The organism is Paraburkholderia sp. J63 (assembly GCF_905220245.1).
In the GTDB taxonomy this organism is placed as follows: domain Bacteria; phylum Pseudomonadota; class Gammaproteobacteria; order Burkholderiales; family Burkholderiaceae; genus Paraburkholderia.
The window spans coordinates 341,071-397,708 of the sequence record NZ_CAJMZF010000002.1 but is presented as its reverse complement, the minus strand read 5'-3'; the positions used below and the strand labels follow the sequence as shown (position 1 = coordinate 397,708).

General features: G+C 64.9%; 52 protein-coding genes (2 of these 52 running past the window's edge). 26 read left to right on the top strand and 26 right to left on the bottom strand.

All coding sequences use genetic code 11. The features are described from left to right. The 8 genes from U5775_RS04115 to U5775_RS04080 all read right to left on the bottom strand — a co-directional run. On the bottom strand, positions 1–860 hold the 5' portion of the coding sequence (locus tag U5775_RS04115; RefSeq protein ID WP_322056884.1) for an ABC transporter permease. It extends 7 nt beyond the left edge of the window; the window shows 860 of its 867 coding nt (coding positions 1–860); its start codon is at positions 858–860; its stop codon lies off the left edge, out of view. Positions 861–903: 43 nt separating this feature from the next. Beyond that, positions 904–1,944 carry an ABC transporter permease gene (locus U5775_RS04110; RefSeq protein WP_322056829.1) on the bottom strand — a complete coding sequence of 347 codons (1,041 nt, stop codon included), beginning with the start codon at positions 1,942–1,944 and terminating at the stop codon, positions 904–906. A gap of 124 nt (positions 1,945–2,068) precedes the next feature. Beyond that, the gene (locus tag U5775_RS04105) at positions 2,069–3,709 is read right to left on the bottom strand and encodes an ABC transporter substrate-binding protein (RefSeq protein ID WP_322056883.1); all 1,641 of its coding nucleotides are present in this window, start codon (positions 3,707–3,709) and stop codon (positions 2,069–2,071) included. Between the two features lie 449 nt (positions 3,710–4,158). Next, positions 4,159–4,668 (bottom strand): cupin domain-containing protein, encoded by a 510-nt coding sequence (locus U5775_RS04100; protein WP_322056828.1) that lies wholly within the window; start codon positions 4,666–4,668, stop codon positions 4,159–4,161. 144 nt (positions 4,669–4,812) lie between these two features. Beyond that, complete coding sequence (gene fusA, locus U5775_RS04095) at positions 4,813–6,921, bottom strand: elongation factor G (RefSeq protein ID WP_322056827.1); 2,109 nt, start codon at positions 6,919–6,921, stop codon at positions 4,813–4,815. Positions 6,922–7,283: 362 nt separating this feature from the next. Beyond that, positions 7,284–7,802, bottom strand: a complete 519-nt coding sequence (locus U5775_RS04090) for a DUF192 domain-containing protein (protein ID WP_322056826.1) — start codon at positions 7,800–7,802, stop codon at positions 7,284–7,286. Between the two features lie 234 nt (positions 7,803–8,036). Then, a complete protein-coding gene (locus U5775_RS04085; protein ID WP_322056825.1) occupies positions 8,037–8,243 on the bottom strand; it encodes a hypothetical protein in 207 nt (68 codons plus the stop codon). Between the two features lie 379 nt (positions 8,244–8,622). Next, positions 8,623–9,219 (bottom strand): pseudouridine synthase, encoded by a 597-nt coding sequence (locus U5775_RS04080; protein WP_322056824.1) that lies wholly within the window; start codon positions 9,217–9,219, stop codon positions 8,623–8,625. Positions 9,220–9,494: 275 nt separating this feature from the next. On the opposite strand from U5775_RS04080, the gene icd reads away from it, so the two are divergent. Continuing rightward, entirely contained in the window at positions 9,495–10,751 is a 1,257-nt protein-coding gene (gene icd / locus U5775_RS04075) for an NADP-dependent isocitrate dehydrogenase (RefSeq protein ID WP_322056823.1), read from the top strand. Positions 10,752–10,933: 182 nt separating this feature from the next. Here the strand turns inward: icd and U5775_RS04070 are convergent, their stop codons facing one another. Beyond that, the gene (locus U5775_RS04070) at positions 10,934–11,512 is read right to left on the bottom strand and encodes a YSC84-related protein (RefSeq protein WP_322056822.1); all 579 of its coding nucleotides are present in this window, start codon (positions 11,510–11,512) and stop codon (positions 10,934–10,936) included. Positions 11,513–11,517: 5 nt separating this feature from the next. On the opposite strand from U5775_RS04070, the gene U5775_RS04065 reads away from it, so the two are divergent. Together U5775_RS04065 and U5775_RS04060 are read left to right on the top strand one after the other, a co-directional pair. Beyond that, a complete protein-coding gene (locus U5775_RS04065; RefSeq protein WP_322056821.1) occupies positions 11,518–12,096 on the top strand; it encodes a hypothetical protein in 579 nt (192 codons plus the stop codon). Positions 12,097–12,248: 152 nt separating this feature from the next. Beyond that, positions 12,249–13,853: a multicopper oxidase family protein gene (locus U5775_RS04060; RefSeq protein WP_322056820.1), complete on the top strand. Its 1,605-nt coding sequence runs from the start codon at positions 12,249–12,251 to the stop codon at positions 13,851–13,853. Between the two features lie 140 nt (positions 13,854–13,993). On the opposite strand, the gene cspD is transcribed toward U5775_RS04060, so the two are convergent. Then, entirely contained in the window at positions 13,994–14,200 is a 207-nt protein-coding gene (gene cspD / locus U5775_RS04055; RefSeq protein ID WP_017776809.1) for a cold shock domain-containing protein CspD, read from the bottom strand. A gap of 649 nt (positions 14,201–14,849) precedes the next feature. On the opposite strand from cspD, the gene clpS reads away from it, so the two are divergent. From clpS to U5775_RS04040, 3 genes are all read left to right on the top strand, one after another. Continuing rightward, the gene (gene clpS, locus U5775_RS04050; protein WP_028205276.1) at positions 14,850–15,164 is read left to right on the top strand and encodes an ATP-dependent Clp protease adapter ClpS; all 315 of its coding nucleotides are present in this window, start codon (positions 14,850–14,852) and stop codon (positions 15,162–15,164) included. Then, entirely contained in the window at positions 15,161–17,452 is a 2,292-nt protein-coding gene (clpA, locus tag U5775_RS04045) for an ATP-dependent Clp protease ATP-binding subunit ClpA (RefSeq protein ID WP_322056819.1), read from the top strand. The genes clpS and clpA overlap by 4 nt, the downstream gene beginning before the upstream one ends. A gap of 232 nt (positions 17,453–17,684) precedes the next feature. Beyond that, positions 17,685–19,097: an amino acid permease gene (locus U5775_RS04040; RefSeq protein ID WP_322056818.1), complete on the top strand. Its 1,413-nt coding sequence runs from the start codon at positions 17,685–17,687 to the stop codon at positions 19,095–19,097. 70 nt (positions 19,098–19,167) lie between these two features. Here U5775_RS04040 and dut read toward each other — a convergent pair whose 3' ends face one another. The 6 genes from dut to U5775_RS04010 form a co-directional block, all read right to left on the bottom strand. Next, the gene (gene dut / locus U5775_RS04035; RefSeq protein ID WP_322056817.1) at positions 19,168–19,614 is read right to left on the bottom strand and encodes a dUTP diphosphatase; all 447 of its coding nucleotides are present in this window, start codon (positions 19,612–19,614) and stop codon (positions 19,168–19,170) included. Between the two features lie 32 nt (positions 19,615–19,646). Continuing rightward, positions 19,647–20,651 (bottom strand): LLM class flavin-dependent oxidoreductase, encoded by a 1,005-nt coding sequence (locus U5775_RS04030; RefSeq protein WP_322056816.1) that lies wholly within the window; start codon positions 20,649–20,651, stop codon positions 19,647–19,649. A 67-nt stretch (positions 20,652–20,718) separates the two neighbouring features. Then, positions 20,719–21,948, bottom strand: coding sequence for a bifunctional phosphopantothenoylcysteine decarboxylase/phosphopantothenate--cysteine ligase CoaBC (coaBC, locus tag U5775_RS04025; RefSeq protein WP_322056815.1), 1,230 nt, complete (start codon positions 21,946–21,948; stop codon positions 20,719–20,721). A gap of 29 nt (positions 21,949–21,977) precedes the next feature. Next, a complete protein-coding gene (gene lspA, locus U5775_RS04020; RefSeq protein ID WP_322056814.1) occupies positions 21,978–22,493 on the bottom strand; it encodes a signal peptidase II in 516 nt (171 codons plus the stop codon). After that, positions 22,493–25,345: an isoleucine--tRNA ligase gene (ileS, locus tag U5775_RS04015; protein ID WP_322056813.1), complete on the bottom strand. Its 2,853-nt coding sequence runs from the start codon at positions 25,343–25,345 to the stop codon at positions 22,493–22,495. The genes lspA and ileS overlap by 1 nt, the downstream gene beginning before the upstream one ends. A gap of 172 nt (positions 25,346–25,517) precedes the next feature. Beyond that, a complete protein-coding gene (locus U5775_RS04010; RefSeq protein ID WP_322056812.1) occupies positions 25,518–26,513 on the bottom strand; it encodes a bifunctional riboflavin kinase/FAD synthetase in 996 nt (331 codons plus the stop codon). A 176-nt stretch (positions 26,514–26,689) separates the two neighbouring features. Between U5775_RS04010 and purN the strand changes: the two genes are divergently transcribed. From purN to nadC, 6 genes are all read left to right on the top strand, one after another. After that, entirely contained in the window at positions 26,690–27,373 is a 684-nt protein-coding gene (gene purN, locus U5775_RS04005) for a phosphoribosylglycinamide formyltransferase (protein WP_322056811.1), read from the top strand. After that, positions 27,370–28,752 (top strand): RsmB/NOP family class I SAM-dependent RNA methyltransferase, encoded by a 1,383-nt coding sequence (locus U5775_RS04000; protein WP_322056810.1) that lies wholly within the window; start codon positions 27,370–27,372, stop codon positions 28,750–28,752. The genes purN and U5775_RS04000 overlap by 4 nt, the downstream gene beginning before the upstream one ends. Before the next feature lie 194 nt (positions 28,753–28,946). Continuing rightward, positions 28,947–30,266, top strand: coding sequence for a mechanosensitive ion channel family protein (locus tag U5775_RS03995; protein WP_322056809.1), 1,320 nt, complete (start codon positions 28,947–28,949; stop codon positions 30,264–30,266). A gap of 311 nt (positions 30,267–30,577) precedes the next feature. Next, positions 30,578–31,774: an acyl-CoA desaturase gene (locus tag U5775_RS03990; protein ID WP_322056808.1), complete on the top strand. Its 1,197-nt coding sequence runs from the start codon at positions 30,578–30,580 to the stop codon at positions 31,772–31,774. A 245-nt stretch (positions 31,775–32,019) separates the two neighbouring features. Continuing rightward, positions 32,020–33,150 (top strand): quinolinate synthase NadA, encoded by a 1,131-nt coding sequence (gene nadA, locus U5775_RS03985; RefSeq protein ID WP_322056807.1) that lies wholly within the window; start codon positions 32,020–32,022, stop codon positions 33,148–33,150. Beyond that, the gene (gene nadC, locus U5775_RS03980) at positions 33,150–34,064 is read left to right on the top strand and encodes a carboxylating nicotinate-nucleotide diphosphorylase (protein ID WP_322056806.1); all 915 of its coding nucleotides are present in this window, start codon (positions 33,150–33,152) and stop codon (positions 34,062–34,064) included. Before nadA ends, nadC begins: the two co-directional genes overlap by 1 nt. A 122-nt stretch (positions 34,065–34,186) precedes the next feature. On the opposite strand, the gene nadB is transcribed toward nadC, so the two are convergent. The 4 genes from nadB to radC form a co-directional block, all read right to left on the bottom strand. After that, positions 34,187–35,788 (bottom strand): L-aspartate oxidase, encoded by a 1,602-nt coding sequence (nadB, locus tag U5775_RS03975; protein WP_322056805.1) that lies wholly within the window; start codon positions 35,786–35,788, stop codon positions 34,187–34,189. A gap of 214 nt (positions 35,789–36,002) precedes the next feature. Beyond that, complete coding sequence (rpmG, locus tag U5775_RS03970; protein WP_027817504.1) at positions 36,003–36,170, bottom strand: 50S ribosomal protein L33; 168 nt, start codon at positions 36,168–36,170, stop codon at positions 36,003–36,005. Positions 36,171–36,180: 10 nt separating this feature from the next. After that, positions 36,181–36,414 carry a 50S ribosomal protein L28 gene (rpmB, locus tag U5775_RS03965; RefSeq protein WP_027794135.1) on the bottom strand — a complete coding sequence of 78 codons (234 nt, stop codon included), beginning with the start codon at positions 36,412–36,414 and terminating at the stop codon, positions 36,181–36,183. Positions 36,415–36,714: 300 nt separating this feature from the next. Beyond that, positions 36,715–37,512, bottom strand: a complete 798-nt coding sequence (gene radC / locus U5775_RS03960; RefSeq protein WP_322056804.1) for a RadC family protein — start codon at positions 37,510–37,512, stop codon at positions 36,715–36,717. Between the two features lie 171 nt (positions 37,513–37,683). Between radC and U5775_RS03955 the strand changes: the two genes are divergently transcribed. The 7 genes from U5775_RS03955 (at position 37,684) to U5775_RS03925 (ending at position 44,050) form a co-directional block, all read left to right on the top strand. Then, positions 37,684–38,139, top strand: coding sequence for a peptidylprolyl isomerase (locus U5775_RS03955; protein WP_322056803.1), 456 nt, complete (start codon positions 37,684–37,686; stop codon positions 38,137–38,139). A gap of 5 nt (positions 38,140–38,144) precedes the next feature. Beyond that, entirely contained in the window at positions 38,145–39,104 is a 960-nt protein-coding gene (ispH, locus tag U5775_RS03950; protein WP_322056802.1) for a 4-hydroxy-3-methylbut-2-enyl diphosphate reductase, read from the top strand. Positions 39,105–39,672: 568 nt separating this feature from the next. Then, positions 39,673–40,194, top strand: coding sequence for a hypothetical protein (locus U5775_RS03945; protein ID WP_322056801.1), 522 nt, complete (start codon positions 39,673–39,675; stop codon positions 40,192–40,194). 211 nt (positions 40,195–40,405) lie between these two features. Next, positions 40,406–41,356, top strand: a complete 951-nt coding sequence (locus U5775_RS03940) for a branched-chain amino acid ABC transporter permease (RefSeq protein WP_322056800.1) — start codon at positions 40,406–40,408, stop codon at positions 41,354–41,356. Positions 41,357–41,372: 16 nt separating this feature from the next. After that, a complete protein-coding gene (locus U5775_RS03935) occupies positions 41,373–42,542 on the top strand; it encodes an ABC transporter permease subunit (protein WP_322056799.1) in 1,170 nt (389 codons plus the stop codon). Between the two features lie 15 nt (positions 42,543–42,557). Beyond that, a complete protein-coding gene (locus U5775_RS03930; protein ID WP_322056798.1) occupies positions 42,558–43,334 on the top strand; it encodes an ABC transporter ATP-binding protein in 777 nt (258 codons plus the stop codon). Further along, positions 43,334–44,050, top strand: coding sequence for an ABC transporter ATP-binding protein (locus U5775_RS03925; protein ID WP_322056797.1), 717 nt, complete (start codon positions 43,334–43,336; stop codon positions 44,048–44,050). The genes U5775_RS03930 and U5775_RS03925 overlap by 1 nt, the downstream gene beginning before the upstream one ends. Before the next feature lie 125 nt (positions 44,051–44,175). Here the strand turns inward: U5775_RS03925 and U5775_RS03920 are convergent, their stop codons facing one another. The 3 genes from U5775_RS03920 to U5775_RS03910 all read right to left on the bottom strand — a co-directional run bounded on the left by U5775_RS03920 (position 44,176) and on the right by U5775_RS03910 (position 47,236). Beyond that, positions 44,176–44,661: a GNAT family acetyltransferase gene (locus U5775_RS03920; RefSeq protein WP_322056796.1), complete on the bottom strand. Its 486-nt coding sequence runs from the start codon at positions 44,659–44,661 to the stop codon at positions 44,176–44,178. Positions 44,662–44,688: 27 nt separating this feature from the next. Continuing rightward, positions 44,689–45,873 carry an acetylornithine transaminase gene (locus U5775_RS03915; RefSeq protein ID WP_322056795.1) on the bottom strand — a complete coding sequence of 395 codons (1,185 nt, stop codon included), beginning with the start codon at positions 45,871–45,873 and terminating at the stop codon, positions 44,689–44,691. Positions 45,874–46,204: 331 nt separating this feature from the next. Next, on the bottom strand, positions 46,205–47,236 hold the full coding sequence (locus tag U5775_RS03910) for a CDP-6-deoxy-delta-3,4-glucoseen reductase (RefSeq protein WP_322056794.1): 1,032 nt from the start codon (positions 47,234–47,236) through the stop codon (positions 46,205–46,207). Between the two features lie 83 nt (positions 47,237–47,319). On the opposite strand from U5775_RS03910, the gene U5775_RS03905 reads away from it, so the two are divergent. Further along, positions 47,320–48,396, top strand: coding sequence for an NAD-dependent epimerase/dehydratase family protein (locus U5775_RS03905; RefSeq protein WP_322056793.1), 1,077 nt, complete (start codon positions 47,320–47,322; stop codon positions 48,394–48,396). 34 nt (positions 48,397–48,430) lie between these two features. On the opposite strand, the gene U5775_RS03900 is transcribed toward U5775_RS03905, so the two are convergent. Both U5775_RS03900 and U5775_RS03895 read right to left on the bottom strand, forming a co-directional pair. Then, positions 48,431–48,619, bottom strand: a complete 189-nt coding sequence (locus U5775_RS03900; protein WP_238462751.1) for a hypothetical protein — start codon at positions 48,617–48,619, stop codon at positions 48,431–48,433. Positions 48,620–48,774: 155 nt separating this feature from the next. Then, a complete protein-coding gene (locus tag U5775_RS03895) occupies positions 48,775–49,482 on the bottom strand; it encodes a 16S rRNA pseudouridine(516) synthase (protein ID WP_322056792.1) in 708 nt (235 codons plus the stop codon). Between the two features lie 342 nt (positions 49,483–49,824). On the opposite strand from U5775_RS03895, the gene poxB reads away from it, so the two are divergent. Together poxB and U5775_RS03885 are read left to right on the top strand one after the other, a co-directional pair. Continuing rightward, on the top strand, positions 49,825–51,543 hold the full coding sequence (gene poxB, locus U5775_RS03890; RefSeq protein WP_322056791.1) for a ubiquinone-dependent pyruvate dehydrogenase: 1,719 nt from the start codon (positions 49,825–49,827) through the stop codon (positions 51,541–51,543). A 186-nt stretch (positions 51,544–51,729) separates the two neighbouring features. Further along, entirely contained in the window at positions 51,730–52,380 is a 651-nt protein-coding gene (locus tag U5775_RS03885; RefSeq protein WP_322056790.1) for a hypothetical protein, read from the top strand. Positions 52,381–52,487: 107 nt separating this feature from the next. Here U5775_RS03885 and U5775_RS03880 read toward each other — a convergent pair whose 3' ends face one another. Then, complete coding sequence (locus U5775_RS03880; protein WP_322056789.1) at positions 52,488–53,201, bottom strand: hypothetical protein; 714 nt, start codon at positions 53,199–53,201, stop codon at positions 52,488–52,490. Positions 53,202–53,514: 313 nt separating this feature from the next. Between U5775_RS03880 and U5775_RS03875 the strand changes: the two genes are divergently transcribed. The 4 genes from U5775_RS03875 to U5775_RS03860 form a co-directional block, all read left to right on the top strand. Next, positions 53,515–54,519: a hypothetical protein gene (locus tag U5775_RS03875; RefSeq protein ID WP_322056788.1), complete on the top strand. Its 1,005-nt coding sequence runs from the start codon at positions 53,515–53,517 to the stop codon at positions 54,517–54,519. Between the two features lie 729 nt (positions 54,520–55,248). Beyond that, positions 55,249–55,692: an AlpA family transcriptional regulator gene (locus U5775_RS03870; RefSeq protein WP_322056787.1), complete on the top strand. Its 444-nt coding sequence runs from the start codon at positions 55,249–55,251 to the stop codon at positions 55,690–55,692. Continuing rightward, positions 55,693–55,884 (top strand): hypothetical protein, encoded by a 192-nt coding sequence (locus U5775_RS03865; protein ID WP_322056786.1) that lies wholly within the window; start codon positions 55,693–55,695, stop codon positions 55,882–55,884. It begins immediately after the preceding gene. Next, on the top strand, positions 55,884–56,638 hold the 5' portion of the coding sequence (locus tag U5775_RS03860; protein WP_322056785.1) for a hypothetical protein. 112 nt of this gene lie beyond the right edge of the window; the window shows 755 of its 867 coding nt (coding positions 1–755); the start codon lies at positions 55,884–55,886; the stop codon falls past the right edge of the window. Before U5775_RS03865 ends, U5775_RS03860 begins: the two co-directional genes overlap by 1 nt.

Below are 56,638 nucleotides of genomic sequence, written 5' to 3'. Positions count from 1 at the left end.
CCGAGCACCTCGCGCAGGCTGTCGGCGATCAGGTTGACCGCCACGACGAGCGAGGCGATCGCGAGCGCGTCGAACGCCACCGTCCACCACGCGCCGCCCGCGAGCAGCGTGTACGACTCGGCGAGCGCGAGGCCCCAGTCGGCGGAAGGCGGCTGGATGCCGAAGCCGAGAAACGAGAGCGTCGCCACCGCGAAGATCGCATAGCCGAGCCGGACCGTTGCTTCCACAACGATCGGCGGCCAGATGTTCGGCAGGATCTCCGCGAACATCACGTAATGCGCGCGCTCGCCGCGCAGCCGCGCGGCGGCGACGTAGTCGAGATGGCGCTCGGCGAGCACGGCGGCGCGCACCGTGCGCGCGACGAGCGGCGCGAAGGTAATGCCGATCACCAGCACGACGGCGAGATTCGACGCGCCCACGGCCGCGAGCACGAGCAGCGCGACGATCACGAGCGGCAGCGCGAGCACGGCGTCGAGCGCGCGCGCGACGAGCGTGCCGGCCCAGCCTTCGACATAGCCGGTCAGGAGGCCGAGCGCCGTGCCCGCGAGCGTGCCCGTCAAGGTGGCGAGCGGCGCGATCATGAGGATGTCGCGCGCGCCCACGATCACGCGCGAGCAGATGTCGCGGCCGAGCTGATCGGTGCCACACCAGTGCGTGTGATCGGGCGGCAGGAGCGAGCTGAGCGGGTCGGACGCATAGGCGTCGTGGGGCGCGATCCAGCTGCCCGCGAGGGCGCAGACGATCCATGCGAGCAGGATCAGCGCGCCCAGCACGAACGCGGGCGAGCGCAGCAACAGGCGCAGCGTCGCCGCGAAGGGCGCGGGCGCGGCCAGCGCTTCGTGCGCGGCTGCGTCGTTCATCGATTCGGACACCGTATCGTTCATGCGCCTTCCTGTGAGCCGTTCAGGAACCCTTGCGTGCGCGCAGCCGCGGATCGAACAGCGCGTGCAGCAGATCGGCGGCGAGATTTGCGAGCGTGTAGACGAGGCCCACCGTGAGCACGCCTGCTTCGAGCAGCGGAAAGTCCTTCGCCTTCGCCGCGTTGTAGATGAGCGAGCCGATGCCCGGATAGCGAAACAGCGACTCGACCACCACGAGCCCGCCGATCAGATAGCCGAGCTGCGTGGCCGCCACGGTCACGCTCGGCAGCAGCGCGTTGCGCAGCACGTGCCGCACGATCACGACGCGGCGCGGCAGGCCCTTGAGGATCGCGGTGCGGGTGTAGTCGGCTTCGAGCGCGTCGAGCATGCCCGCGCGCGCGATGCGCGCGAGATAGCCGAAGAACACGAGCACGAGCGGCAGCACCGGCAGCACGAGATGGCGCAGCGTGTCGAGCAAGCCGGCGCCTTGCGGCGCGACGGCCTCGATCGGCAGCCAGCGCAGCCAGATGCCGAAGACGAGGATCAGCGCGATCGACGAGACGAATTCCGGCACCGCGCTCGCGCACAGCCCCAGCGTGCTGACGAGCCGGTCGAGCCAGCGTCCGCCGTGCAGCGCGGCCCACACGCCGCCGCCGATGCCGAGCGGCACGACCACGACGAACGCGAGCAGCCCGAGCTTCGCCGATTGCAGCAGCGCGTCGCCCACCAGCGGCGCGACGGGCTGGCGGAAGGTCCACGAAGTGCCGAAGTCGCCGCGCAGCGCATGGCCGATCCATGTGACGTACTGGTCGAGCAGCGGGCGGTCAGCGCCGAGCTGATGGTTGAGCGCGGCCACGGCGCGCGCGTCGGCGAGCGGACCGAGCACCGCGCGCCCGATGTCGCCGGGCAGCAGCTGGCCGCCCGCGAACACCAGCACGGAAAGCAGCCAGAGCGTGAACAGCGCCCAGACGGCGCGCTGCGCGAGAAAGCGCGCCACGCCGGCGCCGCGCGCCGCACGCAGGGGGCTCGCGCCGGGCGGATTGCGCGGGGCGGTCGAGGGCGGTCTCGTCAGCGGTGTAGCCATCGGACTCCAGATGCACGCGTTGCGGGCCTGAACGTGCGGGAAGCACGCTTGGGTGTAGCGTCGTCGGGCGGCGCGCGGCGTTGCGTGAGCACGCCACGCCGCCACGTCGCCATGCCGCCCGCGCTTACGCCGCGAGCGTGGCGCGGTCGAAGTAAAGCTGCGCGAGCGCCGTGAAGTGCACGCCCGAAAGCGCGGTGCGCTGCGCGATCAACTGGTCGTAGAAGTACGGAATGATCACCGGCGTCTCGTCGAGCAGCAGCGTCTCGATTTGCGCGGCCACCTGCTTTTGCGCGGCCACGTCGAGCGTCGCCGCGAACTGCGCGACCAGCTTGTCGTACTGCGGGTTGCGAAAGTGCGCCGCATTCCACGTGCCGCCGCTCGTGAGCGGCGCGTTGAGGAACACATTGGGCACGCCGCGATGGCCGTAGTCGGTGATCCCGAGCGGCGAGTCGAGCCAGTCCGATTTGCCGTAGGTGCCCGCGCCGTAGTACTGCGACTGGCTCTCGACCTTCAGCGCGATGCGCACGCCGATCGCTTTCGCCGCGTTCTGCACGACCACGGCAAGATCGGGAATCTCCATGTACTTCTCGGTCGTGAGCGTGACGTCGAAGCCATTGGCGAGCCCCGCCTGCGCGAGCAACTGGCGCGCCTTCGCGAGATCGATCTTGCGCTGCGGCACCGTGGTGGCCGTCGACGGGAAGATCGGCGCGAACGGGCTGTCGTTGCCCACCACGGCGCGGCCCTTGAAAAGCCCGCGCACCAGCACGTCGCGATCGAGCGCGAGCGCGAGCGCCTGGCGCACGCGCTTGTCCTTGAACGTGGGCACGTCGTTGCGCATATGGATCTGCCGATGCGCGCTCGAACGCACGCCGATCACCTTGAAGTCGGGATTGTTCAGGATGCCGATGCCGCCCTGCACGGTGAAGGTGCCCATCACGTCGGCCTGCTGGCCTTGCAGCGCGAGAATCTGCGCCTGCTCGTCGGCGTAGAACGCGAACTGCACGCGCTCAGGCAGCGCTTTTTCGCCCCAGTAGGCGTCGTTGCGCACGAAGCTCGCGCCGCGCCGCGTCTCGTAGCGCTCCAGCTTGAACGGCCCGGTGCCGATGAAGCTCTTTTCGTAATTGCCCGCGTAATTCGCGGGCAGCAGCACGGCGTTGTAGTTGTCCGAAGAAACGTAGTAGGGGAAGTTGCCATTGGGCGCGTCGAGATGGAACGCGACGGTATGTTCGTCGACCAGTTTCGTGCCGCCCTTCGAGAGCACGCCCTTGAGCACCGAAAGCGCCGCCGAGCCGCTTGTCGGATCGGCGAGCCGGTCGAACGTGGCCACCACGTCCTTCGCGCCGAACGGCTGGCCGTCGTGGAATTTCACGCCGGGGCGCAGCTTGAAGGTCCAGACGTCCGCTTTCGCGTTGGGCTGCCACGAGAGCGCGAGGGCCGGCTGCAGATGGCCGTTGGCGTCGTCGTTGGCGAGGAATTCGCCGGTCTGGTTCAGGAGGCACAGCGCGCCCGCGTCGGTCACGGTGAGCGGGTCGACCGCGCCCGCCGGCATCAGATGCGCGACGCGGATGGTCTGGTTGCCGGGCTTCGATGCACCGGACGTGCCCTGAGCGTGCGCGCCGCGCGGCACAACGAGGCCGCCGAGCGCGAGCGCGAGGCCCGAAAGCCCGAGCACGCCGGCGTGGCGCAGCAACTCGCGGCGCGTGAGCCGGCCGGCGACGAACTCGTCGATGGCATGGTTGCCGTAATCGCCGGCGTCGCGGCGCAGCGCGTCGAACGCGTGCGAGCGAGGCGTGGGCGGCGCTTCATCCGCGCGAGTCGATTGAGGCAAGGGCTGCGAAGAAGGCGTCGCTTGCCCGGCGAGCGGCGAACGCGGAGCAACCCCGGATGGGCTGGATGAGCGAGATGGCTTGGACTGCTGACGTTTCATCGGCGCGGGTTTCCGTGCGGTTCCGTGGAAGGGCGCCGCCGCAATGGAAGCGGCAGCGACGGCGGCATGCGGTACTGCTGACGACGAATAGCGTTCAGTTTACGCGTTTTCGGCGCTCTTCGGCGAGATGGACATAGCCGCAGTGGCGCGACGGGGTTGTACCGGATTGCGCGCGAACGTGGCGAGTTGCAGACGCGAGCGCAGCGCTTTGTATCGTTCCATGCCGCTTCGCCGCGCGCCATTCGCCAATGCGGACGTTTTGCGGCTTTAGCGAACGCGATGACGCATCAATGCTCGTGCGGATGGCGATGAATCGGATCGACCCAGTAGACCGTTTCGGGCGCCTCCACGGCGTCGATGTTCAGGTTCACGACCACGGCCTCGTTGTCGCTGCGCACGAGCACGCATTCGAGCGGGTCGTCGGTGCTCGCGTTGATCTCCTGATGCGGCACGTAGGGCGGCACGAAGATGAAGTCGCCGGGGCCCGCTTCGGCCGTGAATTCGAGGTGCTCGCCCCAGCGCATGCGCGCGTGGCCGCGCACTACGTAGATCACGCTTTCGAGCGCGCCGTGATGATGCGCGCCTGTCTTCGCGTTCGGATGGATCGTCACGGTGCCGGCCCAGATCTTCTGCGCGCCCACGCGCGCCGCGTTGATCGCGGCGGCGCGGTTCATGCCGGGCGTTTGCGCCGTGTTCGTGTCGAGCTGGTCGCCGCGAATCACCTTGACGCCGTTCTCGCGCCAGTCGGGGGCAGCTTCGTGCGCGTGAGGGTGCTCGTGCTCATGGTCGTGACTCATCGCGGTGTCTCCTCTCGTGGGCTGCGGCTGCACAGCGGGGGTCACGCTATTGTGGCATGGTCGATATCGCGCCGCTTGCGGCAGCGTGCGTGCATGAAAAAAGCCCGCCCCGGCAAGGGACGGGCTTCGAGGCACGCGAACGTCTTATTGCTTTTTCGCGTTGATGACCGCTTCGGCCACGTTTTGCGGCGTCTCCGCGTAGTGCTTGAACTCCATCGTGTAGGTTGCGCGGCCCTGCGTGAGCGAGCGCAGCGAGGTCGAGTAGCCGAACATTTCCGAGAGCGGCACCTCGGCGCGCACGATCTTGCCGCCGCCGCCCGCGATGTCCTCCATGCCCTGCACGATGCCGCGCCGGCTCGATAGATCGCCCATCACGTTGCCCATGAAGTCCTCGGGCGTTTCTACTTCGACGGCCATCATCGGTTCGAGCAGGATCGGCTTGGCCTTGCGCATCGCGTCCTTGAAGGCCATCGAGCCGGCCATGCGGAACGCGTTTTCGTTCGAGTCCACGTCGTGGTACGAGCCGAACGTGAGCGTGACCTTGGTGTCGACGACGGGATAGCCCGCGAGCACGCCGGCCTTGAGCGTCTCCTGGATGCCCTTGTCGACGGCCGGGATGAACTCGCGCGGAATCACGCCGCCCTTGATGGCATCGACGAACTCATAGCCCTTGCCCGGCGGCTGCGGCTCGAGCGTGATGACCGCGTGGCCGTACTGGCCGCGTCCGCCCGACTGCTTGACGAACTTGCCTTCCACATCTTCGACCTTGTGCTTCACGGTCTCGCGATACGCGACCTGCGGCTTGCCGACGGTCGCTTCCACGCCGAACTCGCGCCTCATGCGGTCGACGAGAATTTCGAGGTGCAGCTCGCCCATGCCCGAGATGATGGTCTGTCCGGATTCCTCGTCGGTCTGCACGCGGAACGACGGGTCTTCCTGCGCGAGCCGATTGAGCGCGATGCCCATCTTCTCCTGGTCGGCCTTGGTCTTCGGCTCGACGGCCTGCGAGATCACGGGCTCGGGGAAGATCATCTTTTCGAGGACGATGGCGTGCGCGGGATCGCAGAGCGTGTCGCCCGTCGTGGCTTCCTTGAGGCCCACGGCCGCCGCGATGTCGCCCGCGCGCACCTCCTTGATTTCCTTGCGCTCGTTCGCGTGCATCTGCAGGATGCGGCCGAGGCGCTCCTTCTTGTCCTTGGTGGCGTTGAGCACCGTGTCGCCCGAATTCACGACGCCCGAATAGACGCGGAAGAAGATCAACTGGCCGACGAACGGGTCGGTCATGATCTTGAAGGCGAGCGCCGAGAACGGCTCGTCGTCGCTCGGGTGGCGCTCGATTTCCTTGTCGTTGAGGTCGTGGCCGAGAATCGCGGGTATGTCCACGGGCGAGGGCAGATAGTCGATCACGGCATCGAGCATCGCCTGCACGCCCTTGTTCTTGAACGCGCTGCCACAGAGCATCGGCACGATCTCGTTGGCGATCGTGCGCTTGCGCAGCCCGGCCTTGATTTCCTCTTCGGTCAGGCTCTCATGGTCGTGCAGATACTTTTCGAGCAGCGTTTCGTCGGCCTCGGCGGCGGCTTCGACCATCTTTTCGCGCCACGCGTGCGCGAGCTCGACGAGATTCGCGGGGATCTCCTCGTACTCGAACTTCACGCCCTGGCTCTCGTCGTCCCAGACGATCGCTTTCATCTTCACGAGATCGACCACGCCCTGGAAGTGATCTTCGGCGCCCACGGGAATCTGGATCGGCACGGCCACGCCTTTGAGGCGCTCGCCGATCTGCCGCTGCACGCGGAAGAAGTCGGCGCCCACGCGGTCCATCTTGTTGACGAACGCGATGCGCGGCACCTTGTACTTGTTCGCCTGGCGCCAGACGGTTTCCGACTGCGGCTGCACGCCGCCCACGGAGTCGTACACCATGCACGCGCCGTCGAGCACGCGCATCGAGCGTTCGACTTCGATGGTGAAGTCCACGTGCCCCGGGGTGTCGATGATGTTGATCCGATGCTCGGGATAATTGCCGGCCATGCCCTTCCAGAACGCGGTGGTCGCAGCCGAGGTGATCGTGATGCCGCGTTCCTGTTCCTGCTCCATCCAGTCCATGGTCGCCGCGCCGTCGTGAACCTCACCCAGCTTGTGATTCACGCCGGTATAGAAAAGGATGCGCTCGGTCGTCGTGGTTTTGCCGGCATCGATGTGAGCGCTGATCCCGATGTTGCGATAGCGCTCGATGGGAGTCTTGCGAGGCACGGTGATCTCCTTGGAATAACGCGCCATGGAAAGTGCCGGGCGGCGCGCGGCGCGGCCTGCGCGCGGTCCGGCGGACCGTGCGGCGGCGTGCTCGGGGTGCTTCCGGGCACTGCGGGATGCTTCGAGCAGACGGCGTCACACGGCGGATTACTAGGATAGCGCTTGCGCGGCGCTTTTGCTGAACGCGTGCCGGGCCGTGAAAACGGGTCTCGCCAGAGCGTCGTGGCGCGGGCAGTGGGGTGGTGCGGGCGTAAAAAAGCCGGCGCCGCGAATGGCGGAGCCGGCTCGTCCATACCGGTCGACGGCGGGGTGCGCGCGGCGCGTGCGCGTTACGCCGGACGCGGCTGGGCGCTTACTGCAACTTATTGCAGCGGCGGCAGCCCGTCGATCTTCATGCCGGGCTTGATGCCCTTCGACGTGAACCAGCCCTTGCTCATTTCGAGCGCGTAGTAGCCGTTATTGCGCGGGCAGTGGTTGTTGGTCGTTTCGGCCTGCATTTCGTCGATGTCGGTGATCGTGCCGTCGGCGCGCATGAACGCGATCGACAACGGGATCAGCGTGTTCTTCATCCAGAAGCAGTGCACGGCATTCTCGCCGAACACGAACAGCATGCCTTCGTTGGGCGCGAGCTGCGTGCGATACATGAGACCTTGCTCGCGGTCGGCGTCATTGGCGGCCACGCCGGCGTCGATGACGAACATGCCTGCGGTGAGTTTCACGTGCGGAAAGTCGCCGGGCTGCTTGGCGCCGGGCGGCATCTGCTGGGCATACGCGGGGGCCGTCGTGAACGTGAGCGCCGCGGCGGTGGCAAATGCGGCGGCGAGCGGCAAAGCAACGGCGAACGCGCAACGCGCGATGAGCGGGCGCAGGGAAAATCGCACGAGTGAACTCCTTGCTTGAGAATAATCCGCGCATGTTACGCGAGTACGTCAGCGCGGGTCAAAACATGCGGGTCCTGCGTTGCACGCAGCATACCGGGACGCCTGGCAGTGCGCCTGGGACGCTGGATCGGGTGATGCAAAAACAAAAAGGCAGAGCGCCTTGCGACACTCTGCCTTTCGAACGCGGTGAAGATCGGCACGATGGGCCGTTCTCCGATGCGTCTTACAGGAGGCTTACTCCGAAGCTGCCGAAGCGGCTTCAGCCTTGGCTGCCTTCTTGTGCGACGACTTCTTGTGCGTCGACTTCTTGTGCGTTGCCTTGTGAGCCGGTGCCGAAGCAGCAGCCGGAGCAGCAGCCGTAGCGGCTTCCGGAGCCGAAGCTTGTGCGAATGCAGCCGATGCGAAGAGGCCAGCGACCAGAGCAGCGATCAGTTTGTTCATGTTGTGAATCCTCAGCTTGAGTTAATTAACCAAGTGACCCGGTTATTGGAGTCAGGTCGGTAAACGTGCCATCCACCTTTCGGTTGACAGTCACGATCGACAAATTCAGAAGAAATTCGCGAACGTGTCTGCCAGCGGTCGGGATCGTGCATTGCTGCACGAGCGCCCGTAAGGCTCAATGCCGGATAGCTTCGGACGGCATCTGCGTGAAATAACGCATGGTTTCGCGTACCGGTTGACGCGAATTGCTCATTTGTTTTTTCGTGGGCGACTCATGGGCGTCACCACGCGCTAAATTCGCATGCCAATGCGAAGGCAATGCGCAGTAGTGCGACGCGTGCAGCGATGCGTGAATCAGGGAAAAGTGCTTGCGCAACAGTCACTTGTGCGCGCTTCGCGTGGGCGTCGCGCGACGCCACGGCGCATCGGTGGGCACCTCGACACTCGCGCCGGGAGCGAGGCCCAGCGAAAAAATATCGAGCGAGCCGATCGCGACGCGCACGAGACGCAGCGTCGGAAATCCCACTGCCGCGGTCATGCGCCGAACCTGGCGGTTCTTGCCTTCGCTGATGGCGAGCTCGATCCACGTGGTCGGAATCGCCGCGCGATAGCGAATGGGCGGCGTGCGGGGCCACAGGAGATCGGCGTCGGTGTCGGCGATTTTTTTCGCGCGGCACGGCTGCGTCACGAAATCGCCCAGATCGACGCCGCGTTCGAGCACGGCCAGCGCGTCGTCACCGGGCGCGCCTTCAACTTGCGCCCAATAACGCTTCACGAGCTTGCGCCGCGGCTCGGCAATGCGCGCCTGGAGCGCGCCGTCGTCGGTGAGCAGCAGCAGACCTTCGCTGTCCGCATCGAGACGGCCCGCCGCATAGACGCCCGGCGTCTTGACCCAGTCCGCAAGCGACTGGCGGGTTTCATGCGGCGAGAACTGGCAAATCGTGCCGAACGGTTTATTGAGGGCGATCAAGCGCATGGCGAATAGTGCAAGCGGACTAACGAAAAATGAAAAGCGTGAGCGCCGCGATATTAATGCATAATGGGCCGCGTTGCGTCATGGGTCTTATATAAGACATAAGACGTCGAGTGCGTGAGGGCGGCGGGCATTGCTATCGGATTGTGAAGCCTGCCGTGCCGCCATGCGCGCGCTGCTGCGCAGCACAAGCCCTTCACGGAGCCGACGGCACGGGTGTTCGGGGCGTGGGCTAGAATAACGCGATCGACAGACCGATCCCCCTACTGGAGTTGATCATGCCGTATCAGCACATTAAGGTCCCGGCCAGCGGTGAGAAGATCACCGTCAATCCGGATTTCTCGCTCAATGTCTCCGATCAGCCGATCATCCCGTATATCGAGGGCGACGGCACTGGCGTCGACATCACGCCGGTCATGCTCAAGGTGGTCGACGCGGCTGTCCAGAAGGCCTATGCGGGCAAGCGCAAGATTCACTGGATGGAGATTTACGCGGGCGAGAAGGCGACGCGCGTGTACGGCCCCGACGTATGGCTGCCCGACGAGACGCTCGACGCCATAAAGGAATATGTCGTGTCGATCAAGGGTCCGCTCACGACGCCGGTGGGCGGCGGCATCCGCTCGCTGAACGTGGCGATGCGCCAGCAGCTCGACCTCTATGTGTGCCTGCGTCCGGTGCAGTATTTCAAGGGCGTGCCTTCGCCGGTGCGCGCGCCCGAGAAGGTCAACATGGTGATCTTCCGCGAGAATTCGGAAGACATCTACGCGGGCATCGAATGGCCCGCGGAATCGGAAGGCGCGAAGAAGATCATCAAGTTCCTGCGCGAAGAGATGGGCGTCTCGAAGATCCGCTTCCCGGACAGTTCGGGCCTCGGCATCAAGCCGGTCTCGCGCGAAGGCACGGAGCGCCTCGTGCGCAAGGCGATCCAGTACGCGATCGACAACGAGCGCCGCTCGGTGACGCTCGTGCACAAGGGCAACATCATGAAGTTCACCGAAGGCGCGTTCCGCGACTACGGCTATGCGCTCGCGCAGAAGGAGTTCGCGGCCGAACTCATCGACGGCGGCCCGTGGATGAAGGTCAAGAATCCGAAGACGGGCGGCGACATCGTGATCAAGGACGTGATCGCTGACGCGTTCCTCCAGCAGATCCTGCTGCGCCCGGCCGAGTACGACGTGATCGCCACGCTGAACCTGAACGGCGACTACATCTCGGATGCGCTGGCGGCGCAGGTGGGCGGCATCGGCATCGCGCCGGGCGCGAACATGTCGGATTCGGTGGCGATGTTCGAAGCGACGCACGGCACGGCGCCGAAGTACGCGGGCAAGGATTACGTGAATCCGGGCTCCGAGATTCTCTCGGCCGAAATGATGCTGCGCCACCTCGGCTGGACGGAGGCGGCGGATCTCATCATCGCTTCGATGGAGAAGTCGATTCAGCAGAAGCGCGTGACGTACGACTTCGCGCGGCTCATGGAAGGGGCGACGCAGGTGTCCTGCTCGGGCTTCGGGCAGGTGATGATCGACAATATGTGATGCGACGAATGCGGTTCGGGCCAACGCGGCCTGAACGCAAAAACCCCGGCAGTCCGAATGGGCTGCCGGGGTTTTTTACTTCAAGGGTCGTCTCATACTGCCAGGCATTCCGGACTATGGAAATAAATTTCGTATTCCTACATTTTTACCCGGAACCATCCGAATGCATACGCGACCTATTCCTAGTTGCTGAGTCGCGTAATCTTCTGCCCTTGTACGCCGAGGCCCGCCATCAGGCCGGACTGGCCATAGATGAACGCATAGATGTCCGATTGTGCGGTCGTGGTGGTGATGTCCCTTGCCATGCCCGAATCGGCGACCACGACGCTCGGGCCCACGCCGACCGCCCAGCCATCGGCCGTATTGAGGTTACGAATGGCATCGGGCGTCATCAGAATCATGGCTTCGGAGAAGTTCTGCGCGCCCGCCTGCAAGCCCCACGAGACCGAACCTACGCTGTAGTAGCCGAGCACGCGGCCGTCACCCGAGAACAGCACACCCTTGCCGCCCTCGCCGCCGATCAGGAGGCCGCCCTTCACGATGCTCGGAAAAACGAGGACGCCCGCAGCATTCGCGCCGAGTTGCTTCGCGCCCGTCGAGTTTGCGTAGAGGCTCTTCAGGGCCATGCGCGCTTCTTGCTCGAGTTGCACGCGCGCGGCTGCGTCGCTGGTGGGCGAGGCAGTGGTGAAGGCTGTAGTCGAACAGGCTGCAACGAGCAGGGTCGAAAGGAGTGCGGCAATGCGCAAGGGTTTGAGTGACATAGATCGTGACGCTCCGTTTTGTCTGGGTTGCGCTCGCCGGTGCAGATGGTTTCCGGCTGGGGGCGAGGCTGGCAGATCTTATCGAGCAGTCCTGCACGTTTCTTTGTCGTATTCATGGCCCGCCGTGCGATCTGACGGAAGTCACGGAGCCGACTGTGCGCTATCATGACTCGCATCAATCGAGTTCATTCATTCGCCCATTTGCCGTTTCGCTCCGCATGATCTTCCTGTGTCGCTTCTTCCTCGTTGGGCTGCTCGCGCTCTTCGCCATGAATGGCGCAAGCGCATGCACGTCCATGCAGCGAGATGCGGATGCGTCGCGGGTGCCGCACGTTGCGCATCAGGTCTTCGCGGCCGGCGATCGTTGCGGCGTCATGGAACGCGCAGGCTCAGCAAGCTCACATGGTCATTGCGCGGGCGGCGCGAGCGGTTGCGCCGCAGGCTGCTGCGTCCATTGCGGCGCGCCGCCGGTTCAAACGCGCATCAGCGCAGGCGCTCCCGGGCGCTCTCCACGTTTTGCTCTTGCCTCCGCGCTGCGCGCCGGTATCACGCACGCGCCTGCGCTACCCCCTCCGATCGTCTGAACGCGGCGCGCCCTGCGCCCTGATGCAGCGCCGGCCCGATGCAGGCCCGAGGGGGTTCGTCGTACGGCGCTGCGCATGCGAAGCCTATGGCCGCACGTGCGGCGCGCGGTGATTGCGCGTCGCGTCGTCAGATGTGTTTGAGGAATTCATCGATGAAACGCAGAGCTTTTTTGTCCGGCGCGTTGAGCGCCGCCACGGCGTCGCTGTTTGCGCGCCCCGTATTGGCCCAGCAGAGCGGACACGCGATGTCCGGCATGGCGAACATGGACACGATGTCGGGCGCCATGATGCACGCGCAGGCGCCGCTCGCGGCAGCCGATGCGTTGGCCGCCGGGGCGCCGCTTGCCGCGTTGCGAACGCTTGCGAACGAAAGCCGCGAAGCAGGGCATTTTCGCGCGACGCTGGTCGCCCGGCCCGTGACGCGGCCCTTGCTTCCCGGTCAGGCGCCGACCACGTTCTGGCAATACGATCCGGACGACGCTGGCATAGCAGGCAACGCCGGCCCCGTGATCGGTCCGATGATCGACGTACGCGAAGGCGACACTGTCGAGATCCGCTTCGTCAACCGGCTGCCGCAACCGTCCACGATCCACTGGCACGGCCTGCCCGTGCCGCCCGACCAGGACGGCAATCCGATGAACCTCGTGGCGCCAGGCGCCGAACGCATCTACCGGTTCACGCTGCCCGAGGGCAGTGCCGGCACTTACTGGTATCACCCGCATCCGCACATGCTGTCGTCGGAGCAGGTGTTTCGCGGGCTCGCGGGCCCCATCGTCGTGCGCGCCGCCAACGATCCGCTGGCGGACTGGCCGGAGCGCCACGTGTTCGTCTCCGACCTCAAGCTCGCCGCCGACGGCACGATTCCCGCGAACGGCATGATGGACTGGATGAATGGCCGCGAGGGCCAGTTCGTGCTCGTGAACGGCGCGCGCGAGCCGCACATCGAAGTCGTGCGCGACGAACGCTGGCGCGTCTGGAACGGCTGCAACGCACGCTATCTGCAGCTCGCGTTCGACGATGGCCGCGCGTTTGCGCACGTCGGCACCGATGGCGGCCTGCTTGCCGCGCCGCGCGAGGGCGTGACCTCGCTGCTGCTCGCGCCGGGCGAGCGCGCCGAGCTGATCGTGCGCGCGGGGCAGGGCGCGTCGCGCGCGCGCCTGATCGCCGCGCAGTACGACCGGCGCAAGATGGCGATGTCGCATGGCAGCCTGCCGCCTACGCCGTCGGTCGCGCTGGCTCAGGTGCAGTTCGCGCCGCGCGGCGAGACATCGGCATTACCGGCGCAATTGCGTGCGATTGGGCCGCTGGCGCCGCGGGGTCCGCTCGCGGCATCGCTCCCGCAAAAATCGGTGCTGTTCAGCGAAGCCATGGACATGCATGCGATGCACCAGCCAGGTGCGTCGAAGTCGGGCATGCCCCGCGGCATGCAATTCATGATCAACGGCGAGACCTACGATCCGGCGCGCATCACGCTCACGAGCCGTCGCGGAGAAGTCGAGCAATGGACGATTGCGAACCGCACGGACATGGATCATCCGTTCCATTTGCACGGTACGCAGTTCCAGGTGATTTCGCGCGAGACGGGGAGCGTGCGCGTGGACGAGCCGTATCTCGCATGGCGCGATACCGTCAACGTGAAGCCGGGGGAGAGCGTGCATCTCGCGACCGTGCAGCATACGGCGGGCGAGCGCATGTTCCATTGCCATATCCTCGAGCACGAGGACCTCGGCATGATGGGCACGCTGCGCGTGATCTAGCGCATCTACCGTGGAACCGATGTAAAAACGACGAGGCGCGTGGAAGAAACATCGAACGCGCCCGGTTGTTTTTTGGATCCCGCAAAAAAAAGAAACCCGGCCGAAGCCGGGTTTCTTTTCAGGTACAGAGACCGAACAGATCAGGCGGCTGCCTGAATGTTCGATGCCTGCTTACCCTTCGGGCCTTGCACGACCTCGAAGCTCACCTTCTGACCTTCTTTGAGGGTCTTGAAGCCATTCATCTGGATGGCCGAAAAGTGAGCGAACAGATCCTCGCCGCCTTCATCCGGCGTGATGAATCCGAAACCCTTCGCGTCGTTGAACCACTTGACCGTACCGGTTGCCATACCAACTTCCCCTGTAACTCATGTCACTACCACGAGCAGTTCGAAAAGCTAAACGTTTCGCATGATGCGAACGCCCCCTCCTCACAAGCTCACCAACGGCATCTTTTCGAAAATAAAGGCGGTTGAAAAAAGTGCCAGCTTGATTGTTGGGGCTCTTTATTCTGCTGTCAAGAATATTTTGAGACGCCTTCTGGCGCGTTGTAAAGAACGCATTTCCAGGGTTTTTCCGGCTTTTCTTGCGGCTCTATCTGTCAGGAATCGCAGCCGGTTGCCGACGCACTCATCGGGTTCGTTTTTTCTCCGGTCCGAGTTGCACGAGCTGTCTTGAAAAGTCGCATAATCGACTCACATGGGATGCACTGCAGCACGAAATCTGACAGCGTGCGTGCGGACGCCGACAGTCGCTGTCCACTAGCGGGCGCAGGTTGTGCGATACTCGATTCAACGGTGGCCCGAAAGCTGCTGGCACAATGGTTCGAACCGGCCCCGCAGCCGGGCGCTCACGGAAGTGCGTGTGGGCGAGGTTGATCGAGTCCGGGAAAAGGGGCTGCGCCGGGATGGTCCGCATGGCGCCGCGGCCCGGTTCACCGGACGGCCGGTCGGGTTTCGGCAGGATTGCGGGCCTGTCCGAGTTGTTTAGAATGGGTGTATGGCGATTATCCCGGACAAGCAGGATTCAACCGTAGTGGAGCGGCAGGAGCAAAAGGTCAAACCGCCCTCCATGTACAAGGTCGTGCTGATGAATGACGACTACACACCGATGGAATTCGTCGTGATGGTCGTGCAGGAATATTTCAATAAGGATCGCGAGACCGCAACACAGATCATGTTGAAGGTGCATCGCGAGGGCAGGGGCGTTTGTGGGGTCTATACGCGAGATATCGCGTCGACCAAGGTTGAGCAAGTCGTTACCCACGCGCGGCAAGCGGGGCACCCGCTGCAGTGTGTGATGGAGGAAGCATGATTGCCCAGGAACTGGAAGTCAGCCTGCACATGGCGTTCATGGAAGCACGTCAAGCGCGGCATGAGTTCATCACGGTCGAGCATCTTTTGCTGGCGCTGTTGGATAACCCAACGGCCGCAGAAGTGCTGCGAGCGTGCGCCGCGAATATCGAAGACCTGCGACAGAACCTGCGCAACTTTATTCACGACAACACTCCCACGGTGCCCGGCACGGACGACGTCGATACGCAGCCGACGCTCGGGTTCCAGCGCGTGATCCAGCGCGCGATCATGCACGTTCAGTCCACCTCCAACGGGAAGAAGGAAGTGACGGGCGCGAACGTGCTGGTTGCGATCTTCGGCGAGAAGGACTCGCACGCGGTGTACTACCTGCAGCAGCAGGGCGTCACGCGTCTGGACGTGGTGAATTTCATCTCGCACGGCATCGCGAAGACCGGCAGCGGCGAAGCCGCCAAGGCCAGCGATGCGAACGCAGAAGCCGAAGACGCGGCAGGCCAGAAGGAAACCCCGCTCGCCCAGTTCACGCAGAACCTGAACCAGATGGCGAAGGATGGCCGCATCGATCCGCTGATCGGCCGCGAACTGGAAGTGGAGCGCGTGGTGCAGGTGCTGTGCCGCCGCCGCAAGAACAATCCGCTGCTCGTGGGCGAAGCGGGCGTGGGCAAGACCGCGATCGCGGAAGGCCTCGCCTGGCGCATCACGCGCGGCGAAGTGCCGGACATTCTCGCGGACGCGCAGGTCTACTCGCTCGACATGGGCGCGCTGCTGGCAGGCACGAAATATCGCGGCGACTTCGAGCAGCGCCTGAAGACGGTGCTCAAGGAGCTCAAGGAGCGTCCGCACGCGATTCTCTTCATCGACGAGATTCATACGCTGATCGGCGCGGGCGCCGCGTCGGGCGGCACGCTCGATGCGTCGAACCTGCTCAAGCCGGCGCTTTCGTCGGGCACGCTCAAGTGCATCGGCGCGACTACCTTCACGGAATACCGCGGCATCTTCGAAAAAGACGCGGCGCTTTCGCGGCGCTTCCAGAAGGTCGACGTGGTCGAGCCGACGGTCGAGCAGACGGTTGCGATCCTGCGTGGGCTGAAGTCGCGCTTCGAAGAGCACCACGGCGTGAAATATTCGTCGGGCGCGCTGAACGCGGCGGCCGAGCTTTCGGCGCGCTTCATCACCGACCGTCATCTGCCCGACAAGGCGATCGACGTGATCGACGAAGCGGGCGCGGCGCAGCGCATCCTGCCGAAGTCGAAGCAGAAGAAGACCATCGGCAAGAGCGAGATCGAAGAGATCATCTCGAAGATCGCGCGCGTGCCGGCGCAAAGCGTGTCGCAGGACGATCGCAGCAAGCTGCAGACGCTCGACCGCGATCTGAAGGCCGTGGTGTTCGGCCAGGATCCGGCCATCGACGCGCTGTCGGCTTCGATCAAGATGGCGCGCGCGGGTCTCGGCAAGACCGACAAGCCGATCGGCTCGTTCCTGTTCTCGGGCCCCACTGGCGTCGGCAAGACCGAAGTGGCGCGCCAGCTCGCGTTCACGCTCGGCATCGAGCTGATTCGCTTCGACATGTCCGAGTACATGGAGCGTCATGCGGTGAGCCGCCTGATCGGCGCGCCGCCGGGCTATGTGGGGTTCGACCAGGGCGGTCTGCTCACCGAGGCCGTCACGAAGAAGCCGCATTGCGTGCTGTTGCTCGACGAAATCGAGAAGGCGCATCCGGACATCTTCAACGTGCTGCTCCAGGTGATGGATCACGGCACGCTGACCGACAACAACGGCCGCAAGGCGGATTTCCGCAACGTCATCATCATCATGACGACGAACGCGGGCGCCGACACGATGAACAAGTCGACGATCGGTTTCACGACCCGGCGCGAGCAGGGCGACGAAATGGCCGACATCAAGCGTCTGTTCACGCCCGAGTTCCGCAACCGTCTGGATGCGACGATCAGCTTCCGTGCGCTCGATGAGGAAATCATCATGCGCGTGGTCGACAAGTTCCTCATGCAGCTGGAAGACCAGTTGCACGAGAAAAAGGTCGACGCGCTCTTCACCGACGCGCTGCGCAAGCATCTGGCCAAGCATGGCTTCGACCCGCTCATGGGCGCGCGGCCGATGCAACGCCTGATCCAGGACACGATCCGCCGTGCGCTCGCCGACGAACTGCTGTTCGGCAAGCTCGTGAACGGCGGCCGCGTGACCGTGGACGTGGACGCGGAAGACAAGATCCAGCTCACGTTCGACGCGCAGCCGGCGCCGCGCAATCCGGAAGCGGTGGAAGTGGAGTAAGCGGCGCGCAAGCGTCAAGGCGCGGCGGCGTAGCTCGATACGGGCTACGCCGTTTTGTTTTGGGGATAAATTTCAGGAATCCGAAGTAATTGCGCGTCGCCCGTTTCGCGAACCGGAACCGGGGCGCCAGGGGGGACGAGCCGCCTCAAAGTAAAATAGGGGTTTATCTCGCCGTCGGCGTTTTCACGATGCGCAGCGCCTCTGAGCGCTTGCGCCAAGCAGGGGTGTAATAGTGGTACCACGTAAATCGGGCGCGTTCGACGCTATCGTCGAACGCGAGCAGGGGCTGCGCCAGGGCTTGTCGGCAGGCCAGATGACGATGATCGCCATCGGCGGCGCGGTGGGCACCGGGCTCTTTCTCGGCAGCGGCTTCGCCATCGGGTTTGCCGGGCCGGGCGTGCTGGTGTCCTACGCGATCGGCGCGCTGATCGCCTTGTTGCTGATGGGCGCGCTGGCCGAGATGACGGTCGCGCATCCGACCTCGGGATCGTTCGGCGCCTACGCCGAGCACTATATCGGCCCGCTCGCCGGGTTCGTCGTGCGCTACGCCTACTGGTCCGCCTACGTGCTCGCCGTGGGCACCGAAGTCGCCGCCATCGCCATCTACATGAAGTTCTGGTTCCCGCATGTGCCGGGGCTCTACTGGATCGTTGGGTTCTCGGCGGCGCTGATTGTCGTGAACGCCTTGAGCGTGCGCGCCTACGGCACCATCGAATACCTCTTTTCCAGCCTCAAGATTGCCGCCATCGTCGCGTTCATCGTGCTCGGCGCGTGGTTCGTCTGGCGCGCGCCCGCGGGCTCGGGCGTCGGGCTCGCGAACTATACGTCGCACGGAGGGCTGCTGCCGAAGGGCTGGTGGGGCGTCTGGGTGGGGACGATTGTTTCGCTTTTCAGCTATCTGGGCTTGGAAACCATCGCCGTTGCTGCGGCGGAAGCAAAAGACCCGGCGCGCGCCGTCACGCGCGCGTTCCGCGCCACGGTGCTGCGCCTCGTGCTGTTCTATCTGCTCACGCTCGCGCTCATGCTTGCCATCGTCCCCTGGACCGAGGCGGGCGGCAACGAGAGCCCGTTCGTGAAGGTGATGGCCGAAACCGGCGTGCCGTACGCGGCGGGTGCGATCAACTTCATCGTGCTCGTGGCGGCGCTCTCAGCCATGAACAGCCAGCTCTACATCACCACGCGCATGATGTTCAGCCTTTCGCGCGCGGGCTACGCGCCGGCGGCGTTCGGGCGTCTCACGTCCAATGGCGTGCCCACGGCCGCGCTCTCGCTCTCGACCATCGGCATCGCGGTGGCGGCCGTGCTCAACGCGCTCTGGCCGCAGACGGCGTTCACGCTAATGATGTCGATCGCGATGTTCGGCGCGATGTTCACGTGGTTCATGATCTTCGTGACGCAGATTTTCTTCCGCGTGCGCCGGGGGCGCGAGGCGAGCGCGCCGCTCGAATTCCGCATGTGGGGCTTTCCGTTCACGAGCGTGCTAGGCGCGCTCTTGATGCTCGGCATTCTGGTCGGCACGGCGTTCACGCGCGAATTCCGCATGACGCTCGCCTATGGACTCGCATTCCTCGCGGTGCTCGTGGTGGTCTATGCGCTCTGGTATCGCCGGCGGCATCCCGCGGCGCAGACCCAAGGTTCGCTCTGAAAGCAAAAAAGCACGCCGCGGCGTGCTTTTTTGTGACCTGCTGCAAAGAAGGGCTCGGCGAGCGTAACGCTCAGTGCTTGCCCGTGCTGCCGAAGCCGCCCGCGCCGCGCTCGCTCTGCTCGAATTCGTCGACGATATTGAACTGCGCCTGCACCACCGGCACGATCACGAGCTGCGCGAGGCGCTCCAGCGGATTAAGCGTGAACGTGGTGTGGCCGCGGTTCCAGGTGGAGATCATGAGCTCGCCCTGGTAGTCGGAGTCGATCAGACCGACGAGGTTGCCGAGCACGATGCCGTGCTTGTGGCCGAGGCCCGAGCGCGGCAGGATCAGCGCCGCGTAGCCTGGGTCGTCCAGATGGATCGCGAGGCCGGTCGGCACGAGCTTCGTCTCGCCGGGCTCGAGCGTGAGCGGCGCTTCGAGGCAGGCGCGCAGGTCGAGGCCCGCGCTGCCCGGCGTCGCGTAGTGGGGCAACTGGTCGCGCATGCGTTCGTTCAGGATCTTGATGTCGATTTTCATGAGGCTCCGATTCGATCGGGATCAGGGTTGGGTCAGCTCCGAGGCAGCTGGAAGGCCTCGGCGAGGAGTTCGTAGGAGCGCAGGCGCGCCGCGTAGCTGCCTGCGACAGTGAGCACGATGAGCTCGTCGGCGCGAAAGCTGTCCTTGAGCGCATGCAGGCGCTCGGTGACGCGCTCGGGCGTGCCGATGATACTGCGCGGCTTTTCGCGATCGATCACGATCTGCTCGCGCTCGCCGTATTCCTGCACGCGGCCCTGCTCGAGGCTCGGAATGGGCGCGTTCAGCCCATAGGCCATCTGCACGCGGCGCAGGTCGACGGCTTTTTCGAGGTCGGCGGCCTCGGCTTCGGTGTCGGCGCAGATCGCGAACACGGCGCAGGCCAGATACGGCTTCGCTTCGTGGCCGGGCTGGAAGCTGTCGCGATAGGCATTGGCCACGAGGTGCCCGAAGTGCGCGTTGATGAAATGCGCGAACGAGAAGCGCAGCCCGAGCTGCGCGGCGAGCGCGCCGCCGAAATCGCTCGAACCGAGCACCCAGAGCTGCGGGCGCGTGGCGATCTGCGGCTGCAGCACGACGCCGTGCGCGAGGTGATCGGCGGCGAGCGTGCCGTCCATCAGGCCGACGAGGTCCTGGACCTGCTGCGCGAACTGGTCGCCGCGGTTGTACGCGCCCGCGGCAACGGCCTGCGCGGTGCGCATGTCGCCGCCGGGCGCGCGGCCCACGCCCAGATCGACGCGCCCGGGAAACAGCGCTTCGAGCATCAAGAACTGCTCCGCGACCTTGAACGGGCTGTAGTAGGGCAGCATGATGCCGCCCGAGCCGATGCGGATGCGCCGGGTCACGCTGCCGAGGCGCGCGAGCATGACTTCGGGTGCGGGGTTGCATACGCCCAGCAGGCCGTGGTGCTCGGCGCACCAGTAGCGCGTGTAGCCGAGGTCGTCGGCGAGCTGGGCGAGTTCGACGGTGGCGGCGATGGCGTCCGCCGCGGTGTGCCCGGCGATCACGGGCGACTGGTCCAGCACGGATAGCAGTGTCATGGCAATCCTGCTCCTTCACTTCGTTCGCGGCGCCGCGCACCGGCACCCGCGGGCGCCGGCGCGCGCGTCACGAGATGATGCTCGGGTCCGGCAGGCGCCGCGCGATTTCGGCGATCAGCGTCTGCGCGAGCGCCTGCTTGGCCGCGCGCGGCAGCGGTGTGCGGCCGCCGGCCTCGAACAGCACGACTTCGTTGTCGTCCCGGCCGAAGGTGAGCGGGCCGAGATTGCCGATCAGGAGCGGCACTTTCTTGCGCGCGCGCTTTTCCTCGCCGTGCACTTCGAGGTCGCCGCTTTCGGCCGCGAAGCCCACGCAGTAGGGCGGGTTCGGCATGGCCGCGACCGACGCCAGAATGTCGGGGTTCTCGACGAAGCTGAACGTCGGCGTGCGCTGCCCGGCCGTCTTCTTGATCTTGTGCCCGGCGACGTGATCGACGCGCCAGTCGGCGACCGCGGCCACGCCGATGAAGACATCGGCGTCGCTCGCCTCGCGCATCACCGCGTCGTACATCTGCTGCGCGGTCTGCACGTCCTCGCGCCAGACGCCCCACGGCGTGGGCAGCGCGACGGGGCCCGCGACCAGATGTACCTCGGCGCCGGCCTGCTGCGCCGCGCGCGCGAGCGCGAAGCCCATCTTGCCGCTCGAGCGGTTCGTGATGCCGCGCACGGGGTCGAGCGGTTCGAAGGTCGGTCCCGCCGTGATCAGCAGCTTGCGGCCCGCGAGCACCTTCGGCGCGAAGAACGCGACGATGGCTTCGTAAATGGCTTCGGGCTCCAGCATGCGCCCGTCGCCGACCTCGCCGCAAGCCTGCGGGCCGGAGTCGGGGCCGAGCGCTTCCACGCCGTCCGCGCGCAGTTGCGCGACATTGCGCTGCGTAGCGGGGTTGTTCCACATCTGCCGGTTCATCGCGGGCACGATCAGCAATGGGCAGTCGCGCGCGACGCACATCGTCGAGAGCAGGTCGTCGGCGAAACCGTGCGCGAGCTTCGCGAGGAAGTCGGTCGAGGCGGGCGCGACGACGATGGCATCCGCTTCGCGCGAAAGGTCGATGTGCGCCATGTTGTTGGGCACGCGGCCGTCCCACTGGCTCGTGTAGACGGGGCGGCCCGAGAGCGCCTGCATCGTGACCGGCGTGATGAACTGCGTGGCCGCCTCGGTCATCACGACCTGCACGGTCGCGCCGGCCTTGGTCAAGAGGCGCGTGAGCTCGGCGATCTTGTAGCAGGCGATGCCGCCCGTCATGCCGAGCACGAGGTGGCGCCCGGCCAGCTCGCCTTCGTTAGCAGCGGAGGTGTTCAAATCAAGTCTCCAGTCGCCAGCACGTGGGCTCAGTGCGATTTACGCACGCGCCGCAATTCGTCGAACACCAGCAGGATGGCACCGACGGTGATCGCGCTGTCGGCAACGTTGAACGCCGGCCAGTGCGACGAACCCAGGTGGAAGTCGAGAAAGTCGATCACGTGGCCATACATCAGGCGGTCGAGCACGTTGCCGAGCGCGCCGCCGAGGATCAGCGCCAGTGCGGTGCAGAACAGGCGCTGCCCCGCGTGGCGCTTGAGCAGGTAGCAGATCACCAGCGCCGCGACCACGCCGAGCGCCGTGAACGCCCAGCGCTGCCAGCCGCCCGCGGCCGCGAGGAAGCTGAACGCCGCGCCCTTGTTGTAGACGAGCACGAGGTTGAAGAACGGCGTGACCACGCGGCCTTCGCCGTAGCTGAACACCTTGGAGACGGCGATCTTCGTGAGCTGGTCGGCGAGGATCACGATCACCGCGATGCCGAGCCACGGCACGAGCGTGCCGCGCGCGCCGCCCGACTTCGACTGTTTCGGCAGGGTCTTGGCCATTATGCCGCGCTCCGCGCTTCGCCGTTGCCGAACAGATTGGCCACGCAGCGGCCGCACAGGCCCGGATGCTCGGCATTCGTGCCCACGTCCTCGCGGTAGTGCCAGCAGCGCTCGCACTTGAGGTACTTCGAAGTCACGACTTCGATGCCTTCGTCGGCTTCGCTTTCCACCTTCACGACTTCGGCCGACGAGGTGATGAGCACGAACTTGAGGTCGTCGCCGAGCGTGGCGAGCGCATCGTAACGCGCGCCGCTCGCCAGAATGCGTACTTCGGCCTGCAGCGACGAACCGATCCGGTTCGCCACGCGCGCCTCTTCGAGCGCCTTCGTCACGTTGCCGCGCACGTCGCGCAGCAGCGTCCACCTGGCGATCAGCTCGGGCGCCTCTCCGATGTCCGGGAACGCGTGGAACGTCTCGGTGAAGATGGTCGTGGTGTGCGGCTGGAACACCTTCCACGCTTCCTCGGCCGTGAACGAGAGGAACGGCGCGAGGATGCGCAGCAGGCTGTGCGTGATGTGGTGCAGCGCCGTTTGCGCGGCGCGGCGCGCGGCCGAGTCGGGCGCGCTCGTGTAGAGGCGGTCCTTGAGCACGTCCAGATAGAAGCCGCCCAGGTCTTCCGAGCAGAACGTCTGCAGCTTCGCCACGACCGGGTGGAACTCGTAGCGGTCGTAGTGGGCCAGCACGTCGTTTTGCAGCGTGTGCGTGAGCGCGACGGCGTAGCGGTCGATTTCGAGCCACTGGTCGGCGGGCAGTGCATGCTTCTCGAAGTCGAAGTCCGAGAGATTCGAGAGCAGGAAGCGCAGCGTGTTGCGGATGCGGCGATAGCCTTCCGTCACGCGCTTGAGAATTTCCTCCGAGATCGCGAGCTCGCCCGAATAATCGGTCGAGGCGATCCACAGACGGATGATTTCCGCGCCCAGGCGGTTCGCAACTTCATGCGGATCGACGCCGTTGCCGAGCGACTTCGACATCTTGCGGCCTTCGCCGTCCACGGTGAAGCCGTGCGTGAGCAGCGCGTTGTACGGCGGCCGGCCATCGAGCATCGACGCCGTGAGCAGCGACGAGTGGAACCAGCCGCGGTGCTGGTCCGAGCCTTCGAGATAGAGGTCGGCCGGGAACTGCAGTTCATCTTTGTGCGAGCCGCGCAGCACGTGCCAGTGCGTCGTGCCCGAGTCGAACCACACGTCGAGCGTGTCGCGGTTCTTCTCGTACAGATTGGCGTCGTCGCCGATCAGCTCGCGCGCATCGAGCGTCTGCCACGCCTCGATGCCTTCCTTCTCCACGCGCCTGGCGACTTCTTCGAGCAGTTCCAGCGTGCGCGGATGCAGCTCGCCGGTTTCCTTGTGCACGAAGAACGCCATCGGCACGCCCCATTGGCGCTGACGCGAGAGCGTCCAGTCGGGGCGGTTCGCGATCATCGAGTAGAGGCGCTGCTTGCCCCACGACGGATAGAACGCCGTCGCCTCGATGCCTTCGAGCGCCGTTTCGCGCAGCGTCTTGCCGCCGTCCTTCGGCGTCACGTCCATGCCCGCGAACCACTGCGAGGTCGCGCGGTAGATGATCGGCGTCTTGTGGCGCCAGCAGTGCATGTAGCTGTGCAGGTACTTTTCGCTGCGCAGCAGGGTGCCGGCGGCGTCGAGCGCGTCGACGATCTTCGGGTTCGCGGCCCAGATCGTGAGGCCGCCGAACAGCGGCAGCGATTCGATATAGCGGCCGTCGCCCATCACCGGGCTGATGATGTCCGAGTCGGCCATGCCGTGCGCCTTGCACGACACGAAGTCTTCCACGCCGTAGGCGGGTGCCGAGTGCACGATGCCCGTGCCGGTGTCGGTCGTCACGTAGTCGCCCAGATAGATCGGCGACGTGCGCTTGTAACCCGGATGCGCCGAAGCGAGCGGGTGATGGAAGCGCAGGTTCGCGAGCTTCTCGCCCGGCGCGGTGGCGACGATCGTGCCGGTCAGGCCGAAGTCCTTCATGCAGGCTTCGACGCGCTCTTCAGCGAGAATCAGCAGGCCGCGTTCGGTATCGACGAGCGCGTAGACGATCTCCGGATGCACGTTGAGCGCCTGGTTCGACGGGATGGTCCACGGCGTGGTGGTCCAGATCACGATGCCGCCTTCCTCGCGCGGCAGCGCGGCGAGGCCGAAGGCCTTCGCCGTCTGCTGGGCTTGAGCGAACGGGAACAGCACGTCGATGGTCGGATCGGTCTTGTCCTTGTACTCGACTTCGGCCTCGGCGAGCGCCGAGCCGCAGTCGAAGCACCAGTTCACGGGCTTCAGGCCCCGGAACACGTAGCCCTTCTCGATGATCTTCGCGAGCGCGCGGATTTCATTCGCCTCGTTCACGAAGTTCATCGTCTTGTACGGGTTGTCCCAGTCGCCGAGCACGCCCAGGCGCTTGAAGCCGGCCTTTTGCGTCTCGATCTGGCCCGCGGCGTACTCGCGCGCCTTCTGCATGACTTCCTGGGCCGGCAGCGACTTGCCGAACTGCTTTTCGATCTGGATTTCGATCGGCATGCCGTGGCAGTCCCAGCCCGGCACGTAGACCGCGTCGTAGCCCGCGAGATTGCGCGCCTTGACGATCATGTCCTTCAGGATCTTGTTGACCGCGTGGCCGAGGTGGATGTCGCCGTTCGCATACGGCGGGCCGTCGTGCAGGATGAACTTCTTGCGGCCTTTCGAAGCCTCGCGGATCTTCTTGTAGACGCGTTGCTCTTCCCACTCCTTGACCCATTGCGGCTCGCGCCTGGGCAAGTCGCCGCGCATCGGGAACGGGGTGTCCAGAAGATTGACGGGGTACTTCGATTCGGACTTCTGCGCGGCTTTGCCGGAGGATGCTTTCTTGTCGCTCATGGTGAGATCACGTGGAATTCGAGGGATGCACGGCGTCAGCATTGCGGCCATGCCGCGCAACCGTCGCCTCGGGTGCCGCGCACAGCATTCGCTCGCGGCGCCTGGGGGCGGAGCGGCCCGCGCGTGCCGGAGTCTTGCCCTTGCCGGGCGAGACCCGCACGCGGGCCGCAGCTCACCTAATTCGGTCGGTGGCCGAGGTGGCGAAGCCGGTGGAGCGGCTGCCGGCCACGCCGGTGCCCGCGGCGGCGAACCACGCGCGGGTGTTCGCCACGTCGCGCGCGATCGCGGCGGTGAGCGTTTCGAGGTCGGCGAACTTCTCCTCGTCGCGCAGCTTCTTGAGGAACTCGACGCGCACGAGCTTGCCGTAGGCGTCGCCGTGCCAGTCGAGCAGATGCACTTCGAGCAGCACGCGGCCCGTGTCGTCGACGGTCGGGCGCACGCCGAGGCTCGCGACGCCGGGCAGCGGATGGTCGGCGATGCCATGCACCTGCACGACGAAGATGCCCTTGAGCGCCGGCCGCTTGTGGCCGATCGGCAGATTCAGCGTGGGAAAGCCCAAGTCGCGGCCGAGCTTCAGCCCGTGCGTGACGTGCCCGCTGATTTCGTAGCCGCGGCCCAGCGAGGCGCGCGCCGCGTCAAGGTCGCCCGCCGCGAGCTGGGTGCGCACGGCCGAGCTGGAGATGCGCACGCCCGACGGATCGGCCACGGTGGCCATCTGCTCGACTTCGAAGCCGTGCTCGAGCCCCGCGGCCTGCAGCGAGGCGAAGTCGCCCGCGCGCTTCGCGCCGTAGCGGAAGTCGTCGCCGATCATCATCCAGCGCGCGTGCAGGCCGCCCACGATGATGCGCTCGACGAACGTATCGGGCGACTGGCTCGCGAACGTATGGTTGAAGTGCTCGACCACGACGCGGTCCACGCCGTTCTCGCGCAGCGCTTCGAGCTTGTCGCGCAGCATGGCGATGCGCGGCGGGGCGCTGGCCGGATTGAAGAACTCGCGCGGATGCGGCTCGAAGGTCATCACGCAGACGGGCAGGCCGCGTGCGTCGGCGGCTTCGCGCACGCGCGCGAGCAACGCCTGATGCCCGCGGTGGACACCGTCGAAGTTGCCGATGGTAAGCGCGCAGGGCGCGCGACTTTCGGCATTGGGAAGACCGCGGAAGACTCTCACGATAGCGGAACCTGGAGGAACCTGAGGGAACCTGGAAAAGTGCGCGCGGGCCATGCGCGCCGATCAAGACCGGTGATGCGGCCACGGCCGCGACTAAACAGGAGATTATAAACGCACGCGGGCACGATCGCCGCCGCGCGAGCGTCGGAGGCCTTCCCCGATGATAAAATCCGCGGATGAAAAATCTCGTCATCCTGATTTCCGGGCGGGGCAGCAACATGGAGGCCATCGTGCGCGCCTCTGCGCACGAAGCCTGGCCGGCGCGCGTCGCCGCCGTGATTGCCAACCGTCCCGACGCCGCGGGCCTCGCGTTCGCGGCATCGCAAGGTATTGCCACGGCGGTGGTCGACCACCGACAGTATCCCGACCGCGCCTCGTTCGATGCGGCGCTCGCCCAGGCGATCGACGGCTATGCGCCGGACCTCGTCGTGCTCGCGGGCTTCATGCGCGTGCTGACCGAGGGCTTCGTGCAGCATTATTCGGGTCGCATGCTCAATATTCACCCCTCGCTGCTGCCGAGCTTTCCTGGCCTGAAGACGCACGAGAAGGCGATCGACGCGGGCTGCCGCGTGCACGGCGCGACGGTCCATTTTGTCACGCCAACACTGGATCATGGCCCGATCGTGGTGCAGTCGGTCGTGCCCGTGCGCACCGGCGACGACGCCGCGGCGCTCGCCGCGCGCGTGCTGCAGACCGAACATGTGATCTATCCGCGCGCGGTGCGCTGGTTCGTCGAAGGGCGCCTCGCGCTCGACGGCGAGCGCGTGGCGCTCGCGCCGGCCGAGCCGCAGTGGCTCTTCCTTGACGACATCGATAACGACACAAGCGCGAACGCATTGACCGCCGGGGAGGGCGCATGAGGTTGCATGGTTTTCTGATCGGACAAACGGAGACGTTGCTTGCCGACGTTCTCAAGTTCACGGGTCCCGCCGACGCGGTGACGAGCCGCTTCTTCCGCGAGCACCCGAAGCTCGGCCACGCCGAGCGCGGCGTGATCGCCGAGGCCGTGTTCGCCGTGTTGCGCCGGCGCATGGAGTTCGCGCACCTGGCCGAGAGCGGCACGGGCAGCCCGACGCGGCGCCTCACGCTGCTGGGCCTGATGGCCACCGTCGGCCGTTCGGCCATTCGTCCGTTCGTCTCCGACGCCGAAGCCACCTGGCTCGAGCACGTCGCGAAGATCGATCCGGCGAGCCTGCCGCAGCGCGTGCAGCTCAACCTGCCCGAGTGGATCATGAAGGCGCTGGAAACGCGCTTCGACGCGGCCGAGCTCGCTCAACTGGCCGCGGCGCTGAACTACCCGGCGCCGCTCGATTTGCGTGCGAACCCGATTAAGGCGAACCGCGACGAGCTGCTGCGCGCGCTGGCCGAGAGCGGCATCGAAGCCGGCGAGACGCCGTTCGCGCCGTTCGGCGTGCGCGTGACGGGCAAGCCCGCGCTCGCCAAGCTCGACGCGTTCAAGAACGGCTGGTTCGAGGTGCAGGACGAAGGCAGCCAGCTGCTGTGCTCGCTCGTCGCGCCGCGCCGCGGCGAAATGGTGGTGGACTTCTGCGCGGGCGCGGGCGGCAAGACGCTGGCTCTCGGCGCGATGATGCGCTCGACGGGCCGTCTCTATGCGTTCGATATTTCCGAGCGACGCCTCGCCAAGCTCAAGCCGCGCCTTGCGCGCAGCGGTCTGTCGAACGTGAATCCGGTGCTGATCGACAGCGAGCACGACGCGAAGATCAAGCGCCTGATCGGCAAGATCGACCGCGTGCTCGTGGATGCGCCTTGCTCCGGACTCGGCACCTTGCGCCGCAACCCCGACCTCAAGTGGCGCCAGACGCCGGAATCGGTCGCGGAGCTTGCGCCCAAGCAATTGTCGATTCTCACGAGCGCGGCGCGTCTGCTCAAGCGCGGCGGGCGTCTCGTCTATGCGACCTGCAGCATTCTCGAAGCCGAGAACGAGGCGGTCGTGAAGCAGTTCCTCGAAGCGCATCCCGATTACGTGCTGGTGAGCGCGCGCGACGCGCTCGCGGACCAGCGCGTGGGCCTCGATACCGGCGAGTACCTCTCGATGTGGCCGCACCGCCACGCCACGGATGGCTTCTTTGCCGCCGTGCTGGAGCGCCGCGGCGACGCGCAGCCGAAGACGAAGAAGGCCGGCGCCGCCACGACGCCGGACGAAGCGGCCGCGGTGAGCGAAGCCGCCGATGCGATCGCCAAGGCGCAGGAGTCCGAGGCGGACGAGCCGCAGAAGTAAGCGGGCGGGGTGGTCAGGCCCATAAGTCATGACCTGGCCAAAAGCGCGGGGCCGTCCGGCGAAGCCGGACGGCCCCGCGTCGCTTTGGGAGCCCGGCAAGATGCTTATTGCCGCATTCCTTGAGCTGCGTGCGTAGCGAGGCGGGATGCTGAACGGTTACGATCAGCGCCTCACTCGCATCGTTGCCGCCTCGCATGAACGGTAGCCTTTCGTCGCTGATCCACCGCGCCGTTTCCCTCTTCGTCCTGCCGCAGACACGCTGGCAGCTCCTGATCCTCGCAGGACTGCTCGTCGTGGCCTGGATGCTGGCTTTGCTGGCGCGGCGCGCGATCGGGCGGCGTCTGGAGCAACTGCGCATTGGGCGCCGCTTTGGGGTGGAAAGCCTTTACCGGGCCATTTTCTGGCTCTGCGGCGCCGGGCTGATCTGGCCGGTCCGCAATATCGCCCGGCCATTCATCCCGACGGCGCTGCTCGATCTCGCGCTGGTTCCCGTAGTCGGCATCGGCCTGATCTACCTCGCGTTCTTCCTCTTGCGGCGCGTGTTCGGCCGCGACAAGCGCACGCACAGGCTGCTCGCGGTGAGCGAAGGCATCACGACCATCGTCGTGTGGATCGGCGTGGTGCTGCGGGGCCTGGGCCTCGACGACGACGTTCTGCGCTGGTCGGCCAGCGTCCAGTTCGCCATCGGCCAGGCGCGCTTCACGTTGCTGGCCGTTGTTCAGGCCGTGCTCTCCGTGAGTGTGATGCTGATTCTGGCCCTGTGGCTCGCCATCGCCTTCGAGGACCGCATCATGCGTTCGCCGAAGCTCGATGCCAATCTGAAGGTATTTTCGGTTCGCATCGGGCGCGGCGCATTCGTGCTGACGGCGGTCGTGATGAGCCTCTCGATGGTCGGCATCGACCTGACTGTGCTGGGCATGTTCAGCGGAGCGCTCGGCGTGGGCCTCGGTTTCGGGCTGCAGAAGATCGCCAGCAACTATGTCTCCGGCTTCATCGTGCTCGCCGACCGGTCGTTGCGTATTGGCGACACTATTAGCGTGGGCGGTATTCAGGGCCGGGTCACGCAGATCCGCCGCCGTTACACGGTCGTGCGCAGCCTCGACGGCATCGAGACGCTGATACCCAACGAAAAATTGATCACCGACGTCGTACAGAACCATTCGTCCTACCTGACGCGCGGCTACGCGAAGCTGTCCGTCAAAGTGGCCTACACCTCGGATATCGAACTGGCGCTGCAATTGCTCGCGCGCGCCGCGCAAGGCGTCAGGCGGGTTTGCGCCGACCCCGTGCCTACGTCCTATCTGGTCGAGTTCGGCAGCGACGGCGCGCAGCTGGAACTGGCGTTCTGGATCGAGGATGCGGCAATCGGCACGACCGGCGTGCGCTCGGACGTGAATCGCAACGTGTGGAGGCTATTCGGCGAGCACGGGATCGCCATTCCGCCGCCGCAGCGCGACGTGCGGCTCGTCGGCAAAGAGGTGTCCGCTTCAGAACGGGGTGCGATGGCGATTTGAGGCCGCTTGGGTCGACTTAAGGCCACGTTAAGCCGTAGCTGCCATTCTGATACCGTATGGCATCGCGATTGCGCTGAAAGGCGAGATGGGGCCGGAAGGCACAGAAAAAGTGTGACCGGGGTGTGGCAAACCGCCCCAAAGTTCGATCCAGAGATTGACTCCGCCGCCATTAGGGAAAAAAATCTCTATTTGTTACAAACACTTGGAACGGTTCTAGTAGAATGCCGTCCAACCCCTCCTGGTCGCTTTCATTTTCTTGACATTGGCGCGGGGCCGAAAGGCCGGTGCGCTTCGTTTCACGGGTACATACCTTGTTGAATTCCTTGCTTGATTTCCTTGCCCACGGGATGCTGCATTTCTCGTGGTGGCAGATCCTGTTGTTCGTGGCCGTGGTTACCCACATCACGATCATCGGCGTGACGGTGTATCTGCACCGCTGCCAGGCGCACCGCGCGCTCGATCTGCACCCCGTCGCCAGCCACTTCTTCCGTTTCTGGCTGTGGATGACCACAGGCATGCTCACGGGCCAGTGGGCGGCCATCCATCGCAAGCACCACGCCAAGTGCGAGACCGAGGAAGATCCGCACAGCCCGCAAACGCGCGGCATCTGGAAGGTGCTGCTCGAAGGCGCCGAGCTCTATCGCGCCGAAGCAAAGAACGAAGAGACGCTGCGCCGCTTCAGCCACGGCACGCCCAACGACTGGATGGAGCGCAACGTCTACACGCGCTTCCCGATCCTCGGCGTGAGCATCATGATGGTCATCGACGTCGCGCTGTTCGGCGTGGTCGGTCTGTCCGTCTGGGCCGTGCAGATGGCGTGGATCCCGTTCTGGGCCGCCGGCGTCGTGAACGGCCTCGGCCACTTCTGGGGCTATCGCAACTTCAATTCGGCGGATGCGAGCACGAACCTCATCCCGTTCGGCATCATCATCGGCGGCGAGGAACTGCATAACAACCACCACACCTTCGCTACTTCGGCGAAGCTCTCGAACAAGTGGTACGAGTTCGACATCGGCTGGATGTATATCCGCCTGATGCAGGCCGTTGGTCTCGCGAAGGTCAAGAAGGTTGCGCCCACGCCGCGTCTCACCAAGGGCAAGCTCGTGCCCGACCACGAGACGCTCCAGGCCGTGCTCTCGAATCGCTACGAAGTGATGGCGCGCTACGCGAAGACCGTGAAGCAGGCGTATCGCCAGGAACTCGCGCATCTGAAGGAAGTGGGCGAGCGCGAGAAGTACAAGGTCATGCGCGGCGCGCGCAACTGGTTCGACAAGGAAGAAGCCAGCCTGAACGAGCCGCAGAAGCGCCAGTTGCCGCAGATCTTCGCGAACAGCCAGAAGCTGAAAACCTACATCGAGCTGCGCAACGAACTCGCGGCCATCTGGGAGCGTTCGAGCGCCTCGCGCGAACAACTGCTCACGCAGCTCCAGGATTGGTGCCACCGCGCCGAGCAAAGCGGCATCAAGGCGCTCCAGGAATTCGCGTCGCGTCTGCGTCGCTACGCCTGATTCTTCGCCGATTCTCTGGATTGGCAGATTCACGGCGGCCCATGCGGCCTGCGTGAGTCTCGAAAAAATCCATTAGAATTCAGGTACGTCACAAAACCCCGCGCTGGCGGGGTTTTTCTTTTGGGGCCGCGGAAAAGCCGGTGTCATGCACCGATCTGGAGCCGTGGCGATCGGTAGGGCTTGCAACTAGTGCATGGGGCCAGAGTAAGGAGCGTTGCTCCCACTTTGCGCCGACAGAGGAGATCATGAGTCAGGCAATCAGGAAGGTCGAATACGACCGGCCGCAGGGTGCCGTCTGCAGCGTTGGGCAGGCGTGGGCGAAGGTGCCCGACGCGCTGTCCACGGCAGAGCGCGTTGCATTGAAAGAGCGCATTCGCGCGTTGCTCAAGCGCGAAAAGGCGGTGCTCGTCGCGCACTATTATGTCGATCCTGAATTGCAGGAGCTGGCGGACGAAACCGGCGGCTGCGTTGCCGATTCGCTCGAGATGGCGCGCTTCGGCCGCGATCACGAAGCGCAGACGCTCGTCGTGGCGGGCGTGCGCTTCATGGGCGAAACGGCGAAGATCCTGAGCCCGGACAAGCGCATCCTGATGCCGGACCTCGACGCGACCTGCTCGCTCGATCTCGGCTGCCCCGTCGACGAATTCTCCGCGTTCTGCGACGCGCATCCCGATCGCACCGTGGTGGTCTACGCGAACACCAGCGCCGCCGTGAAGGCGCGCGCGGACTGGATGGTGACGTCCTCGATCGGTCTCGAGATCGTTGCCGATCTCCATGCGAAGGGCGAGAAGATTCTCTGGGCGCCGGATCGCCATCTGGGCAACTATATCCAGAAGAAGACCGGCGCCGACATGCTGATGTGGCAGGGCTCGTGCCTCGTGCACGACGAGTTCAAGGGCATCGAGCTCGATCTGCTGCGCGCCGGGTATCCCGACGCCAAGGTGCTCGTGCATCCGGAGTCGCCCGAAGCCGTGGTCGCGCTGGCGGACGTGGTCGGCTCGACCACGCAGTTGATCGACGCCGCGGTGAAGCTCGACGCGCAGCGCTTCATCGTCGCCACCGATCTCGGCATCCTGCACAAGATGCGGCTTGCGGCGCCGGGCAAGACCTTCATCGAGGCGCCCACTGCCGGCAACAGCGCGACCTGCAAGAGCTGCGCGCACTGCCCGTGGATGGCCATGAACGGCCTCACGAATCTCGTCGACGTGCTCGAACGCGGCCACAACGAAATTTTCGTCGATGCCGCGATTGGCGAGCGGGCGCGTCTGCCGATCGACCGCATGCTCGCGTTCGCGGCCGAGCACAAGCGCCGCGTGCAGGCGAGCGGCGACCTCGCGCGCGACACCGCGCTGTTCGCGCAGGTGGGGGCGGCGTAATGACCAATCTGAACGAAGGCGCGCGCGAGTTGCGCGCCGCGGACGCCGTCGCGCCCGTGCTCGACGAAGTGCGCGCGCAGTACGGCGCGGCGTTCGACGCCGCCATCGCGCGCAATGTGGCGGATGCGCTCGAGGAAGACGTCGGGCCCGTCGACCAGACGGGGCGCCTCGTGAGCGCGGACGAAGTGCGCGACGCGCGCATCATCGTGCGCGAGGACGCGGTGCTGTGCGGCGTGCTGTGGTTCGACGGCGTGGTGAAGCAGGTCGATCCGCGTATCGAGGTGCGTTGGCACTATCGCGAGGGCGAGCGCATGGCGGCGGACACCATCGTGTGTTCGCTGCGAGGTCCGGCGCGCTCGCTCCTCACGGCCGAGCGCAACGCGATGAATTTCCTGCAATTGCTCTCGGGCGTGGCGAGCGTGACGCGCCGCTATGTCGACATGATCGCGCACACGCAGACGCGCATTCTCGACACGCGCAAGACGCTGCCGGGCCTGCGCCTCGCGCAGAAGTACGCGGTGCGCGTGGGCGGCGGCGCCAACCAGCGTCTCGCGCTTTACGACGGCATCCTGATCAAGGAGAACCACATCGCGGCGGCGGGCGGGGTCGGGGCGGCGATGGACGCGGCGATCGCCCTGAATGCGGGCGTGCCGATCCAGATCGAAGTCGAGACGCTCGAACAGCTCGATGCGGCGCTGGAACACGGCGCGAAATCGGTGCTGCTCGACAACTTCTCGTTCGAGATGATGCGCGAGGCGGTCAAGCGCACGGCGGGGCGCGCGGTGCTCGAAGTCTCGGGCGGCGTGAACACCGATACGGTGCGCACGATTGCCGAAACGGGCGTGGACCGCGTCTCGATCGGTGCGCTGACGAAGGACGTGCGGGCGACCGACTACTCGATGCGGATCGTCTGAGCGCGCTGCGTTTCTGGCAGCCGGATGAACAAGGACAAAGGCCGCCTCGGCGAGAGGCGGCCTTTGTCTTTTCGTTGGGCCGATGGCGGCGGGGCGCCCGCGAGCGCCTTCGGCCCGTCGCGTTACAACAAGGTGCGATTGCGCACGCGCTCCGGCGCAAGCACGCTCGGCAGCGCCTTGGGCAGCGTGCCCGGCCAGTCGCGGCTGTAGTGCAGGCCGCGACTCTCGCGGCGCGAGCGCGCGCTCTCGACGATCAGCGACGCCACGTCGACCAGATTGCGCAGCTCCAGCAGATCGCGTGACACGCGGAAGTTCGCGTAGTACTCGAGGATCTCGTCGCGCAGCAGCGCGATGCGGTGCTGGGCGCGCTCGAGGCGCTTGTCCGTGCGCACGATGCCCACGTAGTTCCACATGAGGCGGCGCAGCTCGTCCCAGTTGTGGGCGACCACGACTTCCTCGTCGGAGTCTGAGACGCGGCTTTCGTCCCAGTCGGGCAGCGGCGCGTGCGCGCCCGCGCCGAAGCCTTCGGCCTCGATCGCCTCGGCAGCGGAACGGCCGATCACGAGGCATTCGAGCAGCGAGTTGCTGGCGAGGCGGTTCGCGCCGTGCAGGCCCGTGTACGAAGTCTCGCCGACGGCGTAGAGCCCCGCGAGGTCGGTGCGGCCGGCGAGGTCGGTGACGACGCCGCCGCAGGTGTAGTGCGCGGCGGGCACGACGGGGATCGGCTCCTTCGTGATGTCGATGCCGAACTCGCGGCAGCGCGCGAGGATCGTCGGGAAGTGCTCCTCGAGGAACGCGGCCGGCTGATGGCTGATGTCGAGATGCACGCAGTCGATGCCGTGCTTCTTGATCTCGAAGTCGATTGCGCGCGCGACGATGTCGCGCGGCGCGAGTTCCGCGCGCGCGTCGTGCGCGGGCATGAAGCGCGTGCCGTCGGGCAGGCGCAGCACGCCGCCTTCGCCGCGCACGGCTTCGGAAATCAGGAAGGACTTCGCGTGCGGATGGAACAGGCAAGTGGGGTGGAACTGGATGAACTCCATGTTCGCCACGCGGCAGCCCGCGCGCCAGGCCATGGCGATGCCGTCTCCGGTGGCCGTGTCGGGGTTGGTCGTGTAGAGATAGACCTTGCCCGCGCCGCCCGTGGCCAGCACCGTGTGCGGCGCCTGGATCGTCACCGTGCGGTCATTCTGCAGATCGAGCGCGTAGAGGCCATGGCAGCGGCGGCCCGGCAGGCCGAGACGGTCTGAGGTAATGACGTCGATCGCCTGATGATCTTCGAGGATCGTGATGTTCGGATGCTGGCGGGCGCGTTCGAGCAGCGTCTGCACGACGGCGTGGCCGGTGGCGTCGGCGGCGTGGATGATGCGCCGGTGGCTGTGGCCGCCCTCGCGCGTGAGATGGAAGCCGAGCTCGGCGGCGGCGTCCTTCGTGAACGGCACGTCCTGGCCGATCAGCCATTCGATGGCCTCGCGGCCGTGCTCGACGATATAGCGCGTGGCCGCCTCGTCGCACAGGCCGCCGCCGGCGACGAGCGTGTCGTCCACATGGTTTTCCACGCTGTCGGCCGAATCGAGCACCGCGGCGATGCCGCCCTGCGCGCGGTCGCTCGCGCCCTCGGTCATCGCGCGCTTGGCGATCAGCACGACGCGGCGCGTGTCCGCGAGATTCAGTGCGACGCTCAGTCCCGCCAGCCCGCTGCCGACGATCGCTACATCGAAATTCATGGTCCTGCCTCTCCGTCTCTCTTGTTCTGCTGCTTCGTGCTACCTGAAGCCGTCCTGCGCCGCCTTTCGAAGGGGGCGTGCGTGCAGGCGGCGGGCGAAGCGGGAAGCATACTCCGAGGGGGAGGGGACGAAAAGACGCACTTTCGGCGCAAAAAGAAAAACCCCGCCGAAAGGCGGGGTTTTCCTGTCTTCGTCTGGCTCGAAACCGGATCAATTACTTGATCTTGGTTTCCTTGTACTCGACGTGCTTGCGAACCACCGGGTCGAACTTCTTGATCGACATTTTTTCCGGCATGTTGCGCTTGTTCTTCGTGGTCGTGTAGAAGTGACCCGTGCCTGCGGTCGACTCGAGCTTGATCTTGTCGCGGATGCCCTTGGCCATGATTTACTCCTTACAGTTCGCCGCGTGCGCGCAGATCTGCGAGCACGGAATCGATGCCGTTCTTGTCGATCAGGCGCAGGCCTGCGTTCGAGATGCGCAGACGCACCCAACGGTTTTCGCTTTCAACCCAGAATCGGCGGTTTTGCAGATTCGGGAGGAAACGACGCTTGGTCTTGTTGTTCGCGTGGGAAACGTTGTTGCCGCTCATCGGCGCTTTCCCAGTGACTTGGCATACGCGTGCCATGAGAGCACTCCTACGTATTCTGAGTTCGAGAGCCGCTTAAGTTTCCCAGGCGAGAAATGGCCGGACCAAGAGCGCGCTCACGTATGGATGAGAGACAACCTCGAACCCAGGCCATATTTCCCCTGGATGCCTTGACGGGCTTCGGAACAGGGTTGGAAATAGGCAAACAACGATTGTAGCAGGAAAAGGCCAGGGAAATCAAACCCGATTTGCGAATGGCGTGGTGACGGCGAGCCGCGGCGCGCCCTGCAAAAATGGGTTTCGATACCAATGACAAAACCGACGCGCAAAGCCGACGCATCAGTCGAGGCCATGACGAGCAAACGAAAACGTCTCCTGCGTGCCGATGATCAGATGGTCCACGAGCTGCACTTCCACGAGCGCGAGCGTGTCGCGCAACACCCGCGTGAGGCGCCGGTCGCTCGCGCTCGGCTGGACCGCGCCGGACGGATGGTTGTGCGCGACGATCAGGCTTGCCGCATTGAGCATCAGCGCGCGCCGCACGATTTCGCGCGGATACACGGCCATGCGCGTGAGCGAGCCGCGCGTGCTTTCCTCGGTGCGGATCAGCCGGTGCCGCACGTCCAGAAAGAGACACACGAAGACTTCATAGCCGCGCCCGCCGATCAGCAGACGAAGATAGTCTTCGACCGCGCCGGGCGAGTCGATCAGCGGCCGGTCTTCCAGTTGCTCGGCGAGCGCGCGCCGGGCGAGCTCAAGCACGGCGACGAGCGTCGACGCCTTGGCCGGCCCGATGCCGCGCAGGTCCTCGAACTCCTCGCGCTGCGCGTCGAGCATGGCGCGCAGCGAGCCGAAGTGCCCGAGCAGCGAGCGGGCAACGTCGAACACGTCATGGCCCCGCAGTCCCGAGCCAAGCAGGAGCGCGACCAGTTCGAGGTCGGAGAGCGCGGCCGGCCCCGCTTCGCGCAGGCGCTCGCGCGGCATGGTGCGACGCCGCGCCTCGCTACGCTCGCGACCCGCGCCCGGGACGAGCGCGGCTGCGTGCCCGGCGTCGCGCGCGAGGACGACGGGCGGCGCGCCCGCCTCGAGCGCGGCGCCAGGGTGCGAGAGCGGCTTGCTGCAGGCGATTTCGAACATTCGATCTCCTCGCGCCGGGCGGGGCGCTCGCCATGCGCGCGACCGCCGTCCGGCAACTATGTGGCTTACAATAGGGCTTTTCCGACCGCGCGAAGGCGGCCGGACCGGCCCCCTGAGGGCGCCTCTCGCGCGCACGCGCTGCGCTCGCACCCAGACGAAAACGAGTACCGCATGAGCATCATCGACATCTCCGAGGTGAAACCCGGTTCCCACGTCACGCTGAACTACCGGCTTTCGCTTGCCGATGGCACCGAGATCGTCAATACGTTTGTCGACCGCCCCGCCACGCTTCTGCTGGGCGCCGGGCAGCTTTCGCCGCCGCTGGAGAACATTCTGCTGGGTCTGAAAGTGGGGCACCACTCCACCTTTCAGCTAGAACCCGGTGTTGCTTTCGGCCAGCGCAATCCCGATCTGATCCAGCGCGTGTCGCTCAAGACGCTGCGCGAGAACGCCATGATCGGCGAGTCGTTCAATCCGGGCGACCTCATCGAATTCAACGCGCCCGACGGCAACCGTTATGCCGGCGTGCTCAAGGAGGTGAGCGAAACCTCCGCGCTGTTCGATTTCAACCATCCGCTCGCAGGCCAGGCGGTTGCGTTCGAAGTGCAAATCATCGGAATCCTCTAAAGCCCATGACCACGGACACGTCCCTTCTCGCCGAAGCCGAAATCCTGCTCGCCCAGCCGCGCGGGTTTTGCGCCGGCGTCGACCGCGCCATCGAGATCGTCGAGCGGGCCATCCAGCTCCACGGCGCGCCCATCTACGTGCGTCACGAGATCGTTCATAACGCCTACGTCGTCGAAGACCTGCGCAAGAAAGGGGCGATCTTCATCGAGCAACTCGATGAAGTGCCGTCAGGCAACACCGTCATCTTCAGTGCGCACGGCGTGTCCAAGGCCGTGCGCGCCGATGCCGAGGCGCGCGGCCTGCGCGTCTACGACGCGACCTGTCCGCTCGTGACCAAGGTGCACGTCGAAGTGGCGAAGATGCGCGACGAAGGTCTCGACATCGTGATGATCGGCCACAAGGGGCATCCGGAAGTCGAAGGCACGATGGGCCAGGTGCGCGAGGGCATGTATCTGGTCGAAGATACTGCCGACGTGGCCGCGCTCGAGTTGCGCGATCCGCAGCGCGTGGCGTTCGTCACGCAAACCACGCTGTCCGTGGACGACGCCGCCGAGATCATCGCCGCGCTCAAGACGCGCTTTCCCGCGATTCGCGAGCCCAAGAAGCAGGACATCTGCTACGCGACCCAGAACCGCCAGGACGCGGTCAAGTTCATGGCGCCGCAATGCGACATCGTGATCGTGGTGGGCAGCCCGAACAGCTCGAACTCGAACCGCCTGCGCGAAGTGGCCGAAAAGCGCGGCATCCCCGCCTATATGGTGGATGCGCCCGACCAGATCGATCCGCTCTGGCTCGAAGGCAAGCGCCGTATTGGCCTGACGGCCGGCGCGTCGGCGCCCGAGGCGCTCGCACAGAAAATCATCCAGCGTCTGCACGAGCTTGGCGTGCGCAATGTGCGCGCGCTCGAGGGTATCGAAGAGAGCATCGCGTTCCCGCTGCCGCGCGGTCTTGGGCAGCCGGCCTGAACGTCCGGCTTCGCCTGCGGTTCCCCAATCAAGCGCGCCAACGGCGCGCTTTTTTCATGGCCGGCGAAAACGGCCGCGCATCCCGTGCGCCGTTAAATAGGGCGATATCGTGCGAAACGTGAGGTAAACCACGTTGCCATAGCCTCGTCTTATTAGTGTTTTCGCTAGAGGGCGGGGTCGAATTTCATATTGTGACCCCTATTTTTAGGGGATTCACCTGCTCCCAGCTCTCCGAGCACCGACTCGGTGCTAAATCTCAGTATTCACTTAAATGCGCAGAACAGGGCGTGCGATGCCCGCCCGATAAGGCATCGCGCCATGCCGAAACAACACTTGATGCGAATGGTGCAGAATTTTGGTGCAACTGGTGCACGGAAATATGGCGCAACCACGGTGCAACCGGAATCGTCTTCTTATTTCAAAAAGTGGTTGCAATGCAGGAAAACCCTGTCGGTTCAACAATATTGCCTGCCGCATAATTGGCGTTACAATGCGCGCGTTCTGGGGGGCGAACGTACTTGCGAGGCCCTACAGACAAGCATTTCGGAAGGCGCAGGAGACCTGATTAATGCAAGTCGAGTTTGCTTTTGCCGCGTCTTCGGCGGCTGCGGTTGCAACGCACCCAGTGTGGTTCGTCCGCAGCGCCGAAACGGGCATGAGCGCAACATCGATGATCGTTGCGCTCCCGGAGGAAACCGATATGCGTTCCGGACACAGCCACGGCTGGGCGCACCTCAATGAGGCGCGCTTGACGCAAGTGGGGGCCGCAAGGCCCGCCGGAACCCCTATCGCCGCTGCCGCCATGAAAATTGGCATGCATGTTGCATATGCAGGCGGCGGCACGGAAGCGGTTTTCGTGGCGGACCCAAAGATTCTGGCCGATGTTGCCGTAAACGGTAGCGCGGCAGGAACACAAGGTCCGTCTGCCGGCTGCTCCGAAGCCGTGCACGGCCATGCGGTGTCGTTCGACGCCGCTGGCCGTGGCGAGGCCAAGGGCAGCCCGAAAAAGGGAGTCATGACGTATGACGTACGCGAGGCAGGCCGCGAGGCCCGTGGCGCATGCGTCGTCGCGAATGTGACAGGTAGTTGAACCCGACGGCACCGAACCATCCGACGGTGCCGTTTTTGCATCCGCTTCCGGCGAGCCTGCAGCTGCAACACAGCGGCAATGCGAACCGGACGTGGCCAACCTTTACCGGTCTTTTTCTTCAGTACCCGAGAGTGTCGTTGCGGTTCCGTAAAACATCGCCCACCGGCCGATGACGAGCGCGAATCCGGTCGCACGGGCAAAGGAGCATTAAATGGATATTTTCATCCAGCAGATCCTGAACGGGCTGGTGCTTGGCAGCATCTACGCCATCATCGCGCTGGGCTACACGATGGTGTACGGGATTCTGGGCATCATCAATTTCGCGCACGGCGACGTGCTCATGGTCGGCGCGATGGTTGCGCTTTCCGCGATCAACGTGCTGCAGAATCATTTCCCCGGTCTCGGGAACATCCCCACGCTGTGCATCGCGCTCGTGATAGCGGCGATTGTCTGCGCCTTGGTCGGGTACACGATCGAAAAAGTCGCGTACCGGCCGTTGCGGCGCGCGCCACGGCTTGCCCCGCTCATCACCGCCATTGGCGTGTCGATCCTGCTCGAAACGCTCGCGATGATGATCTGGTCGCGTAACCCGCTGGCCTTCCCGCAGCTGATCTCGACCGATCCGATCAACGTGATCAAGGCGACCGACACGAGCGTCGGCGCCGTGATCTCGCCCACGGAAATCGTCATCATCGCCGTGGCATTCATCGTGATGGCGGGCCTCTTGCTGCTCGTGCACAAGACCAAGCTCGGCCGCGCGATGCGCGCGATCGCCGAGAACCCGAACGTCGCGAGCCTGATGGGCGTGAATCCGAACTTCGTGATTTCGGCCACCTTCATGATCGGCTCGGCGCTGGCGGCTCTGGCCGGTGTGATGATCGCCTCCGAATACGGCAACGCGCACTTCTACATGGGCTTCATCCCCGGCATGAAGGCGTTCACGGCGGCGGTGCTGGGCGGTATCGGCAACCTGGGCGGCGCGATGGTGGGCGGCGTGCTGCTCGGCCTGATCGAGCAGCTTGGTGCGGGCTACATCGGCAACCTCACCGGCGGGGTGTTCGGCAGTAACTATCAGGACGTGTTTGCATTCATCGTGCTGATCATCGTGCTCGTGTTCCGTCCGTCGGGGCTGCTGGGCGAACGTGTCGCGGACCGCGCATAAGAGAGGGGAGCACAACATGACTTCCATTCAACCGATCGAGCCGTCGACGACGCTCATCCCCGAGAAAAACACTACCAAGACCCTCACGGTCGGGATCGTGACGGCCATCGTCGTGGCCGCGCTGCCCTTCGTGGTCGGCGCCACGGGCGGCAACTACTGGGTGCGCGTGCTGGACTTCGCGATGCTCTACGTGATGCTCGCGCTGGGCCTGAACGTGGTGGTGGGCTTCGCCGGCCTGCTCGACCTGGGCTACATCGCGTTCTATGCGGTGGGCGCCTATGTTGCCGCGCTGCTGACCTCGCCGCACCTCACGACCCAGTTCGAGTGGATCGCGCACATGTTCCCGAACGGCATGCATACGCCGTACTGGATCGTAGTGCCGTGTGCGATGGGGCTTGCGGCGCTCGCGGGCGTGCTGCTCGGTGCGCCGACGCTGCGTCTGCGTGGCGACTACCTCGCGATCGTGACGCTGGGCTTCGGGGAAATCGTCCGGATCTTCATGAACAACCTCGACCGTCCGGTGAACATCACCAACGGGCCGCAGGGCATCACGGGCGTGGCGCCGCTGCACGTCGCGGGCATGGACCTCTCGCAGCCGCATACGATCTTCGGCTTCACGTTCACGTCGGTGTACTGCTACTACTACGTGTTCGTGATCTGCGCGCTGTTCGTGATCTGGGTGTGTACGCGTCTGCAGCATTCGCGCATCGGCCGTGCATGGGCCGCGATCCGCGAAGACGAAATCGCCGCCAAGGCCATGGGCATCAACACCCGTAACGTGAAGCTGCTCGCGTTCGCGATGGGCGCCTCGTTCGGCGGCCTCTCGGGCGCGATGTTCGGTGCGTTCCAGGGCTTCGTCTCGCCGGAATCGTTCACGTTCTGGGAATCGGTCGTGGTGCTGGCCTGCGTGGTGCTCGGCGGCATGGGCCACATTCCGGGCGTGATTCTCGGCGCGGTGCTGCTGTCGATCTTCCCCGAGTTCCTGCGCTCGACCATGGGCCCGCTGCAGCACGCGCTGTTCGGCCACCAGATCGTTGATACCGAAGTCATTCGACAACTGCTCTACGGTCTCGCCATGGTCGTCATCATGCTCTATCGCTCGGAAGGCCTCTGGCCCGCGGCGAAGCACGAAGACAAGATCGCGAAGATCGCGAAACGCACGAGCAAGAAGCCGGTGCGCGCGTAAGGGGAGATAGAGAATATGAGCAACGAACAAATCCGCCTCTCCGTGAAGGGCGTGAACAAGCGCTTCGGCGGCCTGCAGGCGCTCTCCGATGTGGGCCTGCAAATCGAGGCCGGCACGATTTACGGCCTGATCGGCCCGAACGGCGCCGGCAAGACCACGTTCTTCAACGTGATTACCGGTCTCTACACGCCCGATTCGGGCGAGTTCCGGCTCGACGGCCAGACCTATACGCCGACCGCCGTGTACCAGGTCGCGAAGGCGGGCATCGCGCGCACCTTCCAGAACATCCGCCTGTTCGGCGGCATGACGGCGCTCGAAAACGTGATGGTGGGCCGTCACGTGCGCACGAAGCACGGCCTGCTGGGCGCCGTGTTCCAGACGCCCTCGGAGCGCAAGGAAGAGCGCGAGATCAAGGAGCGCGCGATCGAACTGCTCGAGTACGTGGGCATCGCGCAGTACGCCGACTACACCTCGCGCAATCTCTCGTACGGCCACCAGCGCCGTCTGGAAATCGCGCGCGCGCTCGCGACCGATCCGAAGCTGCTCGCGCTCGATGAGCCGGCTGCGGGCATGAACGCGACCGAGAAGGTCGAACTCACGCGCCTGCTCGACAAGATCCGCGCCGATGGCAAGACCATCCTGCTGATCGAGCACGACGTGAAACTGGTGATGGGCCTGTGCAACCGCATGACAGTGCTCGACTATGGGAAGGTGATTGCCGAGGGCCTGCCGCACGACGTGCAGAAGAACCCGAAGGTGATCGAGGCATATCTGGGCGCGGGGGTTCACTGATGGCTACGCCGGTTCTGAAAATCAAGGGTCTGCAGGTCAATTACGGCGGCATTCAGGCTGTGAAGGGCGTGGATATGGAGGTCGCGCAGGGCGAGCTCGTCACGCTGATCGGCGCGAACGGCGCGGGCAAGACCACGACCATGAAGGCCATCACGGGCCTGAAGCCGTACTCGGCGGGCGACATCGAGTACATGGGCAAGTCGATCAAGGGCGTGCCGGCGCATGAACTGCTCAAGCAGGGCCTCGCGATGGTGCCGGAAGGGCGCGGGATCTTTGCGCGCATGTCGATCATCGAAAACATGCAGATGGGCGCCTACCTGCGCAACGACCGGGATGGCATCCAGAAGGACGTCGACCGCATGTTCGGCTTCTTCCCGCGCCTGAAGGAGCGCGCGTCGCAGCTCGCGGGCACGCTCTCGGGCGGCGAACAGCAGATGCTGGCGATGGCGCGCGCGATCATCAGCAAGCCTAAGCTTCTGTTGCTCGATGAACCTTCGATGGGTCTCTCGCCGATCATGGTGGAGAAGATCTTCGAGGTGGTGCGCACGATCTCGGGCGAGGGCATCACGGTGCTGCTGGTGGAGCAGAATGCACGGCTCGCGCTGCAGGCGGCGAACCGCGGCTACGTGATGGACTCCGGTCTCGTGACGATGGAAGGCGACGCGAAGCAGATGCTCGACGATCCCAAGGTGCGCGCGGCGTATCTGGGCGAGTGAGCCTCGGCGGTTCTTGCGACCGCGGGACAGACGCTGAAAAACGAAAGCCGCATGGACTGCGAAGTCCATGCGGCTTTTTTCATGGCGTGGCGAATGGCGCGGGCGGGGCGCCCGTTCGTCAGTCGTTATGCACTTGCTTCGGGCTCCTGCATACTGAGCCGTTTGCCGAGGCTCACGACCGCATCGGCGCGATAGCCGAGCGCATCGTAGAACGCGAGCACGTCGGGCTTGCTGCTGAGCACCTGGAGATTGAGCTTCGGACATCCCCTCGCGGCCAGCGCACTTTCCGCATGGTGCACGAGCCGTGTGCCGATGCCGAGGCGCCGCGCGTCCTGGGCCACGGCGAGCGAGTAGAGCCAGCCGCGATGACCGTCGTAACCGGCCATCACCGTGCCGACGACCGCGCCGCTTTCGTCATCGTCATCCGCGTTGCTCTCGTCGCGCACGGCCACGAAGAACAATTCGGGCTGCGTACCAAGCTTGTTCGCGATCGACAGACGCGGATCGCGATGCGGGCGGCCCGCGTCCCGGTATTCAGGGAACGCGTCCAGCCACAACGCGAGCACGGCGTCGGTATCGGCCACGGCGAAGGTGCGGATCGAAATGGACACAAAGCGCCTCGTACCTGGGTTGCGTGCTTAGAGCGAATCGAGCACCGTGCGCAGCATCGCCATCATCTGGTCGATCTCTTCGTTCGTCACGTTGAGCGCGGGCATGAAGCGCAGCAGGTTCGGGCGTGCCGCGTTGAGCAGCAGGCCGTCGGGCTGCATGAGGCGCGCCTTCTCGACGATCTCCGGGCCGATGTCCTTGCCGAGCAGCAGCGCGCGCAGCAGCCCTTCGCCGCGCTCGCCCTGGAAGCCGCGCTCCGCCGACAGCTCCAGCAGCTTTTCGCGCAGATACTGGCCGCGCGCGCGCACGCCTTCGAGGAAGCCAGGCGCCACCAGTTGCGAGATCACCGAATAGCCCGCGGCCGTCATCAGCGGATTGCCGTTGTAGGTGCCGCCCTGATCGCCCGCTTCGAACACGGCGATTTCCTTCTTCGCGAGCAGCGCCGCGAGCGGCACGCCGCCGCCGATGCCCTTGCCGAGCGTCATGATGTCGGGCTCGATGCCCGAGAGCTCGTAGGCGAACAGGGTGCCTGCGCGGCCGCAGCCGCTCTGCACTTCATCGACGATCAGCAGGATGCCGTGCTTCTTCGTGAGCGCGCGCAGTTGCTCCATGAATTCGCGTGTGGCGGGGATCACGCCGCCTTCGCCCTGGATCGGCTCGAGCATCACGGCGACGGTCTTGCTCGTGATGAGCTTCTCGACAGAGGCGATATCGTTCAAGTCCGCCTTCGGGAAGCCCGGCACTTGCGGCGCGTAGATCGTGTCCCAGCCCGGCTTGCCGCTCGCCGACATCGTCGCGAGCGTGCGGCCGTGGAAGCTGTGGTCGAACGTGATGATCTCGTAGGCGCCGTCGCGGAACTTCCTGCCCCACTTGCGCGCGAGCTTGATCGCGCCTTCGTTGGCTTCCGCGCCGCTGTTGGCGAAGAACACCTTGTCGAAGCAGCTGTGCTCGGTGAGCAGGCCCGCGAGCTTCGCCATCGGCTCGTTATAGAACGCCGGCGACGGGTTGATGAGCAGGCGCGCCTGCTTTTCCATCGCCTCGATCATGCCTTCGTTGCAGTGTCCGAGGCTGTTGACGGCCCAGCCCTGGATGAAGTCCAGATATCGCTTGCCTTCGTTGTCGTACAGCCACGACCCCTTGCCATGCGTGAAAACGATTTCGGGCCGGTTGGTGATGTACATCAGCGACTCGATCGGGTACTCGGAAAAATTCATGGCAACGGGCTCCGCGCGGGGATTGCAACAAGGGTTGGAAAGAAGCCGTCAAAACCGGCAGACAAACAAAAAGCCACGGACTGGCCGTGGCTTTCGTGATTCGAACTACATGTGCGTTGGGGGTTCAACCCCCGTGCAACGCGCGTTCTCGAACTAAGCCAGGCCCTGGAGATGGGGCAAGCGGCGACGTCGGAGAGCGGACAGGATGCGGTTCATGGGCGCAAGAATACGATAAGCGCGGCGGCGCTGTAAACCGTCAATGTGCCGTTTTGCTTCGATCGGCGGAAGAATTTTTCGTGACGGCCGGCGCGCGCGCCGGCCCCTGCGCCGCTCAGACGGGGTTCGCGAGATCCGCGGCGCTCGTGAACGAGTCCGCGTAAAACTCGTCTTCGGGCAGGCCATGATGCTGCGAGAAGTCGCGCTGCGCCGATTCCACCATCACCGGCGCGCCGCACGCATAGACCTGGTAGCCCGAGAGATCGGGCAGGTCCTCGATCACGGCGCGGTGCACGAAGCCCGTGCGGCCGGTCCAGTTGTCGCCGGCGGCCGGCTCGGAGAGCACCGGCACGAAGCGGAAGTTCGGGACGTCCTTCGCCCACTGCCCGGCGAGATCGAGAAGGTACAGGTCCTTCTTCTGGCGCGCGCCCCAGTAAAGCGTCATCGGGCGGTTCAGGTTCTTGTGGACCGCATGCTCGACGATCGCCTTGAGCGGCGCGAAGCCGGTGCCCGAGGCGAGCAGCACGATGGGCTTGTCCGAATCCTCGCGCAGGAAGAAGGTGCCGAGCGGCGCCTCGAAGCGCAGGATGTCGCGCTCCTTCATCTGCGAAAAGACGTGGTCGGTGAACTTGCCGCCCGGCATGTGGCGGATGTGCAGCTCGAGCGGGCCTTCCTCGTGCGGCGCGGTGGCCATCGAGTAGCTGCGGCGCGTGCCGTCCTTGAGGATGAACTCGAGGTACTGGCCCGCGAGGTACTGCAGGCGCTCATTGGCGGGCAGTTGCAGCTTGAGGACGATGACGTCGTCGGCGCGGCGCTCGATCGCGGCGATGCGGGTGGGCAGCTTGCGCACCTGCATGTCGCCGACGCCGGCCACTTCGCGGATGTCGATTTCGAGGTCGGTCTGCGCCGTCGCGCAGCAGAAGAGGGCCATGCCGCGCGTCTTCTCGTCGTTCGAGAGCGCCGACGCGGCGTGTGCGCGCTGCTCGACCTCGCCGCTGCAGACCGTGCCTTTGCACGAGCCGCATGCGCCGTTCTTGCAGCCGTACGGCAGGCCGATGCCCTGGCGCAGGGCCGCATTGAGGATGGGTTCGTCGGGTTCGACCTGAAACTGCCGGCCACTTTGCTTGAGCGTTACGTTGAAGACCATATTCGAGAAAGCAAGTCAGTAATCTGTAATCCCGGGGGTTAAGCCAGGTTGTGTCTGGTGCCGACGGCTAAAATGGGTCCACCATGATTGCCACACGAACCTTGCGCCGCGCGCGCATTCTCATTGTCGGCTGCGGCGACGTCGGCCTGCGCTGCGTCGCCCAGTTACAGGCGCGGCGCGGCCGGCCGCGCATCTTCGCGCTCACGCGCCGCCCGGAACAGACTGGGGCGCTGCGCGCCGCGGGCGCGGTGCCGGTCGCTGGCGACCTGGACGTGCGTGCGCGGCTGAAGCGCCTCGCCGGCCTCGCGAGCGTCGTGCTGCACCTCGCGCCGCCTGCCGCCCAGGACGGCGACGACGATTTGCGCACGCGCAGGCTGATTGCGGCGCTCAAAACACGTCGGCGTTCAGCGGCGCGGCCTGTCCAGAACGGGGCGTCGAGCCGCGCGGCCAGAGGCGCGTTGACACGTGCGCCAATGCTTGCATTACCGTCGATATCGGCGCGTACATCGGGTCCGAAAGCGCTCTCTATTGTACCCGAGCGCATCTGCCGTGCCGCCCGCGCACACCCGGTGCGCATGACGCTCGTCTACGCGAGCACCACGGGCGTCTATGGGGATTGCGGCGGCGCGCGCATCGACGAAACCCGTCCAACGCGTCCCGCCAACGCGCGCGCGAAACGGCGCGTGGCCGCCGAACGGCAGCTGCGGCGCGCCACGGCGCGCGGCGCGCTCAAGGCGACCATCGCCCGCATCCCCGGCATCTACGCCGCCAGCCGCTTGCCGCTCGCGCGGCTGGAGAAGCGTACGCCGGCGCTCGCCGGGCCCGACGACGTCTACACGAGCCACATCCACGCCGACGATCTCGCGGCGATCCTGCTGCGCCTCGCCACGCACGGGCGCCCGGCGCGCGTCATTCACGCCAGCGACGACAGCGAACTGAAGATGGGAGAGTATTTCGACCGCGTGGCGGACGCATTCGGACTTGCGCGCGCGCCGCGCATCGGCCGCATGCAGGCCGAGCGCGAACTCGCCCCGACGCTGCTGTCGTTCATGCGGGAATCTCGCCGGCTCGCGAACGTGCGGCTCAAGCGCGAATTGCGCGTGCGCCTGCGCTATCCCGACGTCGATGCCTTTTTGCGCACGCTGCCGCCGCGCCCGTGAGCCCGGGCGGGCGGCGCGGCGCAAAGCGTGCCGTTCACGTGATTGCCGGCAGCGCCTCGAGCAAGAGGAAGCAGAACAGGGCCCCGATGAGCGCCCCGATCAGATTGGGATGGTATTGATGCCGGAAATGCATCGACGCCAGCAAGCCGCCGATCAGAATCGCCCCCAGCGCCATGAATGCCATCAACACGAAAGAGATTTCGAATGAGCCGTTGATGATCATGATGCCCCTCCTTGCAACTTGTAATCGTTCTTGAAAGGAGTATAGGGCGGAACATCTGGAAGGGCATGCTGCGGCGCGGCGCAAAGCGGGGCGGCCGAGCCGCCCTCAGTGTGCGAGCGCACAAAGGGCCGGCCGTGCGCGGCGCGGGCCGTGGTTTACCCCGTGTTGCGCAGCGCGTCGAGCGCGGCCGCGTCGAGCCATTTCCATGCGCCCGGGGCCAGATCCGCAGGCAGCGCGAAGCCGCCGATACGCTCGCGATGCAACGTCTCCACGCGGTTGCCCGCCGCGGCCACCATGCGCTTGACCTGGTGATATTTGCCTTCGAGCACGCTCAGCTCGAGCTCCTGCTCGCCGCGCGCATGGGCGGCGACGGCGGCGCTGGGCTCGCGTTCGCCGTGCAGCAGGACGCCTTCGCGCAGCGCCTGCAACTGCGCCTCGTCGAGCGGATGGCGCGTCGTGGCCACGTAGACCTTGGGTACCTTGCGTTTGGGCGAAGTGAAGGCGTGCACGAACTGGCCATCGTCGGAGAGCAGCAGCAGGCCGGTCGTGTCCTGATCGAGACGCCCCACGCATTGCACGTTGCGCGCGGCGAACTGCGGCGGCAACAGGTGAAACACGCTCAGATGATGCTGCGGGTCGCGCGAGCACTCGTAGCCCGCGGGCTTGTTCAACGCGAGATAGGCGCGCGCGTGAAACGGCCAGGGCGTGCCGTCGACGCTGAACACGAGGCCTTGGGTATCGAAGGTCGCGAGCGGATCGGTGCAGGGCTCGCCCGCGACGGCCACGCGCGCTTCGAGGATCAGGCCGCGGCATTGGCGGCGCGTGCCGAAGCCTTGGGTAAAGAGAATGCTTTCGAGGTTCATGACAAGACGCCGACGGCTACAAACTGCAGCATTTTAGCGAACGTTCGCGCCCGGCCCGCGCCTGTGCCCGAAGCGAACGCGCTTTTCCGCACGGCAGCTTCGACGGCGAACGAAGCCTCGCGCTCCCCGTGCGGCCGGGTTGTGACGCTTCGCGGCGTGTCTCGCGAGGATGGCGTAACGTAGCGCGATGATCTGGCCGACGCCTGCGTCGCGCGCTGCCCATCCGCCACGGGCACGCCGCGCCGGCGCACCGCGGCCACCTCATCCCCCTTGCCTGGAACGTAGCGCCGGGGCGCCGCGAGGCGCCGGGCGCTGCGCCTTTTCGTACACGAGGAGAACAGCATGGCGAAGACGATCGCGGATTATCTGGCCAAGACGCTCGAAGCAGTGGGCGTCGAGCGTATCTGGGGCGTGACCGGCGACAGCCTGAACGGGCTTTCGGCGAGCCTGCGCAAGCTCGGCACGATCCGCTGGATGCACACGCGGCACGAGGAAGTGGCCGCGTTCGCCGCGGGCGCGGAAGCTGCCGCGACCGGCCGGCTCGCGGTATGCGCGGGCAGTTGCGGCCCCGGTAACCTGCACCTCATCAACGGCCTGTACGACTGCCACCGCAATCACGCGCCGGTGCTGGCCATCGCCGCGCACATTCCGTCGACGGAGATCGGCCTCGGCTACTTTCAGGAAACGCACCCGACCGAAATCTTTCGCGAGTGCGCCCATTACGTGGAGCTCGTGACGAACGCGGCGCAGTTTCCGCGCGTGCTCGCCACGGCGCTGCGCACCGCCATCGACAAGAAGGGCGTGGCCGTGATCGTCGTGCCCGGCGACGTGGCGCTGCTCGACGGGCCGGAGGAAGAGCCGGTCTGGGCGCAGCACGCACGGCCCGCGACGCTGCCGGCCTCGGCGGACATCGACCGGCTGGCGGACCTGCTCAACCGCTCCGAGGCCGTCACGCTGCTGTGCGGCAGCGGCTGCAAGGGCGCGCACGACGAAGTGGTGGCGCTCGCCGACACCCTCGGCGCGCCGACCGTGCATGCGCTGCGCGGCAAGCAATATGTCGAATGGGATAACCCGTACGACGTGGGCATGACGGGGCTGATCGGCTTCAGCTCCGGCTATCACGCGATGATGTCGTGCGACACGCTCGTGATGCTCGGCACTGACTTCCCATATCGCAACTTCTATCCCGAGCACGCGAACATCGTGCAGATCGACCGCGACGCAGGCGCGCTCGGCAAGCGCGCACCGCTCGCGCTCGGGCTGATCGGCGACGTGCGCGAGACCCTGCGCGCGCTGACGCCGCGGCTCACGCGCAAGACCGGACGCCATTTCATCGACCGCGCGCGCGAGCACTACGCGAACGCGCGCAAGGGGCTCGACGACCTTGCGCGACCGGCGCCCGCGGGCAAGCCATTGCATCCGCAATACGTGGCCTCGCGCCTCGATGCGCTGGCCGCCGACGATGCGATCTTTGCTGTCGACGTCGGCACGCCCACGCTCTGGGCCGCGCGCTATCTGACGATGAACGGGCGCCGCCGTCTGCACGGCTCGTTCAACCACGGCTCGATGGCGAACGCGATGCCGCAGGCGCTGGGCGCCCAGGCCGCGCATGCCGGGCGCCAGGTGATCTCGCTTTCGGGCGACGGCGGCCTTTCAATGCTGCTCGGCGACATCCTCACGGCGCGCCAGCTCGATCTGCCGATCAAGATCGTTGTCCTGAACAACGGCTCGCTGGGATTCGTTGCGATGGAGATGAAGGCGGGCGGCTACGTGGAGACGGGCACCGATCTCGTGGCGACCAATTTCGCCGATATCGCGAAAGGCGCGGGTCTTTTCAGCGTGCGCGTGGAAACTTCGGAGTCGCTCGACGACGCGTTGCGCGAGGCGTTCGCGCATGACGGCCCGGCGCTCGTGGACGTGGTGACGACGAAGCACGAGCTGGCCATGCCGCCGAAGCTGCAATGGGCGCAGGCGAAGGGGTTCAGCCTCTATATGCTGCGCGCGGTGCTGAGCGGGCGAGGGGACGAGGTGGTGGAGCTGGCGCAGACGAATTTGCGCTGAACGAGCTGATGCCACGACAGGTTCATCGCAGCGCGCGCCCCTGTCTCTCGATCTGAAGCCAGAACGGGGGTGTACCTTCGTCGGCCGGCGTGACCGCGGTGCGAACTCGTGACGCGTAAGCCGGCCGGCGCATTCGTGTCGCCGTGTGCGGTAGACCACGTAAGTGCGGCCGTTTTGCGACCAGGCTTGGCACAATGGGGTGGTGAGACTGGTGCCCGGAGAGAGACCTTTTCGCGGTTCCCGATGCGGGCAGCTTGGGCATTCGCACGAAAAAAAACAGGTGACGCGATGGCGAACGACACGGTGGTGACGTTATCCGATTGGTCTGAAGCGCTCACGTGTTACGGAGGCGAATCAGCAGCGTACGTCGCAGACAATCCCAAACTGCTCAGCGCGACCTTTGATTTTCTGAAGTCCGTCTCAGAGCGGCATTGGGGCGATGCCGTCGCCGACGGCGTGGGCGTTGCGGGCGCGGCAGCCGAGAAGATCGAGATGTCGAAGAACGCCCGCTTTGCAGTGCAAAGCACTACGTTCGTCGTCTCCGAGGCGAAGCTCACGATGAGCCTGCGCGTACTGGCGGCGGTCGGCGAGGGATCGCGCCTCGCCTCGCCTGCCGCCGCGGTATCGCTTATCGGCGCGACGCTCGTCACCAAAGCCGGGCAGGCGATGGGTCTCGCCGGCAGCGACAACGAGCGCAGCAAATGCGTGGGCGCGCTGATGGAAGTGGCAGGCAACGTGGGCGTCACGGCGGTCACGTTCGAGACTGGCGTGGGCGCGGTGCTCGGCGTGGTTTCGATCGGTGCATCGGCGTTGAACGCGTATATGGAGTGTCGGTGAAAGTCGCGGTGCGGTGGGCTGCATATCGCCGAGCTAAAGGCAGCGGCGCCCAGTGCTTTCAGCATGGCTGAGAAGCCGGGCACGCAGCGGGACTTTGCTTGGTTATGCTATCTGAAGACGGCGCCATAGCGTAGGAAAAGATGCTTCTGTGCCGGCCGCATGGCGCCGCAGACACGCCGGAAACGGGCGGGTGCATGCCGGCGGCGGCGCCATCTCCCTCGAGGAGGCCGGAAATCTGCCGGAATGCTTGCCACGCCGTCGAAAACGGAGGGCTGGCGGAGCGCAGTAGCCCTTGCCCGGGAGAGCCGCGCATCGAGCGTCGTCGACTGGATCGCGAGATATCGGGCAATCGCGTCGCTATCGTCGTCGAATTGGTCGAACACGTGGTAGTACGCGACTGCCTCGGAGAACTGGGCATGGATGACGCGTGCGAAGTCGGCTGCCTCCTCTTCGAGCTCCATGGCCACTTCCGGCTCGTGGGTCCTCGGGCCCGCGAGACGGGCGGATACAGCGTTTCCGCTGAAGTTGCCATCGTCGTCGCGCTCCTCCCGATCGAGGCGGACGGCAAAGCGCATGGCACGGTTCACGAAGCGACCGAACCGCTTGTGAAGCCGAGCAACGATAGTTTCCTGAAGATTCGCATTCTCTGGCTCGAGCGCGCTGCCACGTTCTTCCTTGAGTTCTTCGGCGATGAGCCAAGCTTCGCTTTTAAGATCGTCGACCGAATGCTCGCCTTGAGTAAGGCTGGCGATATGGCGAAGATGCTTGAGCATCGGCGCGATGAGCCGATCGAAGAAGGACGCGTCATCACGTTGAGCCATGCGTTACCTATGGACGAATGAGTGACGGGTGGATCCGCGCGCTGCGAGTTGCAGTTTATTCCGGCGCTGTGACATTTAATCTGCGGCTATCGAGCGCGGGGCAACGCAGCGGGTTTTGCCGGGCGGCGCGCCGCGAGGGCAAGCACTGCACTGACACGGCTTGCCAAGCCTCGGATTCGGGTATTGTGCTATCGCGGGTTTATGTATTTCAGCGGACATTCTTTGATAAAAATGCCATGCGTTACTGCGGAAGGAACGTCACCCGACAATAGACAAAATCGACGCACTGCCCGTTCTTAATGAGCTGTACCATATGGTCGCCCATGGGATAAGCAACGATCTGGCGGTAAAGCGTCATGAGCGTGAAGCACGCACGTTGCTTGAGAGGGACGCTATAGATCCCGCTTACGCCTGGATGGCAATCGGCGCGGCGATGTTTCTTCAGGGGAAACATCGCGAGAGCGTTGAGGCGTTGAATAACGCGGTCAAACTAGCGCCTATGGACGAGCCGGTTCTCGGTAACGCATGCTCCATCTTCAGCATCGTCGGAGAGACGGAACTTGCTGTTGATATGGCGCGTCGGCTGCTGGGCCTGGTCACCACCAGGGACGGCAGGATGGCTGTGTTGAGAGCCTTGGAGAAAGCACTTCGTTTTGAGGAGGTGCTTGAGATTGGTGAGAAAGTCAACATCGGCTTTAGTGACGCCTACAAAGAGTCCGCCAGGCATCTGCTAAGCATTGCAGACGACCATAGTACAACCCCAGAGTTGAGAGCCAGGCTGATCGATGCTGCTGTTACGGCAGTACGCGCGCAGGGCTATCTTGTCAGGCAGACGACTCTCGTGCAGGTGAAGGATCAACTGCGATACGAACTTTTCATTGATGAAACGGCGCGGCGTTGCGCCGAAGTTAACTTCGCGATTGCGGAGGCACTTTGCGAGCAATTTGAGGATCCGGTGCCTGCGGAAACGCTGAGCAACGGCGCGGGGGAGTGCGAGTGGCGGTCGGCCGCGTCGCATGCATACTATGCCGCGTACCATAAAGCTCTCAGTGTTGCAGACGCGTGTTTGCCGCCGAATCCGTTCGCGGGCGGCGAGCACGAGCGGTTGGAGCGCTTCAAGCAGCATTCGATCAAGGGTAAGCAGATCGCATATGTGTTGATCGACCTGAAGAAAACGCGCACGACCGCCGACCATAAACTTGCTGCTCCGTTCCAACAGGCGGATGCAACGGACTTCATCCTGAAGTGCGAGGTTTTCCTCGAAAAGGTTGAGGCGTTCTCCGTATATACGACAGGCGCGCAAACGACCGGGCCTTAACTGGTTGGAGACTGAGAGAGAAGGCAGAGAGCGACCGCTACGTGCGGTCGTTTTCATTCTTGGGTCGCAAAATGCGGCCTTGAACGTATCAATCATCCGGGCCGTTTGGCCAACGTCAGTGGTCTTGAGGTCGATCTTTATGGTTAACGTGCGCGCCAGTGCGTAGGTTCATGGCGGTGGTTACCATAGGAACACCCTGGGTAAGGCAGCGGAGCCTTCTTGGATAAGGCTTTGCAGGGAAGGGGGTGGTTCGGGCCGGAATGAAATAATCCTTGCTATTTCAATGCTGGTGGGCATCTGTTGTTTTATCGCTATCTAGGTACCCCCAAAAATACCCCCAAAACGGGCGCGCTGCCCACTTAATCTGAGAAATCCTTCGCCTCGTGCTACCCCTGCTCGCTCCATCGAGTTCGGCGATGGTTACGATGATGCGGTTGTAGCTCGCGCGACTACTGGCGCAACCACAAAGCCGGTTGCATCCACGTTTTTCTGGCCGTCTGGCAGGCCCGATAAATTTTTTTTTGCATGGCATTGCGTCGCGGAAATCACTTGCCCTGAAAAACCTACCCGCTTTCAAATCAATTACTTGTGCGCTTTTGTTAGAGCCCTTATTATCAGGATCCTGATAAATAACAAATAAAATCAGTAGCTTGCATGCTTTTCAAAATCGCTTGAACTTGTCAGAATCCGCCCGTCTTCAATCAGAAGCGCACGAAATAGGATTAAAGAATGGGCACGGTCGTAGATTATTCGTCGGGTGATTTGTCGGAAACGGTCCAGAACGCATACCTCGTCGGTCGCTCGCATGAGCGCAGCGAGTTCGCCCATCTTGAGGGAGGCCGCAAGTCGTGCTGCGCGGGCAAAGCCATTCCGGAAATGGGTGGCGGTGCGCCTGCTGCTGCGCAGGGTGACGGTGGAGGCCTGCACCATTATCAAAACTGCGCCACCCGCCGCCACCCCGTCGTCCCGCTGTCGGGGAATCCACCGCGACCGCTGCGTATTGACGAGGTCATGCACCGCGTGGGTTTCGGACGATCAAACATTTATGAACTCATGAGGCGCGGGAAATTCCCGGCGTGCGTAAAGATCGGCGGTCGATCGACCGCTTGGGTCGAGGCCGAGATTTCTGAGTGGATCGAAAGCAGCATTGCTGCCCGTTCGGAGCGCGCGTAAATGTCTCACCGCGACCAAATCCGCGACCTGCGCCCGAACATGATGGCGCTTTCTCATTCAATGAAACGTGAGCCCGCCTCGGGAAAACAGGAGTTGGGTCACCACATCTGCACGGGGCTTCGCGCCTACGTCTCGTTGATGCGAGCGGCCATCCGTAGGGACGCTAAAGCCAAAGCCAACGGGGGCGCGTGATGGATTGGTTTCGCCTGTGGCATGGCACTTCGTCTGATCCGAAGCTGAAGTGGGTGGCGCGTCGTAGCGGGCAGACCGTCGCGAACGTGCTGGCGGTCTGGGTCTGCTTGCTCGAATCCGCCAGCAACATCGCTGGTGGTGAGGAAGGCGTGACGCGCGGTGACGTGGCGGGTTTCGATTGCGAGGCCCACGACGCTCTGCTCGACGTGGAGGACGGCACGTGCGCGCGCATCCTCGCTGCGCTTTCCGACAAGGGCATGATTCAAGCGGGGCGCATCGATGGTTGGGAGCGCCGCCAGCCGAAGCGTGAGGACGCTGGAGACCCGGTAACGGGCGCAAAGTCCGCCGCGCAGCGCAAGCGAGAGCAGCGCGAGCGCGAGCGTGCATCCGTTGCGGGAGCATCCAATGACGACACGCAAGGTCACGGCGAGTCACGCGGTATCACGCAATGTCACGCAATGTCACGCGATTTCACGACAGATAAGAGAAGAGGAGAGTTAACTACTCCCCCCATACCCCCCGAGGGGGGCGGAGCCGAGCATTCAAAAAAACGATCGGCGATAACGCTCAAGACGTTTCTGGCGCAATGCCGCGAGGCAGGCGAAAAACCCATCCCTGAGGGAGATCCGGTTTTCGACTACGCCGACAAGAGCGGCATTCCGATGGACTACTTGCGCATTCATTGGGACGAGTTCAAGTCACGGTACGGCCTGCCGGACGCGAAGCGCTACAAGGACTGGCGCTCCGTGTACCG

Excerpts from the sequence above, each read along its gene's own strand:
- U5775_RS04110 (WP_322056829.1), bottom strand. The coding sequence starts at position 1,944 with ATGGCTACACCGCTGACGAGACCGCCCTCGACCGCCCCGCGCAATCCG.
- U5775_RS04100 (WP_322056828.1), bottom strand. The coding sequence starts at position 4,668 with ATGAGTCACGACCATGAGCACGAGCACCCTCACGCGCACGAAGCTGCC.
- U5775_RS04085 (WP_322056825.1), bottom strand. The coding sequence starts at position 8,243 with ATGAACAAACTGATCGCTGCTCTGGTCGCTGGCCTCTTCGCATCGGCT.
- U5775_RS04080 (WP_322056824.1), bottom strand. The coding sequence starts at position 9,219 with ATGCGCTTGATCGCCCTCAATAAACCGTTCGGCACGATTTGCCAGTTC.
- icd (WP_322056823.1), top strand. The coding sequence starts at position 9,495 with ATGCCGTATCAGCACATTAAGGTCCCGGCCAGCGGTGAGAAGATCACC.
- U5775_RS04070 (WP_322056822.1), bottom strand. The coding sequence starts at position 11,512 with ATGTCACTCAAACCCTTGCGCATTGCCGCACTCCTTTCGACCCTGCTC.
- U5775_RS04060 (WP_322056820.1), top strand. The coding sequence starts at position 12,249 with ATGAAACGCAGAGCTTTTTTGTCCGGCGCGTTGAGCGCCGCCACGGCG.
- cspD (WP_017776809.1), bottom strand. The coding sequence starts at position 14,200 with ATGGCAACCGGTACGGTCAAGTGGTTCAACGACGCGAAGGGTTTCGGA.
- clpS (WP_028205276.1), top strand. The coding sequence starts at position 14,850 with ATGGCGATTATCCCGGACAAGCAGGATTCAACCGTAGTGGAGCGGCAG.
- clpA (WP_322056819.1), top strand. The coding sequence starts at position 15,161 with ATGATTGCCCAGGAACTGGAAGTCAGCCTGCACATGGCGTTCATGGAA.
- dut (WP_322056817.1), bottom strand. The coding sequence starts at position 19,614 with ATGAAAATCGACATCAAGATCCTGAACGAACGCATGCGCGACCAGTTG.
- U5775_RS04030 (WP_322056816.1), bottom strand. The coding sequence starts at position 20,651 with ATGACACTGCTATCCGTGCTGGACCAGTCGCCCGTGATCGCCGGGCAC.
- lspA (WP_322056814.1), bottom strand. The coding sequence starts at position 22,493 with ATGGCCAAGACCCTGCCGAAACAGTCGAAGTCGGGCGGCGCGCGCGGC.
- ileS (WP_322056813.1), bottom strand. The coding sequence starts at position 25,345 with ATGAGCGACAAGAAAGCATCCTCCGGCAAAGCCGCGCAGAAGTCCGAA.
- purN (WP_322056811.1), top strand. The coding sequence starts at position 26,690 with ATGAAAAATCTCGTCATCCTGATTTCCGGGCGGGGCAGCAACATGGAG.
- U5775_RS04000 (WP_322056810.1), top strand. The coding sequence starts at position 27,370 with ATGAGGTTGCATGGTTTTCTGATCGGACAAACGGAGACGTTGCTTGCC.
- U5775_RS03995 (WP_322056809.1), top strand. The coding sequence starts at position 28,947 with ATGAACGGTAGCCTTTCGTCGCTGATCCACCGCGCCGTTTCCCTCTTC.
- nadA (WP_322056807.1), top strand. The coding sequence starts at position 32,020 with ATGAGTCAGGCAATCAGGAAGGTCGAATACGACCGGCCGCAGGGTGCC.
- nadC (WP_322056806.1), top strand. The coding sequence starts at position 33,150 with ATGACCAATCTGAACGAAGGCGCGCGCGAGTTGCGCGCCGCGGACGCC.
- nadB (WP_322056805.1), bottom strand. The coding sequence starts at position 35,788 with ATGAATTTCGATGTAGCGATCGTCGGCAGCGGGCTGGCGGGACTGAGC.
- rpmG (WP_027817504.1), bottom strand. The coding sequence starts at position 36,170 with ATGGCCAAGGGCATCCGCGACAAGATCAAGCTCGAGTCGACCGCAGGC.
- rpmB (WP_027794135.1), bottom strand. The coding sequence starts at position 36,414 with ATGGCACGCGTATGCCAAGTCACTGGGAAAGCGCCGATGAGCGGCAAC.
- radC (WP_322056804.1), bottom strand. The coding sequence starts at position 37,512 with ATGTTCGAAATCGCCTGCAGCAAGCCGCTCTCGCACCCTGGCGCCGCG.
- U5775_RS03955 (WP_322056803.1), top strand. The coding sequence starts at position 37,684 with ATGAGCATCATCGACATCTCCGAGGTGAAACCCGGTTCCCACGTCACG.
- ispH (WP_322056802.1), top strand. The coding sequence starts at position 38,145 with ATGACCACGGACACGTCCCTTCTCGCCGAAGCCGAAATCCTGCTCGCC.
- U5775_RS03945 (WP_322056801.1), top strand. The coding sequence starts at position 39,673 with ATGCAAGTCGAGTTTGCTTTTGCCGCGTCTTCGGCGGCTGCGGTTGCA.
- U5775_RS03940 (WP_322056800.1), top strand. The coding sequence starts at position 40,406 with ATGGATATTTTCATCCAGCAGATCCTGAACGGGCTGGTGCTTGGCAGC.
- U5775_RS03935 (WP_322056799.1), top strand. The coding sequence starts at position 41,373 with ATGACTTCCATTCAACCGATCGAGCCGTCGACGACGCTCATCCCCGAG.
- U5775_RS03930 (WP_322056798.1), top strand. The coding sequence starts at position 42,558 with ATGAGCAACGAACAAATCCGCCTCTCCGTGAAGGGCGTGAACAAGCGC.
- U5775_RS03925 (WP_322056797.1), top strand. The coding sequence starts at position 43,334 with ATGGCTACGCCGGTTCTGAAAATCAAGGGTCTGCAGGTCAATTACGGC.
- U5775_RS03915 (WP_322056795.1), bottom strand. The coding sequence starts at position 45,873 with ATGAATTTTTCCGAGTACCCGATCGAGTCGCTGATGTACATCACCAAC.
- U5775_RS03910 (WP_322056794.1), bottom strand. The coding sequence starts at position 47,236 with ATGGTCTTCAACGTAACGCTCAAGCAAAGTGGCCGGCAGTTTCAGGTC.
- U5775_RS03905 (WP_322056793.1), top strand. The coding sequence starts at position 47,320 with ATGATTGCCACACGAACCTTGCGCCGCGCGCGCATTCTCATTGTCGGC.
- U5775_RS03900 (WP_238462751.1), bottom strand. The coding sequence starts at position 48,619 with ATGATCATCAACGGCTCATTCGAAATCTCTTTCGTGTTGATGGCATTC.
- U5775_RS03895 (WP_322056792.1), bottom strand. The coding sequence starts at position 49,482 with ATGAACCTCGAAAGCATTCTCTTTACCCAAGGCTTCGGCACGCGCCGC.
- poxB (WP_322056791.1), top strand. The coding sequence starts at position 49,825 with ATGGCGAAGACGATCGCGGATTATCTGGCCAAGACGCTCGAAGCAGTG.
- U5775_RS03880 (WP_322056789.1), bottom strand. The coding sequence starts at position 53,201 with ATGGCTCAACGTGATGACGCGTCCTTCTTCGATCGGCTCATCGCGCCG.
- U5775_RS03875 (WP_322056788.1), top strand. The coding sequence starts at position 53,515 with ATGGTCGCCCATGGGATAAGCAACGATCTGGCGGTAAAGCGTCATGAG.
- U5775_RS03870 (WP_322056787.1), top strand. The coding sequence starts at position 55,249 with ATGGGCACGGTCGTAGATTATTCGTCGGGTGATTTGTCGGAAACGGTC.
- U5775_RS03865 (WP_322056786.1), top strand. The coding sequence starts at position 55,693 with ATGTCTCACCGCGACCAAATCCGCGACCTGCGCCCGAACATGATGGCG.